Source organism: Streptosporangium sp. NPDC023963 (assembly GCF_040639135.1).
Taxonomy (GTDB): Bacteria; Actinomycetota; Actinomycetes; order Streptosporangiales; family Streptosporangiaceae; genus Streptosporangium.
The window spans coordinates 603,580-661,250 of sequence record NZ_JBEZZK010000003.1; the positions used below are offsets into that span (position 1 = coordinate 603,580).

47 protein-coding genes (2 of these 47 only partly in view) are annotated in these 57,671 nt (G+C 70.4%); 21 read left to right on the top strand and 26 right to left on the bottom strand.

Features of this window, described 5'->3' with window-relative positions:
* The 3 genes from AB0F88_RS13920 to AB0F88_RS13930 all read right to left on the bottom strand — a co-directional run.
* Positions 1–1,121 carry the 5' portion of a vitamin B12-dependent ribonucleotide reductase gene (locus AB0F88_RS13920; RefSeq protein ID WP_362682132.1) on the bottom strand. The gene continues 1,723 nt to the left of window position 1, outside the view, so the window shows 1,121 of its 2,844 coding nt (coding positions 1–1,121); the start codon lies at positions 1,119–1,121; the stop codon falls past the left edge of the window.
* An 84-nt stretch (positions 1,122–1,205) separates the two neighbouring features.
* Positions 1,206–1,667 (bottom strand): transcriptional regulator NrdR, encoded by a 462-nt coding sequence (gene nrdR, locus AB0F88_RS13925; RefSeq protein ID WP_362682135.1) that lies wholly within the window; start codon positions 1,665–1,667, stop codon positions 1,206–1,208.
* A 425-nt stretch (positions 1,668–2,092) separates the two neighbouring features.
* Positions 2,093–2,359, bottom strand: coding sequence for a LysM peptidoglycan-binding domain-containing protein (locus AB0F88_RS13930; protein ID WP_362682138.1), 267 nt, complete (start codon positions 2,357–2,359; stop codon positions 2,093–2,095).
* A gap of 853 nt (positions 2,360–3,212) precedes the next feature.
* Between AB0F88_RS13930 and lexA the strand changes: the two genes are divergently transcribed.
* Positions 3,213–3,923 (top strand): transcriptional repressor LexA, encoded by a 711-nt coding sequence (lexA, locus tag AB0F88_RS13935; protein WP_350975199.1) that lies wholly within the window; start codon positions 3,213–3,215, stop codon positions 3,921–3,923.
* A 227-nt stretch (positions 3,924–4,150) separates the two neighbouring features.
* Here the strand turns inward: lexA and leuS are convergent, their stop codons facing one another.
* Positions 4,151–6,619 carry a leucine--tRNA ligase gene (gene leuS / locus AB0F88_RS13940; RefSeq protein WP_362682514.1) on the bottom strand — a complete coding sequence of 823 codons (2,469 nt, stop codon included), beginning with the start codon at positions 6,617–6,619 and terminating at the stop codon, positions 4,151–4,153.
* Positions 6,620–7,168: 549 nt separating this feature from the next.
* On the opposite strand from leuS, the gene AB0F88_RS13945 reads away from it, so the two are divergent.
* Complete coding sequence (locus AB0F88_RS13945) at positions 7,169–9,679, top strand: hypothetical protein (protein ID WP_362682143.1); 2,511 nt, start codon at positions 7,169–7,171, stop codon at positions 9,677–9,679.
* A 35-nt stretch (positions 9,680–9,714) separates the two neighbouring features.
* Here AB0F88_RS13945 and AB0F88_RS13950 read toward each other — a convergent pair whose 3' ends face one another.
* The 3 genes from AB0F88_RS13950 to AB0F88_RS13960 all read right to left on the bottom strand — a co-directional run bounded on the left by AB0F88_RS13950 (position 9,715) and on the right by AB0F88_RS13960 (position 14,218).
* Positions 9,715–10,989: a cytochrome P450 gene (locus AB0F88_RS13950; RefSeq protein WP_362682146.1), complete on the bottom strand. Its 1,275-nt coding sequence runs from the start codon at positions 10,987–10,989 to the stop codon at positions 9,715–9,717.
* 109 nt (positions 10,990–11,098) lie between these two features.
* On the bottom strand, positions 11,099–12,274 hold the full coding sequence (locus AB0F88_RS13955; RefSeq protein WP_362682517.1) for a cytochrome P450: 1,176 nt from the start codon (positions 12,272–12,274) through the stop codon (positions 11,099–11,101).
* 357 nt (positions 12,275–12,631) lie between these two features.
* Positions 12,632–14,218, bottom strand: a complete 1,587-nt coding sequence (locus AB0F88_RS13960; RefSeq protein WP_362682149.1) for a GMC family oxidoreductase N-terminal domain-containing protein — start codon at positions 14,216–14,218, stop codon at positions 12,632–12,634.
* A gap of 164 nt (positions 14,219–14,382) precedes the next feature.
* Between AB0F88_RS13960 and AB0F88_RS13965 the strand changes: the two genes are divergently transcribed.
* Positions 14,383–15,915, top strand: coding sequence for a long-chain fatty acid--CoA ligase (locus tag AB0F88_RS13965; protein WP_362682152.1), 1,533 nt, complete (start codon positions 14,383–14,385; stop codon positions 15,913–15,915).
* Positions 15,916–16,138: 223 nt separating this feature from the next.
* Here the strand turns inward: AB0F88_RS13965 and AB0F88_RS13970 are convergent, their stop codons facing one another.
* The 4 genes from AB0F88_RS13970 to AB0F88_RS13985 all read right to left on the bottom strand — a co-directional run bounded on the left by AB0F88_RS13970 (position 16,139) and on the right by AB0F88_RS13985 (position 21,560).
* Positions 16,139–17,398 carry a cyclopropane-fatty-acyl-phospholipid synthase family protein gene (locus tag AB0F88_RS13970; RefSeq protein WP_362682155.1) on the bottom strand — a complete coding sequence of 420 codons (1,260 nt, stop codon included), beginning with the start codon at positions 17,396–17,398 and terminating at the stop codon, positions 16,139–16,141.
* Between the two features lie 14 nt (positions 17,399–17,412).
* Entirely contained in the window at positions 17,413–18,771 is a 1,359-nt protein-coding gene (locus AB0F88_RS13975) for an FAD-binding oxidoreductase (protein WP_362682521.1), read from the bottom strand.
* A gap of 124 nt (positions 18,772–18,895) precedes the next feature.
* Positions 18,896–19,861, bottom strand: coding sequence for an NAD(P)-dependent oxidoreductase (locus AB0F88_RS13980; RefSeq protein ID WP_362682158.1), 966 nt, complete (start codon positions 19,859–19,861; stop codon positions 18,896–18,898).
* Between the two features lies 1 nt (position 19,862).
* Positions 19,863–21,560, bottom strand: coding sequence for a serine/threonine-protein kinase (locus tag AB0F88_RS13985; RefSeq protein WP_362682161.1), 1,698 nt, complete (start codon positions 21,558–21,560; stop codon positions 19,863–19,865).
* Positions 21,561–21,762: 202 nt separating this feature from the next.
* Between AB0F88_RS13985 and AB0F88_RS13990 the strand changes: the two genes are divergently transcribed.
* From AB0F88_RS13990 to AB0F88_RS14015, 6 genes are all read left to right on the top strand, one after another.
* On the top strand, positions 21,763–22,896 hold the full coding sequence (locus AB0F88_RS13990; protein WP_362682164.1) for a CaiB/BaiF CoA-transferase family protein: 1,134 nt from the start codon (positions 21,763–21,765) through the stop codon (positions 22,894–22,896).
* 142 nt (positions 22,897–23,038) lie between these two features.
* Entirely contained in the window at positions 23,039–23,755 is a 717-nt protein-coding gene (locus tag AB0F88_RS13995) for a nitroreductase family protein (protein ID WP_362682167.1), read from the top strand.
* Positions 23,756–24,056: 301 nt separating this feature from the next.
* Positions 24,057–24,902 (top strand): ABC transporter ATP-binding protein, encoded by an 846-nt coding sequence (locus AB0F88_RS14000; protein WP_362682170.1) that lies wholly within the window; start codon positions 24,057–24,059, stop codon positions 24,900–24,902.
* Positions 24,899–25,735, top strand: a complete 837-nt coding sequence (locus AB0F88_RS14005; protein WP_362682173.1) for an ABC transporter permease — start codon at positions 24,899–24,901, stop codon at positions 25,733–25,735. The genes AB0F88_RS14000 and AB0F88_RS14005 overlap by 4 nt, the downstream gene beginning before the upstream one ends.
* 19 nt (positions 25,736–25,754) lie before the next feature.
* Positions 25,755–25,991 carry a helix-turn-helix transcriptional regulator gene (locus tag AB0F88_RS14010; protein WP_362682176.1) on the top strand — a complete coding sequence of 79 codons (237 nt, stop codon included), beginning with the start codon at positions 25,755–25,757 and terminating at the stop codon, positions 25,989–25,991.
* Positions 25,991–26,608 carry a hypothetical protein gene (locus AB0F88_RS14015; protein ID WP_362682178.1) on the top strand — a complete coding sequence of 206 codons (618 nt, stop codon included), beginning with the start codon at positions 25,991–25,993 and terminating at the stop codon, positions 26,606–26,608. Before AB0F88_RS14010 ends, AB0F88_RS14015 begins: the two co-directional genes overlap by 1 nt.
* On the opposite strand, the gene AB0F88_RS14020 is transcribed toward AB0F88_RS14015, so the two are convergent.
* Entirely contained in the window at positions 26,578–27,045 is a 468-nt protein-coding gene (locus AB0F88_RS14020) for a GyrI-like domain-containing protein (protein ID WP_362682181.1), read from the bottom strand. The two genes, AB0F88_RS14015 and AB0F88_RS14020, sit on opposite strands and share 31 nt — an antisense overlap.
* Positions 27,046–27,179: 134 nt before the next feature.
* On the opposite strand from AB0F88_RS14020, the gene AB0F88_RS14025 reads away from it, so the two are divergent.
* On the top strand, positions 27,180–28,619 hold the full coding sequence (locus tag AB0F88_RS14025) for a GuaB1 family IMP dehydrogenase-related protein (RefSeq protein ID WP_362682184.1): 1,440 nt from the start codon (positions 27,180–27,182) through the stop codon (positions 28,617–28,619).
* A 115-nt stretch (positions 28,620–28,734) separates the two neighbouring features.
* On the opposite strand, the gene AB0F88_RS14030 is transcribed toward AB0F88_RS14025, so the two are convergent.
* The gene (locus tag AB0F88_RS14030; protein ID WP_362682187.1) at positions 28,735–28,899 is read right to left on the bottom strand and encodes a hypothetical protein; all 165 of its coding nucleotides are present in this window, start codon (positions 28,897–28,899) and stop codon (positions 28,735–28,737) included.
* A 322-nt stretch (positions 28,900–29,221) separates the two neighbouring features.
* Between AB0F88_RS14030 and AB0F88_RS14035 the strand changes: the two genes are divergently transcribed.
* Complete coding sequence (locus AB0F88_RS14035) at positions 29,222–30,157, top strand: general stress protein (protein ID WP_362682190.1); 936 nt, start codon at positions 29,222–29,224, stop codon at positions 30,155–30,157.
* Between the two features lie 130 nt (positions 30,158–30,287).
* Here the strand turns inward: AB0F88_RS14035 and AB0F88_RS14040 are convergent, their stop codons facing one another.
* The 3 genes from AB0F88_RS14040 to AB0F88_RS14050 form a co-directional block, all read right to left on the bottom strand.
* A complete protein-coding gene (locus AB0F88_RS14040) occupies positions 30,288–31,238 on the bottom strand; it encodes a carbohydrate ABC transporter permease (protein ID WP_362682193.1) in 951 nt (316 codons plus the stop codon).
* Positions 31,239–31,293: 55 nt separating this feature from the next.
* Entirely contained in the window at positions 31,294–32,268 is a 975-nt protein-coding gene (locus AB0F88_RS14045) for a sugar ABC transporter permease (RefSeq protein ID WP_362682196.1), read from the bottom strand.
* An 81-nt stretch (positions 32,269–32,349) separates the two neighbouring features.
* The gene (locus AB0F88_RS14050) at positions 32,350–33,705 is read right to left on the bottom strand and encodes an ABC transporter substrate-binding protein (protein ID WP_362682199.1); all 1,356 of its coding nucleotides are present in this window, start codon (positions 33,703–33,705) and stop codon (positions 32,350–32,352) included.
* Positions 33,706–33,900: 195 nt separating this feature from the next.
* Here AB0F88_RS14050 and AB0F88_RS14055 point away from each other — a divergent pair, with 195 nt between their 5' ends.
* Positions 33,901–35,280, top strand: a complete 1,380-nt coding sequence (locus AB0F88_RS14055) for a GH1 family beta-glucosidase (RefSeq protein ID WP_362682202.1) — start codon at positions 33,901–33,903, stop codon at positions 35,278–35,280.
* Complete coding sequence (locus tag AB0F88_RS14060) at positions 35,277–36,272, top strand: LacI family DNA-binding transcriptional regulator (RefSeq protein WP_362682205.1); 996 nt, start codon at positions 35,277–35,279, stop codon at positions 36,270–36,272. Before AB0F88_RS14055 ends, AB0F88_RS14060 begins: the two co-directional genes overlap by 4 nt.
* Before the next feature lie 14 nt (positions 36,273–36,286).
* Here AB0F88_RS14060 and AB0F88_RS14065 read toward each other — a convergent pair whose 3' ends face one another.
* From AB0F88_RS14065 to AB0F88_RS14085, 5 genes are all read right to left on the bottom strand, one after another.
* Positions 36,287–37,282, bottom strand: a complete 996-nt coding sequence (locus AB0F88_RS14065; protein WP_362682208.1) for a LacI family DNA-binding transcriptional regulator — start codon at positions 37,280–37,282, stop codon at positions 36,287–36,289.
* Between the two features lie 22 nt (positions 37,283–37,304).
* Positions 37,305–38,723 carry a GH1 family beta-glucosidase gene (locus AB0F88_RS14070; protein WP_362682211.1) on the bottom strand — a complete coding sequence of 473 codons (1,419 nt, stop codon included), beginning with the start codon at positions 38,721–38,723 and terminating at the stop codon, positions 37,305–37,307.
* Positions 38,720–39,577 carry a carbohydrate ABC transporter permease gene (locus tag AB0F88_RS14075; RefSeq protein WP_362682214.1) on the bottom strand — a complete coding sequence of 286 codons (858 nt, stop codon included), beginning with the start codon at positions 39,575–39,577 and terminating at the stop codon, positions 38,720–38,722. The genes AB0F88_RS14070 and AB0F88_RS14075 overlap by 4 nt, the downstream gene beginning before the upstream one ends.
* On the bottom strand, positions 39,574–40,542 hold the full coding sequence (locus tag AB0F88_RS14080) for a sugar ABC transporter permease (RefSeq protein ID WP_362682217.1): 969 nt from the start codon (positions 40,540–40,542) through the stop codon (positions 39,574–39,576). The genes AB0F88_RS14075 and AB0F88_RS14080 overlap by 4 nt, the downstream gene beginning before the upstream one ends.
* A 153-nt stretch (positions 40,543–40,695) precedes the next feature.
* Positions 40,696–41,997, bottom strand: coding sequence for an ABC transporter substrate-binding protein (locus tag AB0F88_RS14085; RefSeq protein ID WP_362682220.1), 1,302 nt, complete (start codon positions 41,995–41,997; stop codon positions 40,696–40,698).
* Between the two features lie 611 nt (positions 41,998–42,608).
* Here AB0F88_RS14085 and AB0F88_RS14090 point away from each other — a divergent pair.
* Complete coding sequence (locus AB0F88_RS14090; protein WP_362682223.1) at positions 42,609–42,983, top strand: FKBP-type peptidyl-prolyl cis-trans isomerase; 375 nt, start codon at positions 42,609–42,611, stop codon at positions 42,981–42,983.
* A gap of 372 nt (positions 42,984–43,355) precedes the next feature.
* Positions 43,356–44,882, top strand: coding sequence for an ATP-dependent DNA ligase (locus AB0F88_RS14095; RefSeq protein WP_362682226.1), 1,527 nt, complete (start codon positions 43,356–43,358; stop codon positions 44,880–44,882).
* Positions 44,883–44,934: 52 nt separating this feature from the next.
* On the opposite strand, the gene AB0F88_RS14100 is transcribed toward AB0F88_RS14095, so the two are convergent.
* Positions 44,935–45,588, bottom strand: coding sequence for a DUF1707 and DUF4870 domain-containing protein (locus tag AB0F88_RS14100; RefSeq protein ID WP_362682229.1), 654 nt, complete (start codon positions 45,586–45,588; stop codon positions 44,935–44,937).
* A gap of 145 nt (positions 45,589–45,733) precedes the next feature.
* On the opposite strand from AB0F88_RS14100, the gene AB0F88_RS14105 reads away from it, so the two are divergent.
* From AB0F88_RS14105 to AB0F88_RS14130, 6 genes are all read left to right on the top strand, one after another.
* On the top strand, positions 45,734–46,072 hold the full coding sequence (locus tag AB0F88_RS14105) for a hypothetical protein (RefSeq protein ID WP_362682232.1): 339 nt from the start codon (positions 45,734–45,736) through the stop codon (positions 46,070–46,072).
* A 502-nt stretch (positions 46,073–46,574) separates the two neighbouring features.
* Complete coding sequence (locus tag AB0F88_RS14110; RefSeq protein WP_362682235.1) at positions 46,575–48,653, top strand: BTAD domain-containing putative transcriptional regulator; 2,079 nt, start codon at positions 46,575–46,577, stop codon at positions 48,651–48,653.
* Positions 48,654–49,352: 699 nt separating this feature from the next.
* On the top strand, positions 49,353–50,744 hold the full coding sequence (locus AB0F88_RS14115; RefSeq protein ID WP_362682238.1) for an aminotransferase class III-fold pyridoxal phosphate-dependent enzyme: 1,392 nt from the start codon (positions 49,353–49,355) through the stop codon (positions 50,742–50,744).
* Positions 50,726–51,766, top strand: a complete 1,041-nt coding sequence (locus AB0F88_RS14120; protein ID WP_362682241.1) for an NAD-dependent epimerase/dehydratase family protein — start codon at positions 50,726–50,728, stop codon at positions 51,764–51,766. Before AB0F88_RS14115 ends, AB0F88_RS14120 begins: the two co-directional genes overlap by 19 nt.
* A gap of 15 nt (positions 51,767–51,781) precedes the next feature.
* Positions 51,782–52,747, top strand: coding sequence for a UbiA prenyltransferase family protein (locus AB0F88_RS14125; protein ID WP_362682244.1), 966 nt, complete (start codon positions 51,782–51,784; stop codon positions 52,745–52,747).
* Between the two features lie 20 nt (positions 52,748–52,767).
* Complete coding sequence (locus tag AB0F88_RS14130) at positions 52,768–53,631, top strand: BTAD domain-containing putative transcriptional regulator (RefSeq protein WP_362682247.1); 864 nt, start codon at positions 52,768–52,770, stop codon at positions 53,629–53,631.
* 47 nt (positions 53,632–53,678) lie between these two features.
* Here the strand turns inward: AB0F88_RS14130 and AB0F88_RS14135 are convergent, their stop codons facing one another.
* The 4 genes from AB0F88_RS14135 to AB0F88_RS14150 form a co-directional block, all read right to left on the bottom strand.
* Entirely contained in the window at positions 53,679–55,037 is a 1,359-nt protein-coding gene (locus AB0F88_RS14135; RefSeq protein WP_362682250.1) for an endonuclease/exonuclease/phosphatase family protein, read from the bottom strand.
* A gap of 10 nt (positions 55,038–55,047) precedes the next feature.
* Positions 55,048–56,082 (bottom strand): glycosyltransferase family 2 protein, encoded by a 1,035-nt coding sequence (locus AB0F88_RS14140; RefSeq protein ID WP_362682253.1) that lies wholly within the window; start codon positions 56,080–56,082, stop codon positions 55,048–55,050.
* A gap of 3 nt (positions 56,083–56,085) precedes the next feature.
* Complete coding sequence (locus AB0F88_RS14145) at positions 56,086–57,117, bottom strand: glycosyltransferase (protein ID WP_362682256.1); 1,032 nt, start codon at positions 57,115–57,117, stop codon at positions 56,086–56,088.
* 99 nt (positions 57,118–57,216) lie between these two features.
* A protein-coding gene (locus tag AB0F88_RS14150) for a lysylphosphatidylglycerol synthase domain-containing protein (RefSeq protein WP_362682259.1) crosses the window boundary here: on the bottom strand, positions 57,217–57,671 show its 3' portion. It continues 622 nt past the right edge of the window; the window shows 455 of its 1,077 coding nt (coding positions 623–1,077); its start codon lies beyond the right edge, outside the window — the gene reads right to left on this strand; it ends in the stop codon at positions 57,217–57,219.

The following is a 57,671-nucleotide window of genomic DNA, read 5'->3' on the forward strand; positions in this document are numbered from 1 at the left end:
TTGCACGAGGAGTTGTCCAGGTGCAGGTACTCCGAGCAGGGGTTGCTGGCGGTGATGCGGCCCGTCTCCGGGCTGGTGTGCCAGTCGTTGATCGTGTCGTCGTACTGGAGGCCGGGGTCGGCGCACTCCCATGCGGCCTTGCCCATCTTGCGGAACAGCTCTCTGGCGTCGATCTTCTCGATGACCTCGCCGGTGAGGCGGGCGCGCAGGCCGAACTCCTCGCCGTTCTCCACCGCGCGCATGAACTCGTCGGAGACGCGCACGGAGTTGTTGGCGTTCTGGTACTGGACGGAGACGATGTCCTTGCCGCCCAGGTCCATGTCGAACCCGGCGTCGCGGAGGGCGCGGATCTTGTCCTCCTCGCGCGCCTTGGTCTCGACGAACTCCTCGATGTCGGGGTGGTCGACGTCGAGGACGACCATCTTGGCGGCGCGGCGGGTGGCGCCCCCGGACTTGATGGTGCCCGCGGAGGCGTCGGCGCCGCGCATGAAGGAGACCGGGCCGCTGGCGGTGCCGCCGCTGGAGAGCAGCTCCTTGGAGGAACGGATCCGGGAGAGGTTGACGCCGGAGCCCGATCCTCCCTTGAAGATCACGCCCTCTTCCTTGTACCAGTCGAGGATCGACTCCATCTGGTCGTCGACGGCCAGGATGAAGCAGGCGCTGACCTGCTGCGGCGACGCGGTGCCGACGTTGAACCAGACGGGCGAGTTGAAGCTGAAGACCTGGTTGACCAGGGCGTGCTTGAGCTCGTGGTCGAAGATCTCGGCGTCCTCGTCGGTGGCGAAGTAGCCGTGCTCGACCGCCGTGCGGGTGTAGACGCCCACCACCCGGTCGACCAGCTGCTTGAGGCTCCACTCCCGCTGCGGGGTGCCGACCGCGCCGCGGAAGTACTTGGTGGTCACGATGTTGGCGGCGTTGACCGACCACGACTGGGGGAACTCGACGCCGCGCTGCTCGAAGTTGATCGAGCCGTCGCGCCAGTTGGTCATGACGACGTCACGGCGCTCCCAGGTCAGCTCGTCATAGGGATGCACGCCTGGCGTGGTGAAGATGCGCTTCATCTTCAGGCCCTTGCGCGGCCTCTTGCCCCCACGTGTCACCGCGCCGACAGTCTCCGTCATGACTTCCCCCTCCTGGGGCTCCGTAGAACCCTCGAATCGGACCACACCAACGCGCCGCCTCACCCCCGGCGCCCGGGGTCTGCATCAGTCCTGCTCGGTGGAGCGCTCCGCCCGGAGCCGCTCGATCTCCGCCTCGAAGTCGGCCAGGGTCTCGAACCCCCGGTAGACGGAGGCGAACCGCAGGTACGCCACCTCGTCCAGCTCGCGGAGCGGGCCCAGGATGGCCAGCCCGACCTCGTGGGCCGCGATCTCGGCACACCCGGTGGCCCGGATGCTCTCCTCGACCCGCTGGCCCAGCTGCGCCAGGGAGTCCTCGCTGACTGACCGTCCCTGGCACGCCCGCCGGACTCCGGCGATCACCTTGTCCCTGAAGAACGGTTCCGTCACACCGCTGCGCTTGCTCACCATGAGCAGGACGGTCTCCTGCGTGGTGAACCTGCGCCCGCATTCGGAGCACGTGCGCCTGCGGCGGATGGCCCCACCGTCCTCGGTGGCCCGGCTGTCGATGACTCGCGTGTCCAGATGGCGACAGAACGGACAATGCACGTGTGTCGCCTCCCTGACTACCGAAGCGGCCGACCCATTTCACCTACCCACCACGCGCACGCACAGACGCTCGCGCACACACCTTCGAATAGTCGAGGTGCGGTAATGGAAACACAATCTGTGGTGAAGGGTTGCGATGCAGCCACTAGATGTTGTGGTCCAACCGTAGAAGTGCGCGACCATGAACGCAAGTTGAAACGACCTTGCCGGACGAAGTCGCTGATCAGCCGTCACATCGCGGCGTGTCGCCATGCGGGCGAGACCCCTCCCGTCCCGGGCATCCCTTCCCTCACACGCGCCCCGGGCGACCTGTCAGGCGAGGACACCCCGCACATCCTCTCCCGGCCCGCCACCGCCCTCCCGGACCCCTCCCCCGCGTACGCCGCCGCTCCTCCCCCGCCTCAGGGGACAGGCCCTCCCGGGCCTCAGCGGACGAGGCCCTCGGGGAGGTAGAGCCGGGTCCCCGGCCGGACCGAGGAGCCGGACAGCCCGTTGAGGTCCATGACACGACGGACCGTCGAGCCGGTGTCGGCCTCCTCCGTCAACGCGTCCGCGATCTCCCACAGCGTGTCGCCCGCGTGCACCGTGATCCGGGGAAGGTCCTCGAGGTCCGGCCGCCCGCCCGCCGAGGCCATGTCGATGCGCCCGCCGATCCAGAGCGCCCCCAGGGTGAGGAGCGCGAGCACCGCCACCGCCACGATCCTTCCACGCCTGGTGAGCCGGAGTGGCCGCCGGACGGGCGCCGGACGGGCGACCCCGGGACGGCGGGCCCGCGCCGCGGACGCCGCCGCCGGGCCCGGCGCCCTTCCCGGCCCGGACCCTCCCTCGAGTCCCCGCTCCGGCTCGCGGCCGGGCCTCCACCCCGGCTCGCGGCCGGGTCGTCGTCTCCGCTCACGCCCGGACGGCCGCCCGGGCTCGCGACCGGGCCCCTGCCCGGATTCGCGCCCGGCCAGCCGCTCGGACCCCTGCCCGGACCTCCGCCCAGCCCCCTGCCCGGACCTCCGTCCCGGCTCGCGACCGGCCGCCTGCCCGGATTCGCGCCCGGACACCCGCTCGGCCCTCTGCTCTGCCCCCTGCCCGGACCACTGCCCCGACCCACGGCCGGTACGCGGTCCCGGCGGTGATCCCGGCAGCACCGGCCCCCATACGGATCCCGGCCCGGGCCCCGCCTCGGACCTCCGCGCGGACTCCGACCCCGACCCCGACCCCGACCCCGGCTCCGGCTCCGGTCGCGGGGGCGGCACGAGCCGCAGGCGCGGCGCCTCCGGTGATCGCCGCGCCGCCCGGGATGCCGACGCGGTCCTGGATCGCGGTGTCGTCGTGGTCGGTTTCATGGTGACCCCCATCCCCTCGACCTGGCCGAACACATGTCGAAGAAAGATCGGCGAATCGAACACGATGTCGATCGAACTCCCGTACGATGTTGTACACCACGGCGTCGCCGATTTCGAGGACATTCGAACAATTGTTTGAATATGATCTTCAGCCGAGGTATGGTCGCTGTGCGCGACGCGTTAAATACAGACCGGGAGGCGAGGAGTTCGTATGAGCCAGCACAACGAGAACGGTTCGGCCGCCAGCGACCTGGCGGTGCGAAGGCGTGACTCCCTTGGCCTCACCCCTAGGCAGCGGAAGATCCTTGAGGTGATCCGCGATTCCGTGCAGCAGCGCGGCTACCCGCCGTCCATGCGGGAGATCGGTGAGGCGGTGCAGCTCACCAGCACCTCCAGCGTGTCGCACCAGCTGACGGCGTTGCAGCGCAAGGGCTACCTGCGGCGTGATCCGCACCGCCCCCGCGCCCTGGAGGTCCGCCTTCCCGGCGAGCCCGTGCTGTGGGTGGATCCCGACTCCGGCGAGGACGAGGCCCCGGTCAGCCGCCCGACCGCCGCCTACGTTCCCCTGGTCGGCCGGATCGCCGCCGGTGGTCCCATCCTCGCCGAGGAGAGCATCGAGGACGTCTTCGCCCTGCCCAAGCAGCTTGTCGGCGAGGGCACCCTCTTCCTCCTCCAGGTGACCGGTGACTCGATGATCGAGGCCGCCATCGCCAACGGTGACTGGGTGGTCGTACGCCAGCAGCCGGTCGCCGACAACGGCGACGTGGTCGCGGCGATGATCGACGGCGAGGCCACGGTCAAGACCTTCAAGCGTAGAGACGGCCATGTCTGGCTGGTCCCGCACAACCCCAACTACGACCCGATCCCGGGTGACGAGGCCACCGTGCTCGGCAAGGTCGTCGCGGTCCTCCGCAAGCTCTGACACGAGCGTTCCGGGCGAGCTCCGGACCGTTCTTGCTCCGCGCCCGCTGAGCCCGCCGAGCTCCTCTCCTCGCTGGGCTCTTCTCCGCACCCGCTGAGCGAGGTTCGAAACACGCCGTTCCGACGCGAGTTCCACACCACGCGCCGCAGGACGCGCGACACGCCGGATGGGTGGTGTCCCGACATCGGGACACCACCCATCCGGCGTTTTCAGGGCTTCCCCGCCGCCTACGGGACGATGTTGACCAGCTTGGGCGCGCGGACGATCACCTTTCGCGGCGCCCCGGACAGGAAGGACCGGACCTTCTCCGACTCCAGGGCCAGCGCCTCCAGGTCCGCCTCGGAGATCTCCGGGGAGACCTCCAGCCGGTCTCGCACCTTGCCCGCGACCTGGACGACACAGGTGACCGACTCCTGGACCAGCAGCGCCGGGTCGGCGACCGGCCAGCCCGCGGTGGCTACCGAGGCGGAGTGTCCCAGCCGCTCCCAGCCCTCCTCCGCCGCGTACGGCGCGACCAGGGACAGCATGACCGCCAGGGTCTCGGCGGCCTCCCTGACCGCCGGGTCGGCGGCGCCGGGCCCGGAGTCGATGGCCTTGCGGGCCGCGCTCGTCAGCTCCATCATGCGGGCCACCGCGACGTTGAAGCGGTGGGAGTCGACCAGCCTGGTGACCTCGTCGATGGTGTGGTGGACGACCTTGCGCAGGTTCAGGTCTCCGGCGGTGACATCCACCCCGGGTGCCGAGGCCGCGCCGGCCTCGGCCATCACCCGGAACGCGCGGGCCAGGAACTTCTGCGACGCCGCCGGGGAGACGTCGGCCCAGTCGATGTCCTCCTCGGGCGGTCCGGCGAAGACGACGGTCAGCCTGACCGCGTCGACACCGTAGGCGTCGATCTGCCGGCCCAGGTCGACGCCGTTGCCCAGCGACTTGGACATCGCCTTGCCCTGGTTGATGACCTGCCCCTGGTTCAGCAGGCGGGTGAAGGGCTCGACAAAGTCGATCATCCCCATGTCGTGCAGGACCTTGGTGAAGAACCTGGCGTACAGCAGGTGCAGCACGGCGTGCTCGACGCCGCCGATGTACTGGTCGATCGGACCCCACCTGCGGACGCGCTCGACGTCGAACGGGCCGTCCTCGTACGCCGGGTCGACGTAGCGCAGGAAGTACCACGAGGAGTCGACGAAGGTGTCCATCGTGTCGGTGTCGCGCTTGGCCGGGCCGCCGCACTTGGGACAGGAGACGTTCACCCAGTCCTCGGCCGAGGCCAGCGGGGAGACGCCCTTGGGCGCCAGGGCCTCGCCGCGCATGTCGGGCAGGGTGACGGGCAGCTGGTCGTCGGGGACGGGGACCTCGCCGCAGTCGGCGCAGTGGATGATCGGGATCGGGCAGCCCCAGAAGCGCTGGCGCGACAGCAGCCAGTCGCGCAGCCGGAAGTTGACCGTGAACCGTCCGGTGCCCCGCTCGCTCAGCACCTCGATGATCTTCCGGATCGCCTCGGTCTTGGCCAGGCCGTCCAGCGGGCCGGAGTTGACCATCGCGCCGTCACCGGAGGTGGCGACGCCGGTCTCGCCCGGATCGGCCAGGCCGGTGTGCACGACCACCCGTACCGGCAGGTCGAAGGCGCGGGCGAAGTCCAGGTCGCGCTGGTCGTGCGCGGGCACGGCCATGATGGCGCCGTGGCCGTAGTCGGACAGCACGTAGTCGGCCGCCCAGACCGGCATGCGCTCGCCGTTGACCGGGTTGATCGCGTACCGGCCCAGGAAGACGCCGGTCTTCTCCTTCTCGGTGGACAGCCGGTCGATGTCGGACAGCTTGGAGACCTCGACCCGGTAGGCCTCGAACGCCTCGCGCCGGTCGTCGGTGACGATCTCCTCGGCCAGCGGCGCGTCCGGGGCGACCACGAAGAAGGTGGCGCCGTACAGGGTGTCGGGACGGGTGGTGTAGACGGTGACCGGCTCGTCGCGGCCCTCGATCACGAAGTTGACGTCGGCGCCCTCGGACCGGCCGATCCAGTTGCGCTGCATGGTCAGCACCCGCTCGGACCAGCCGCCCTCCAGCAGGGCCATGTCGTCCAGCAGCCGGTCGGCGTAATCAGTGATCTTGAAATACCACTGGGTCAGCTCGCGGCGGACGACCTCGGCGCCGCAGCGCTCACACTTGCCGTCCTTGACCTGCTCGTTGGCCAGCACGGTCTGGTCGTTCGGGCACCAGTTGACCAGGCCGCCCTTGCGGTAGGCCAGGCCACGCTCGAAGAAGCGGTTGAACAGCCACTGGGTCCACTTGTAGTACGAGGTGTCGCTGGTGTGCAGGCGGCGCGACCAGTCGAAGGAGATCCCGTAGCGCCGGTAGGAGTTGGCCTGGGTCTCGATGTTGGCGTAGGTCCACTCCGCCGGGTGCGCGTTGTGCTTGATCGCGGCGTTCTCGGCGGGCAGGCCGAAGGAGTCCCAGCCGACGGGGTGCAGCACGTTGTAGCCGCGCTGGACCCAGTAGCGGGAGATGACGTCGCCCAGGGCGAACACCTCGGCGTGCCCCATGTGCAGGTCGCCCGAGGGATAGGAGAACATGTCGAGCATGTAGCGCCGCTCGCGCGGGTCGGCGGGGTCGTCGGAGGCCCGGAAGGGGTCCAGTTCCTCCCACCTGCGCTGCCACTTGACCTGCAGGGCCTGCGGGTCATAGTGCTGCTCGTCGCTCTGCATGTCGGCTCGCTCGCTCACGTCGGTTTCCTCGGGGTGTGTCTGCGTGGATGGTCTGACCCGTCCGGCCCAATGCAAAAACCCCCCGCTCACGCGGAGGGCAGCCGCATCGGCAGGGCGCTCAGGGACGGGGACGCCGATGCGGCCCGATAAGCAGGGTCGCGGCACGCATAAGGCAAGACTATCGCAGCCCGCAAGGCGTATTCATGGCCAGGGAAAACAGGGCCGATCGCGGCAAGCGGGGGACAGGATCCGGCCAGGTCGGCAGAATGGGGTTCCGTACTCGCGGGGCAACGAGACTCGATGGCTATGCGCCTGTTGTGACCTCGTATGTCTCTCACGTTTACTCTTTTAACCGTGGCACATTCAGCAGAGCCGGGGCAGGGCCCGGATCCGATGGAGGTCGGCCTGCCCATGCAGGATCCACCGACCGACCCCACCGGACTCCAGTTCAGGGGGGCGTTCTCCGGTTTCCCTGCGAGCCCCCCCGTCTCACGTGAGACCATGCCCAATACGCCTAATTCGGGCACCCGCGCGGGAGGTAAGGAAAGCATGGCCTCGGAGCAGTCCAGCCAGTCCCACCTGCCTCCGGCATGGCCGGAGGCAGCCGAGCCGTCGCCCTCGTGGGCGAACGACTCCCTCGGTACCGGCCCCCGGCTCCCCCGCCCGCAGGACGAGCCGCAGGGCGGCAACGACTCCTCGTGGCAGACCCCGCCCCGCGGCGAGGGGCAGCGCCCCGCCCCTTCCCCAGCGGATTCCCCCGGCGGCCGTACGCAGAGCCCGCAGGCCGACGGCTGGGCACAGGCGACCAGCCCGCAGGCCGACGGCTGGGCACAGGCGTCGAACCCCCGGAGCGACAGCTGGTCGGAGGCTTTCAGCCCGCGCAACGACGGCTGGGCGCAGGCGTCCGCCCCCCAGGCCGACGGCTGGGCACAGGCATCCGGCCCCCAGGGATCGGGCACGCAAGGCGACGGCTGGGCACAGGCGACCGGCCCGCAGGGATCAGGCGCCCAGGCCGACGGCTGGGCACAGGCAACCAGCCCGCAGAACAACGGCTGGGCGCAGGCGACCGCCCCCCAGGCCGACGGCTGGGCACAGGCATCCGGCCCCCAGGGATCAGGCACGCAAGGCGACGGCTGGGCACAGGCGACCGGCCCGCAGGGTGCCGACGGCTCGCACCAGACCTCCCCCGGCAACGGATGGCCGCAATCCGCCCCTGCGCAGGACGGCTGGGCACAGGCCTCGGGCCCGCAGGCCGACGGCCGCCACCCGTCCTCACCCAACAACGGATGGCCGCAGTCCACGCCGCCACAGGACGGCAACGCTCAGCACACCTCCACCCCCCAGACCGGCTCCTCCAACGGCTGGGCGCAGGCCGGCGCACCGCCCAACGACGGCCGGCCCAGCGCCACGCCCCACGACGACGGCCGTACGCAGAGCCCGCAGGCCGACGGCTGGGCACAGGCGACCAGCCCGCAGAACAACGGCTGGGCGCAGGCGACCAGCCCGCAGGCGTCGAACCCGCAGGGGGACGCGCGCCGGCAGGGTTCCGGTGCGCCGGCGGGCGAGACGTGGCAGGCCACCGCACCGGGACACGACGCCTCCGCCTGGCCTCCGGCACAGCCGGCGGAGAACAGCGGGTGGCCGCCCTCGCCCGCGCCGGCGGAGAACGCCCCCTGGCCACCCGCGGCCCCGGCGGGCGACGGCGCGTGGCCTCCGGCCCCCTCCGCGGGGAACGCGGGTCCCGCCGAGGCCCAGACCTCGGCGTTCTCCCCCTCCTGGGCGGGCACCGACGCTCCGGCCGCTCCCTTCGGGAGGGCCCACCCCGGCACCGCTCAGGGAAACGCCCAGGGCGCCCCTTCCGGCGTCGCCCTCGGTGGTCCCCCCTTCGGGGGCGCCTCAGCTGAGGGCGGCACCCCGAACGGCACCCCGAACGGCGACGGCACCGGAAACGCGCGGCGCAGCTACGGCGTGCCGGACACCCCCGCCATGTGGGCCCAGGCGGCGAACGCGGCGGCTTCCGGCGCACCCGCGCCCCAGGCGACCCCCGTTCACCCCGGAGCCGGCGGCCCCCTGCCGTCCCAGCCCGGCCACCCGGGCCAGCCCGGACACGGAGGTCACCCTGGGCAGCCCGGCCAGCCTGGAAATCCCGGCCAGCCCGGGCATCCGGGCCAGCCCGGTCATCACCTGAGCCGCGACCCCTCCGACCCGAACAAGCCGTTCGTCACCGCGGGACAGATCAGCGGCCCGAAGACACCTCCGCCCGAGCGCCAGCAGGAGCTGTGGAACACGGTCTTCGGCGACAACTACCAGGCCATCGAGGACGAGGACGATCTCGGGGAGCGGGGACGGCCGGTCTGGATCTTCGCACTGGCCGGGTCCGTGATCATCGCACTGCTCGGCGCGGTGCTCTGGGCGTTCCTGGCCGGGCCGCTGGCCGGCGGCGAGGAGATCGCCTCCGATCCCAAGCCTTCGACGGCGGCCACCAAGAAACCGGCCAAGCCCGCGGCCATCGGCCGCCTGCCGCGCTTCACCGGTGAGGCGTCGCCGGTGGCCGGCACGCTCACCGACCAGCAGGCGGGGATCACCCTGGCACAGCTCGGCGCCCCCTGGCGGCAGGACCAGCGTCCCGGCATGCCCGCCTCCTACGGCTTCACGACCCGCCAGTATCTGCCGGCGGGTACGGACTCCACGGGCAAGACCCAGTTCGCGCAGCTGATGTCGGGCCCGCTCTCCCCGCGTCTGAAGAGCAAGTACACCTCGCCGGAGAACCTCGCACCGGTGATCAACGCGGTGGCCTCCAACGGGCGCAACAAGTTCTTCCCCGAGGGCAACACCGCCCGCAAGACCGCCCAGCAGACCCTGTCGGTGAACGGCCTGCCCGGCCAGCTCGCCGCGTACGAGATCACCTCGGGCGACTCGAAGACGACCATGGTCGTGGCGGCGGTGAGCACCGGCGCCGACCTGCCCTCGATCGTCTACATGTCGGTGCCGGACAGCAAGAAGGAGCTGCTCCCCGACATCAACACCGTCTTCAAGTCGATCCGCGCGGCGGGGCAGTGACCACCCCGTAGGAGGTCCTGAAAGCCGCGGACGGCTTAGAAGGCACACTCCATCCGCTTGATCCCGTTGATGAAGCTGGAGTGGAGCCGCTCGGGAGCGCCGCCCTCGATCCGCGGGACGCGACGGAGCAACTCGCGGAACATGACGGTGATCTCGCGGCGGGCGAGGTGGGCGCCCAGGCAGAAGTGCGGCCCCGGGCCGCCGAAGCCGATGTGGGGGTTGGGACTGCGGGTGATGTCGAAGCGGTGCGGGTCGGTGAAGACGCTCTCGTCGCGGTTGGCGGCCCAGTAGTAGAACACGACCTTCTCCCCCTCGCGGTAGAGGTGGCCGTTCATCTCGTGGTCGCGGGTGACCTTCCTGCGCATGTAGTTGACCGGTGAGGCGAGGCGGACGATCTCCTCGACGGCACCGGGCAGGCGCCCGTCGAGGTCCTGGAGCAGCAGCTCCCGCTGGTCGGGGTGCTCGGTGAACAGGTGCAGGCCGTGGGAGATGGCGTTGCGGGTGGTCTCGTTGCCCGCCACCACCAGCAGGATGAAGAACGAGCCGAGCTCCTGCATCGTCAGCTTCTCACCGTCGATGTTGGCGTTGACCAGCGACGAGGTGAGGTCGGTGGTGGGATGTTCCGTCCGGTGCGCGGCGAGGTCCTGAACGAGTTGCTGCAGCTCCATCCCGGCGGTCAGCAGCCTCTCCGCGACGGTGTTCATGTCGAGGCCGACGTACTCGGGGTCGAAGCCTCCGAGGATGATGTTGGATCTGTCGAAGACAGCGCGGTAGTCCTTCTCCGGTATCCCCATCATGTCGCAGATGATCTTCAGGGGCAGCTTGGCGGCCACCTCGGTCACGAAGTCACAACCCGGCCCCTTCGCGATCAGGTCGTCCACGATCCGCACGGCCGCGGCGTCGACGTCGGCCTCGAACTGCTTGATCATCTTCGGGGTGAACGCCCGGGACACGATCCTGCGCAGCCGCGCGTGCCGGGGATCGTCCATGTTGATCATCGAACCGAAGTACTCGGCGAACTCGGCGGGCATGTCGAGGATGTTGGTGGCCCCGCCGTCTCCCGAGCAGAACACCTCGGGAGTGCGGCTGGCCTCCAGGATGTCGGCGTGCTTGACCAGCGCGTGGTAGCCGAGCCCTCGCGGGACCAGCGGGTTCTCCATCTCCTGGTAGAAGACGGGACGCTCCAGCTCCCTCAGGAGCCGGAAGGCGTGCTCCCGCTCCGGCATGGGCCTGGCCCAGAAGTCGTAGTCCGACAGGTCGAAGTCACCGGCGGAGACGATCGGCTTCCGCTCGGCTGGCGTCACGCTCATGGCGCCCATCCTTTTGGAAAGCAAGCGCTTGCGTCAACGCGAGGCCCCAGGCGACGCTCGGAATTTTGGAAAGCAAGCGCTTGCGTCAACGCGAGGCCCCGGGCGGCGCTCAGAAGTCGCAGTCAAGGTGCTTGATGCCGTTGATGAAGCTGGAGCGCAGACGGTCGGGCTCCCCCACGGAACGGATTGCGGGCAGGCGGGTGAACAACTCGCGGAACATGACGGTGATCTCGCGGCGGGCGAGGTGGGCGCCCAGGCAGAAGTGCGGCCCCGGGCCGCCGAAGCCGACGTGCGGACCCTCGGTACGCCGGATGTCGAAGCGGTGCGGGTCGGTGAAGACGCTCTCGTCGCGGTTGGCGGCCCAGTAGTACAGCAGCACCTTCTCGCCCGCGCGGTAGAGGTGGCCGTTCATCTCGTGGTCGCGGGTGAGGCTGCGGCGCATCCAGGCGACGGGCGAGGCGAGGCGGACGATCTCCTCGACGGCACCGGGCAGGCGCCCGTCGAGGTCCTGGAGCAGCAGCTCCCGCTGGTCGGGGTGCTCGGTGAACAGGTGCAGGCCGTGGGAGATGGCGTTGCGGGTGGTCTCGTTGCCCGCCACCACCAGCAGGATGAAGAACGAGCCGAGCTCCTGCATCGTCAGCTTCTCACCGTCGATGTTGGCGCTGGTCAGGGCGGTGATGAGGTTGTCTCCCCCCTCGGCGGCCAGGGAGATGACGAGGTCCTGGAGTCCCTGCCCCGCGCCGAGGAGCAACTCGGCCGCACGGCTGACGTCGGCGATGAACTCGGGGTCGCCGCCCGACAGGATGATGCTCGTGGCGTCGAAGACCGCCTGGTAGTGCTCGGGGCCGATGCCCATCATGTCGCAGATGATCTTCAGGGGCAGCTTGGCGGCCACCTCGGTCACGAAGTCACAACCCGGCCCCTTCGCGATCAGGTCGTCCACGATCCGCACGGCCGCGGCGTCGACGTCGGCCTCGAACTGCTTGATCATCTTCGGGGTGAACGCCCGGGACACGATCCTGCGCAGCCGCGCGTGCCGGGGATCGTCCATATTGATCATCGAACCGAAGTACTCGCCGAACTCGGGGCCGAGGTCCTGGATGGACGTCGCCCCCCGGCCCGAGGAGAAGATGTCGGGGTGGCGGCTGGCCTCGATGATGTCCGCGTGCCGCACCAGGGCGTAGTAGCCGGGGCCGAGCGGGGCGAAGGGGATCTCGGGCTCGGCGAAGAGGACGGGGCCCGGCTGCGCGCGGAGCACTGCGAAGGCGGCCTCCCGCTCGGCCATCGGCCGCTCCCAGAAGGAGATGTCCGACAGATCGATGTCCGCGAGTGAAACCGTCACGCCAGCCTCCACTAGAACCGCATTCTATTTTATGGATCCTGCCACAGGACCCTCGGCTCAACCAGCCCGGAACGAGGCCGTCCACCTTCCCGGAGTGCTCCCATGCGGGAAGCATCCGGCCTGGAGACATGCTCCCCCCTGACACCCCGCGAAAGGAAGGCCACGGTCCGGCCAAGCTGATCCACCCACGCGGCTCCTCCGCGGTCACGGCGGCCTCGCGGTCACACCGCCACACCGCCACACCGCCACACGGCCTCACCGCCACACGGTCACGCAGCCACACGGCCAATGGCCCGATGGTCAGCGGCCCGCGACGATGAGGTCGGCGGCCCTTTCGGCGATCATGACGGTGGGCGCGTGGGTGTGTCCCCTGGTGATGAGCGGCATGACCGAGGCGTCGGCCACCCGCAGGCCGGCGATCCCCCGGACCCGCAGTGCGGGGTCCACCACCGACCCGGGATCGTCGCCCATCCGGCAGGTGCCGACCGGATGGTAGAGGGTCTCGCTGCGCTCGCGGATCCAGCGGACGAGCTCCTCATCGGTCCTCGGGTCCCAGTACGGGTCCATCGGCGGCCCCGCGAGCGGCCGGAGCGCCTCGGTGGTGAACAGCTCCCTGGCCTTCCGCAGCCCGGCGACCTGCCGCCGGACGTCGGCCTCGGCCGTCAGGTAGCCGGGGTCGATCACGACGTCCCGGCCGTCCAGCGAGAGGCGGCCGCGGCTCTCCGGCCGGAGCAGGATCGAGGCGATGGTCAGGCCGTGGCCGGGCGGCGGGGTGAGGCCGTGGTTGACGAAGGAGCCGGGAGCGAAGATGAGCTCGATGTCGGGGGCGGGCTCCTCCTCGGAGGTGCGGATGAACGCCACGGCCTCGCCGATGTTGGAGGTGAGCATGCCCCGGCCGCCGGCCAGGAAGCGGAGCAGGTTGGCGGTCGACTCGGCGCCGGCGAGGGTGATCGGCTTGAGGCAGTGCAGGAAGACGCCCGACGCGAGGTGGTCCTGGAGGTTGGCTCCGACCTCGGGCAGCTCGTGGACCGGCTCGACACCCGCGGACCGCAGCTCGTCCGCCGGGCCGACCCCCGACAGCATCAGCAGGTGCGGCGAGCCGATCGCCCCGGCCGACAGGATGACCTCCCCGCGCGCCCGCGCCACCACAGTGTCGCCGCCGCCGTCGCCGTCGCCGTTACCGCCGTCGACGCCGTACTCCACCCCGGTCGCGCGCCCGTCCTCGACGAGCACGCGGCGTACGCGCGAGGAGGTGAGCACGGTGAGGTTGGGCCGCCTGGCCACGGGGGCGAGGTAGGCGTCGGCGGAGCTCCAGCGACGGCCCCTGCGCTGGGTGACGGGTGTCGGCGAGCAGCCCTCGTTGGAGGGGCCGTTCAGCTCCTCCAGGCGGGCGATGCCCAGCTCCTCGCAGGCTCGCAGGAAGAGCGCGGTGGCGGGGTTCGGGGAGCGCAGCTCCGAGATGTGGATCGGGCCCTCCGTGCCGTACACGCCGCCGCGGTTGGAGCCGGCGCGGCGCTCGACCCTGCGGAAGTACGGGAGGACCTCCTCGTAGGACCAGCCCGGCACGTTCCAGCCGTCGTAGTCGGCGCGGTGCCCGCGCACCCACATCTGGGCGTTCATCGAGGAGGATCCGCCGAGCATCCGGCCGCGCGGCCAGTAGAGTTCCCTGCCGGACAGCTCGGGCTGCTTGGCGGTGGTGAAGTCCCAGTCGCGCTCGGTCTTGAACAGCTTGGAGAATCCGGCGGGCATCCGGACCTCCAGCTTCCGGTCGGAACCGCCCGCCTCGATGAGGGCGACCCTCGTGCCGGGGTCGGCGGAAAGACGGTTGGCCAGCACACATCCCGCTGACCCCGCGCCCACGATGACGTAGTCGTACTCCACGCTCACTGACCTTTCATCGCACAGTCGGCCAGCTCGCCTCCCCGTAAGCGCGCTCTTATCTGCTTACTCCCCCGCGGTTTGCCCGTCAATTTGTCATCGTGTTACCTACCGGTCGGTATCTCGGGCTGCCAGTATGAGCGGGTCAGAGCTTGCTCGGAGGAGGACGTACGATGCTCAACCTGTCGATCGCACTGGAGGACAGCGCCAGGGAGGCCCCCGACCGCACCGCACTGGTCTTCGGTGACCTGCGGCTGCCGTACTCCCTGGTCAACACCGTCGCGAACCAGGTTGCCAACCTGCTGGTCTCCCGCGGGATCGGTAAGGGTGACAAGGTGGCGCTGGCCTGCCCCAACCTGCCCTACTTCCCGTTCGTCTACTACGGGATCCTCAAGGCGGGCGCCACGGTCGTGCCGCTCAACGTGTTGCTGCAGTCCAGGGAGATCTCCTACCACCTGGAGGACTCCCAGGCCAAGGCGTTGTTCTGCTTCGAGGGCACCCCCGAGCTGCCGCTGGGCGAGCGGGGCAGGGCCGGCTTCGAGGGCGCCTCCGCCGAACACTTCTTCGTGCTGCCCGCCACCGCGTTCGCCACCGAGTCCGAGTACGGGGAGACGCTGTGGGCGGCGCTGGACGGCGTGTCCGGCGAGTTCGAGACGGTGCAGACCTCGCCCGACGACACCGCGGTGATCCTGTACACCAGCGGCACCACGGGCCAGCCCAAGGGCGCCGAGCTCAGCCACCAGAACATGCTGCTCAACGCCATGGTCTCCGACGAGATGTTCCCGCGCACCGAGGGCGGCGACGCCTACCTGGCGGTGCTGCCGCTGTTCCACTCCTTCGGGCAGACCGTCGTCATGAACGCCGGGTTCCGGCGCCAGGCGACCGTCGTGCTCCTGCCGCGCTTCGAGCCGGGCCCCGCCCTGGAGCTGATGCGCGCCGAGAACATCACGCTGTTCGCGGGCGTTCCCACCATGTACTGGGCCATGCTGACGAAGATCCACACCGACGGCGACGAGGTGCCCACCTCTCTCAGGATCGCGGCCGCCGGTGGCGCCTCCTCCCCCGTCGAGGTGCTCAAGGACTTCGAGAAGACCTTCGGGATCGGCATCCTGGAGGGGTACGGCCTGTCGGAGACCTCCCCGGTGGCCAGCTTCAACCAGCTCGGCAGGCCCACCAAGCCCGGCACGATCGGCACGCCGATCTGGGGCGTGGAGATGAAGCTGATCGACAACGACTGGAAGACGATCGAGGGCGAGGGTCCCGGTGAGATCGCGATCCGCGGCCACAACGTGATGAAGGGCTACTACAACCGGCCCGAGGCGACCGCCGAGGTCATGCGGAACGGCTGGTTCCGCACCGGCGACATCGCCACCCGCGACGCCGACGGCTACTACTCCATCATCGACCGGGCCAAGGACATGATCATCCGGGGCGGCTTCAACGTCTACCCGCGCGAGCTCGAAGAGGTCCTGATCACCCATCCCGAGGTCTCCCTCGCGGCGGTGGTCGGGGTCGCCCACGACTCGCACGGCGAGGAGGTGAAGGCGTACGTCATCCGCACCCCCGGCGCGACGGTCACCGAGGACGAGCTCATCGCCTGGGGCAAGGAGAACATGGCGGGGTACAAGTATCCGCGGATCGTCGAGTTCCGCGACACGCTTCCGATGACCGCGACCGGGAAGATCCTCAAGCGCGAGCTCCGCTGAGGGGCCCGCACCCGCCCGGCCGACGAGGCCACGGCGGGCGGGGCCGGGTTCCGGACGGCGCGCGACGCGCCGTCCGGAACCCGGCCCCGAGGTGTCCGCGGCAGGGGCCGCACGGTCCGGTGTGAACGCGTTCACGTGAGCGTCCGCGCGGATTCTCGTAGAGGAACATCCCGTACGAGCGTCTCCCGCGCGGGGGGCTCCCCGTGTGCGCGTGTCCCGGGTGTCAGGGCCAGTCGAGCGAGGGGCGGAGCGGAAGACCGGCCGTGCCGTCGGCGTTGAGCTTCACCCCGAGGACCTGGTGGAGCTGGATCTTGTTGCGTTCGAAGCCGACCACGCAGGCCGCCATGTAGAGGCGCCAGACCCGCGCCGTGCCCTCGCCGACCTCCTTGACCGCCTCGTCCCAGTGGTCGTCGAGGTTGGCGCACCAGAAGCGGAGGGTCTGCGCGTAGTGCTCCCGCAGGTTCTCCTCGTGGCGGATCTCGAAACCGGTGTCCTCGATCTGGCGGGCCAGGTAACCGACCGACTCCAGCTCCCCGTCGGGGAACACGTAGCGGTTGATGAAGCCGCCGGCGTTGAGGGTCTTCTCCGTGCCCGTCGGGCGGGTGATGCAGTGGTTGAGCAGCCGCCCGCCGGGGACGAGCTTGTCGTACAGGAAGCGGAAGTAGAAGGGCAGCTGGTCCTTGCCGATGTGCTCGGTCAGGCCGATCGAGCTGACGGCGTCGAAGCCGGTCTCCGGCACGTCACGGTAGTCCATGTGGCGGACCTCCGCGAGCTCGCCGAGACCGGCCTCCGCGATGGCCTTCTGCGCCCACTCGGCCTGCTGGCGCGAGAGGGTGACCCCCAGCGCCTTCACCCCGTACTCGCGGGCGGCGTGGATGACCATGCCGCCCCAGCCGCAGCCGACGTCCAGCAGCTTCATGCCGGGTTTGAGGTCCAGCTTGCGGGCGACGAGCTCGAACTTGGTGAGCTGCGCCTCCTCCAGCGTGGACTCCTGTTCGGGGAAGACCGCGCAGGTGTAGGCCATGGAGGGGCCGAGCACCCACGAGTAGAACTTGTTGGAGACGTCGTAGTGGTGGTGGATGGCCTCGGCGTCGCGCTGCTTGGCGTGCCTGCTGCCCATCCGGGCGAGCATGCTGCGCCGCACCTCCTGCGGAGGCGGCGGCATCCGCGTCAGCAGCGGGCGGACCCCGAGGGCTCGGATGGCCGCGAGCTTCTGCCCGACCGGGATGTCGTTGACGGTGAGCGACCACATGCGAGACAGCAGGGTGTACATGTCCCCGTCGACGTCGAGGTGGCCGGACACGTACGCCCTGGCCAGACCCAGCTCTCCGGGGGCCTGCGCCAGGTACGCGACGGCCGCCGGGGTCTTCACCTCGACACTGATGTCGGCGCCGGCCGGTCCGGCCTTGCTTCCGTCGTAGGCGACGAAGCGCACGTCCGCCTCGGGCCCCATGACCTTCTCGAAGATCTCTGCGAGCAACACAGAATCAGCCTCTCTTAACGCCCCCGAACACACTTGTCGTAGAGGTCGAGCAACCGGCCACCCCCGTCGTATGCCCGCTTGACCGGCCAGTAGGCGGTTCCGTTATAAAACCGCCAGAATTCATCCTCCGGGTAGAACGAAGTGGAGTACAGCGATTTATGCCCCTCCAGTTCGTGGACCCGGTTCTCGATCAGACGGTTGTGGTAACCGTCGAACTGCCCCCTGGGGAGGGGGACCGTTCCCCAGAAGCCGAAGTTGACGTAGAGCCGTCCCGGCTCCAGCGGATAGAGCGGCCACTCGCCGGTGGACCTCAGCGGGCACATCCAGACCGGCGCCATCCCGACCTTGTCGTGGAAGAACTCCAGGAACTCGGCACCGCGCTCGACGGGCACCTCGATGTCCTGGATGACCGACTCCTGCACCGGCAGGTCGCGCCAGCGGTCGACCCTGGCGATCACCCCGTACTTGCGGTCGAGGCCGACGAGCCTGCGGTAGACGTCCGAGCGCATCCACTTGCGCGGCATCAGGGACCGCACCAGCGCGGTCTGCACGCCGAAGGCGCGCGAGCACCAGAACCAGTCGGTGTCCCAGCGCCACAGGTAGTCGCGGACGGTCAGCCAGTCGCGGGTCCTGGTCTGGATCGACCGGTAGTAGATGCGCATCCCGGTGTAGTCGGAGAGGTACGGGGCGCGCTCGGCGAAGCGGCCCACCGTGATGTAGAGCTCCCCGGGGCCGAAGAACGTGCCGTCCACGAAGTCGACGCGCTCGCCCTCGTACTCGCCGCGCTCGCAGATCTCGCGCATCGCGAGCATGCACTTGTCGGCGTCGCCGAACGGGATGTGGGTCAGCCTGACGTACGGCTCGACGGGTTTGAGCTTGATCCGGATCCGGAGGGCGTAGCCGAGCGTGCCGTAGGAGTTGGGGAACGCGCGGAACAGGTCCCGGTGCTCGTTGTCGTCACGGGCCACCACGATCCTGCCGTCGCCGGTGAGGATCTCCATCTCCTCCACCGACTCGTGCGGCAGCCCCTCCCTGAAGCTGGTGGACTCGATGCCGAGCCCCGTCACCGCCCCGCCCAGCGTGATCGTCTTCAGCTGCGGCACGACGTACGGCATGAACCCGTGGGCGAGCGTGGCGTCCACCAGGTTCTCGTAGGTCGTCATCCCCTGGACCTCGGCGGTCATCGTCACCGGGTCGACCTCGATGACCTGGTCCAGGTCCCTGGCCGACAGCTTCGCCGACCGGGCGCCGTCCCTGAACCGGAACAGGTTGGTGGTGGCCTTGGAGAGCCGGGGCACCGCGCCTCCCGGGATGGCGGCGTAGGACTCCCTGATCTGCTCCACCGCTTGCCGGTGCGCAGACATCCCCGTCATCTGCCGCACGGTGATCACCCCCATGACCTCGTTGGAAAGATCGCCCCTAGGCACGTTATAACTCGGATGTCTCCGGAGCCAGGCAGGGCGCGTTAAACACGGGAAAACTCTACGACCGTCCTTCTTACGATCTTCGGCCGACCACCGCATCAACCCCGTTGACCACATTCGCCACAGGCCGGCCCTCGATCGCCGCCTCCAGGTTGTCCAGCACGCACCGGATCAGGCGGCCGGTCGACTGGGGGGTCACCCCGGCCACGTGCGGCGAGAGCAGGACCCCCGGACTGCCGCGCAGCGGGTCGTCCTGCGGCAGCGGCTCGGTGTCGAAGACGTCGAGCGCGGCGCCGCCCAGGTGCCCCGACTCCAGGGCGGACAGCAGCGCCGCCGAGTCGACCACCTGTCCCCTCGCCGCGTTGACGAGCAGCGAGCCCGCGGGCATCAGGGACGGGTCGACCAGCCTTCTGGTCTCCTCCGTCAGCGGGACGACCAGGACGAGCACGTGGGAGCTCGCGACGAGATCGCCGATCTCCCGGTAGGTGTAGGGCACCTCGCGCGGCGTGCGGGTCCAGTAGGAGACCTCGCATCCGTGGGCGGCGAACATCCGGGCGGCGGCCTCGCCGATCGGGCCGAACCCGACGATGCCGACGCGCGAGCCGTACAGCTCGGCGGGCCCGAGGTCCAGCTGCGGCCAGCGTCCCGCGCGGACCGCGGCGTCGGCGTCGAGCAGCCGCCGCGACAGCGCGAGCGCGGCGGCGAGGCACCACTCGGCCACCCCGATCGCGCTCACCCCCGCGGTGTTGGCCAGCGGCACGCCCGCCTCGGCGAGCGCGGCGAGATCGTGGCCGTCCACGCCTACGGAGGGCTGCTGGACGAACGCCAGGTTCGGCGCGGCCCGGACGGCCTCGGCGTCCAGGGCGAGCCCGCCGCTCCAGTCGCCGACCACGATCTCGGCGTCGCCGAGGGCGGCGAGCAGCGACTCCCGGTCGCGGGCCGCGGGAACCGACACGGCGACCCGGTCGCCGAGCGAGCCGAGCAGGTTGCGCACCGCCTCCTCGGGGAGGGGCGGCAGCGCGAGCACCTTCCAGGACATGTCACTCGCCTCCGCGGGGGTGGAAACTGTCGAACACACGGGTCATGAGGGCCTTCTGGGCCACCCAGTCGGCGTCGTGAGTGGTCCAGCTGAGCACCATGACCGAGTCGCCCACCTCGACGAACCGCCGCACCTCGTGGTAGGTCACCCCGGCCTCGGCCCAGGGGGCTCCCCCGCTGTCCTTCATGGTCCAGGTGAACTCCCACTGGAGCCCGGCGCCGTAGGCGAGAGGGATCTTGGCCGTGTCCTCGAAGTCGATCTCACTCCACTGCGCCACGTTCTCCTTGACGGTCTCCAGGAGCGAATCCAGGCCCTCGGTACTTCCCTCCAGCGGCTCCACCGACATGTGGGCGGCCCCGTCGCGGCGCAGCCACTGGGTGTAGCCCGTCTCGGCCGCCCAGTCGCCGTTCCATCCGGCCGGGTAGCTGATCGACCAGTTCTCCGGGGGGCGGGCCCGCCACGTCTTCAGCCCTCCGGCGGGCGCCGCCGTCCTGGTCCTGGTGGGCTTGGGGGTGGGGGTCGGGGTGGGGGTGGGGGTCGCCGACTCGGTCTCCTCCGCCGGCTCCGGCGCGGTCTCCGCGGCGGTGGGCGCGGAGCGCGCCACCGGCCGCTGCTCGGGCTGCGACATCGCCACGGCCGCCGCGGCGCCCCCTGCCGCCAGGAGCACCACGGCTCCCACGATCAGCGGGAGCCGTCCTCGCCCGCGGCGGCCGGGCACGGCCGAGCTCCTGGTGTCGTGCCTTTCCCGCTCCCCGGTGCGGTGGGAGGTCTTACCGATGCGGCTGAAGTTCTCCTCGGTACGGCTCGGGGCCCCTCCCGTGCGGTGGCCCCCGGTCCCTCGTCCCTGGCGGACGGCGGTCTCCCCGGTACGGCGGGCCGCGGCCGACGGGTCGTTGATGACCTCCGCCAGCATGGCGTCGGCCTGCTGCGCGGTCAGCCGGTGGGCCGGTTCCCGCTGGAGCATGCCGGTGAGCACCGCTCGCATCTCCTGGGGCAGCACGCCGAAGTCGGGCTCCTCGGTGAGGAGCGCGCCGAGGGTGGAGATGGCGTCGCGGCGCTCGAAGGGCCCGTGGCCGACCAGGGCCGCGTAGAGGGTGGCGCCGAGTGCCCACAGGTCGGACCAGGGGCCGGCGTCGACCCCGGTGGCGCGCTCGGGCGGCAGGAAGCTCGGCGAGCCCGTCACCATGCCGGTCTGGGTGAGCGAGGTGTCGCCCTCGATGACGGCGATGCCGAAGTCGGAGAGCACGGCGCGGCCCTCGGCGTCCAGCAGGATGTTGCTCGGCTTGACGTCGCGGTGCAGGATCCCGGCCTCGTGGGCCGCGCGCAGGGCCGACAGGACCTGGCGGCCGATGTCGGCGACCCGGCGCACCGGCAGCAGGCCGACCTCGTCCAGCCCGCGGGCCCTGACCAGCTCCATCACGATCCAGGGGCGGCCGTCCTGCTCCGCCACGTCGTAGATCGCCACGATGCCGCTGTGGTTGAGCCTGGCCGCCGTCCTGGCCTCGCGGGAGGTACGGGTCAGCTGGACCTGGTGCTCGGCCGGGGAGAGGTTGGGCGGTAGGAGCACTTCCTTCACGGCGACCGAGCGGTTGAGGAGGATGTCGTAGCCCTCCCACACGACGCCCATCCCGCCCCTGCCGAGTTCCCGCAGCAGCCGATAGCGCCCAGCGACCACCCGTTCACTGTGCGGATATGTCATCGCAAAACCCCTAGGTCCCATTCGGAGAGGGCGCAAGTTTCCCATACGTGCGCGGGCACCATGCGACTCCTCGCGATGTGTCTTGCCATTGAAAGCCGAATGTTGTTCTACTTGGGCGGGAGGGCGGCGGTGCTCGCGACCAGGCGGTCGCCGGGGTACGCCGTACCCGACGAGACCCGGAACGCACCCGAGGAGAATGTCGATGGAGCACGTGACCAGGAAGGGCCCGCTGGCCGGAGTCCGCGTGCTCGAACTGGCGGGGCTGGCCCCCGGGCCCTTCGCCGGGATGATGCTGGCCGACCACGGGGCCGAGGTGCTGCGCGTCGAGCGCGCGAGCGTCGTCGCCAGGACCGGGGACAGGCCGCGCCCCGACGTGATGGACCGCGGCAAGCGGACGGTCGGCCTGGACCTGAAGTCCCCCGAGGGGGTGGCCGCGTTCAAGGAGCTGGCCCGCCGCGCCGACGTGGTCGTCGAGGTCTTCCGGCCGGGCGTCGCCGAACGCCTCGGCATCGGCCCGGCCGACCTGCACGCGGTCAACCCGCGCCTGATCTACGGGCGGATGACCGGCTGGGGCCAGGACGGGCCGCTCGCGACGACCGCCGGGCACGACATCGACTACATCGCCGTCTCCGGCGTGCTGTCGATGCTGGGCCGCGCGGGCGAGCCCCCCACCCCGCCGATCAACATCCTCGGTGACTTCGCCGGGGGCGGCCTCATGCTCGCGTACGGCGTGCTGCTGGCGCTGATCGAGCGGGAGCGGACCGGCGAGGGCCGGGTGATCGACGCCGCCATGGTGGACGGCGCGGCGACGCTGTTCGCGATGTTCCACCACGGCGTGCAGACCGGCGGCTGGGGCCCGCGCGGCACGAACCTGCTCGACACCGGTGCGCCGATGTACGACACCTACGAGACCGCCGACGGCCGGTACATGGCCGTCGGGGCGCTGGAACCGCAGTTCTGGGCTGAGATGACCACCCTGATGGGCCTGGAGGACCTGCCCGACCGCGACGACAGGTCGCAGTGGCCCGCGCTGCGCGAGCGGCTGGCCGAGGCGTTCAGGTCCAGGACCCGCGCCGAGTGGGAGGCGGTGTTCGACGGCACGGACGCCTGCGTCTCCCCCGTGATGGAGGGGGGCGAGGCCGCGGACCACCCGCACAACAAGGCCAGGGGCGTGTTCGTCGAGGTGGGCGGGGTCAGGCAGCCCGTGCCCGCGCCGCGCCTGCTCGGCGTGCCCGAGCAGGACCTCTCCCCCGCCACCCGGCTGGCGGACCTGTCCTCCTGGGGGCTGCCCGACGAGACCGCGACGCGGCTGCGCGAGGCCGGGGTGCTGGCCTGACGGACGGCGAGGCGGGCGGCGAGGCGGGCGGCGAGGCGGGCAGGGGGCCGCGGGCGACGATACCGCGAGCACGAGGGTGACGGAGGACATAAAAGGCATGGCAGGCACGGCAGGCACGGCAGGCATGGAGGGAACGCGGGACATGAGGACCGAGGACGGACCGGCGGGCGCCGAAGGCGCCGGGACAGCGGGCGGGCCGGCGGGAATGGACGTTTTCGAGGCCCTCTACACGACCAGGGCGATGCGCAGGGTCAAGCCGGACCCGATCCCCGAGGAGGTCCAGCGGAGCATCCTGGACGCCGCGGTCCGCGCGCCCAGCGGCGGCAACGTGCAGAGCTGGCGCTTCCTGCTGGTCGACGACCTCGCGGTGAAGGAGCGGCTCGGTCCCCTCTACCGGGACGCGCTCGGGCGGCTCTTCGAGGGCCACTACCGGCCGATGCGCGAGAAGGCCGAGGCCGAGGGCGACACGCGGACGCTCAACGTCCTGAAGTCGGCCAAACACCTGGCCGACCACTTCGAGGGCTACCCGCTGCTGCTGTTCGCGTTCGTCCGCAACGACCCGTCCGGTGGCTCGATCTTCCCCTCGGTGTGGAGCGCGCAGCTGGCCGCCCGCGCCCACGGGGTGGGCAGCGCGCTGACCAGCGTGCTCGGCATCTTCCACGCCGAGGAGACGCTGCGGGTGCTCGGCGTGCCCGAGGGCAAGGGCTGGACCCTGGCCTGCACGGTCACCTTCGGCTATCCCACCGGCCGCTGGGGCGTCGCGCCCCGCCGCCCGGCGCACGAGGTGAGCTACCGCAACCGGTGGGGCCAGGACGTCGGCTTCGAGGTTCCCGAGCCCCTGTGGAGGCAGGAGGGCTGAGCCCCGGCGGCCCGGGGCCCCACCCCGGGCGGCCCGGCCCTTTTCCGGGCCCGATCTCCCGGCCCCGATCTCCCGGCCCCGATCTTCTGTGCCCGATCTCCTGAACCTGATCGGCCTCTCCGGCCCTATGGTCTTTCGCCGCTTTGGCTTCCTCCGGCGCTCTCCGGCCGTTCGGCTCCTCCGGCCCGCTCGGCTCCTCCGCGCCAACCGGCCTGCTCACGAGGGATACGCCCGCCGTAGCCGTACCTCCGTTCGTTGTAGGTGTTGATTCTTATGTAGTAGGTCTACTACATTCGTTCGCATGAGTACTGCGATAAGCGTTCGCGGGCTGCGGATGGCCTACGGCGCGGCCGAGGTGTTGCGAGGGGTCGACCTTGAGATCGAACACGGGGAGATCTTCACGCTGCTCGGCCCCAACGGAGCGGGCAAGACCACCACTGTCGAGATCCTGGAGGGCTTCAGGAACAGGTCGTCCGGCGAGGTGAGCGTGCTGGGGACGGACCCCGCGCGCGGCACCGACGCCTGGCGGGCCAAGCTGGGGATCGTGCTGCAGAGCTGGCGCGACCACCCCCGCTGGAGCGCCAGGGACCTTCTGGCCCACCTCGGCGAGTTCTACGACGACCCTCGCGACCCGGACGAGCTGCTGGGCGCGCTCGGCCTGACCGCGCAGGCCGGGCAGCGGGTGAGCCGCCTGTCGGGCGGCCAGCGCCGCCGGCTGGACGTCGCCCTGGGCATCGTGGGCCGCCCCCGGCTGCTGTTCCTCGACGAGCCGACGACCGGGTTCGACCCGGAGGCGCGCAGGGAGTTCCACCTGCTGATCAGGAAACTGGCCGCCGACGAGGGCATCACGGTGCTGCTGACCACGCACGACCTCGCCGAGGCGGAGAAACTGGCGCACCGGACCGCGATCCTGGTCGGCGGGGAGATCGCCGTGTGCGGGACCCCGTCCGAGCTGGCGCGGGCCGTACGGGCCCAGTCGCACGTGCGCTGGACGGAGGACGGCCGGGAGCGGGTCCTGACCACCGAGGACCCGTCCCAGGCCGCGTGGGAACTGCACCGGAGGTTCGACGGCCCGGTGCCCGGCCTGGAGATCCGGCGTCCGTCGCTGGAGGAGAACTACCTGAGCCTCATCGGGAGGGCGGCATGAACGTCAGAGCACTCCGGATCGGCCTGCGACGAGGCTGGACCGAGCACCTGCACCTGATCAAGGACCGCAAGGAGCTGATCACCACGTTGATCGGCACGGTGGGGACCTTCGCCCTGCTGATGCTCTTCATCGGCGGCGGCCCGGTGAAGGGGACGGACGCCTCCCAGGGCACGTTCATGATGATCGGTTTCCTGGCCTTCACCGTCTTCTCCAACGGGCTGATGACCCTTCCGATGGCGATCGCCGCCGACCGCGAGGAGGGAACGCTCCTGCGGCTGCGGACCGTCCCCGGCGGGATCCTCGCCTACCTCGCCGGGCGGGGGGTGACCATCATGTGCCAGATCGTCGTGCAGAGCGTGCTGATCGTGGGCACGGGCGTCGCCCTGGGCGGGGTCACGCTCCCTCGCGACTGGACGACCCTTGTCTGGGTGACGGTGCTGGGCACGGTCGCCGTCGTGCCGCTGGGGGCGGCGATCGGCTGCCTGGCCCCCGGGCCGAAGGCCGCGGCCGGGATGCTGGGGCTGCCGATGATGATCCTGATGATCACCTCTGGGGTCATGGTCCCCGTCACGTACATGCCCGAGTTCGTCCAGTGGATCTCACAGGCGTTCCCCCTCTACTGGCACGGACTCGGCCTGCGCGCGGCGTTCATGCCCGACTCCGTGCTGGCCGTCGAGATCGGCGGGAGCTGGCGCCTGCCCTGGGTGGCCGCCGCGCTCGCGGTGTGGGCGGTCGCGGGGATGCTGCTGGCGCCGAAGCTGATCCGCCGGGTCACCCGGCGCGAGTCCGGATCCCGGCTCGCCGAACGGCAGCTCGCCGCGCAGGGGTCATGAATGCTGGGAGAATGCTGGGATGTCTGCGGAAGCCGTGTACAACCGGATCCCGGTGCTGAGAGCCGAGCGCGGCGTCTCACGCAAGGACCTGGCGGCCGCGCTGGGGGTCCACTACCAGACGATCGGCTATCTGGAACGCGGCGAGTACAGCCCGAGCCTGTTTCTCGCCCTGCGTATCGCCGAGTATTTTGAGGTGCCGCTGGAGATCGTCTTCTCCCTGAAGCCGTTCCCCCGACTGGGCAGTGAGGTGAAGTGATGGGTGAGCTCACCCCCGAGCGGCTGGAGGCCGCCCACCGCGACTGGCCGCCGCGCTCCTGGTACGCCACCCGCCGGCGCCGCCGGATCCTCGCCGGCGCCGGTGCCGGATCCGCCGGGATGATCTGGATCAGCGCGATCGTGTGCTGGTACCTGGCGCCGAGCGACGTCGCCATGTGGACCACCTTCGCCCTGATGGGTACCGCGCTGGCGATCTACATCGTGGTCTGGTCGGCGCTCGTCACGGCCACCCGGGGTGTGGTCGGCCTCCACGACCGCTACCTCGACGAACGCCAGTCCCGCGAGCGCCAGAAGATCCAGGCCGACGCCCGCCGGGGAACCACGGTGGTCCTCGTCGTTCTCAGCCTGGTTCTCCTGCTCGCCTCGCGCGACGCCGAGAAGATCGTCCAGGTCCCGGTGGCGGCGATCGTCATGCTCATGAGCGCCGTGATCACGACGCACCTCATCCTGCCGGCGCTCATGGCGGGCTGGCAGATGTCCGACCCGCCACCGGACGACGAGGACGATCCCGACGACGAGGGTGGGCACGACCGGCACGGCGAGGCTCTCTGCCCCGCCGCGGACGATCAGCCCATCGAGGGGAACACCGCCGCGTAGATGTCGGCGCCTCCCGGGTGGTGCACCTCCACGTCGGTGGTGAAGGCCCTCGGCGGGGTGCCTCCCGACTCGGTGTGCTTCCACAGCTGCTGCCACGCCTCCAGCAGGACGCCCGGCATCGGCCCGCGGGCCTCGATCTTCAACGACGGCACCCCGGGCACCCGTACCGCCACCATGCCCTCGGGCAGCGCCGCGGCGCTGCGCACGGCGACACCGACGATCTGGGTGTAGGCACCGTGATGATCACTCTCATAGTCGGTGAGCACCGCGTAGATGTTCTCGTCGACCCGTCCCGGCACGTGGGCGAAGGCCCCCGGGGATCCCGCCCGCGCCCAGAGCGCGCCGAGCCTCCCCCGGCCCGGCTCCGCCTCGTCGGCGTTCGACGTCCGTACGGCATGACCTACGACGAGCATCTCGGGCCGATCAACCACGATCACAATGCCTCCTCATGGCCATCCACTTATTCGCGCAAACCGGATCTTAGCCTCCGGCCCGACCTGCCGGTCCTCTTCGGAGAAGAGGAAAAGGGGAACGCTCATCTTTGGCAATTCACGGGATAAGGTGGATCAACGTGAAATTTCTCAATGAGATGGCACCGGCCTACGACCTGACCTACAGCGACGTTTTCATGGTCCCGTCGCTCTCCTCCGTCGGCTCGCGGCTCGCCGTCGACCTCTCCAGCCGGGACGGCACCGGAACCACCATCCCCGTCGTGGTCGCCAACATGACGGCGGTGGCGGGACGGCGGATGGCGGAGACCGTCGCGCGGCGGGGCGGGATCACCGTGATCCCGCAGGACATCCCGATCGACGTGGTCGCCGACGTCGTCGACTGGGTCAAGAAGCGCGACCTGGTCCACGACACCCCGCTGACGCTCACCCCGCACGACACCGTCGGCGAGGCGCTCAACCTGCTGCCCAAGCGGGCCCACGGCGCGATCATCATCGTCGACTGGGACAACCGCCCGGCCGGCGTGGTCACCGAGAGCGACTGTTCCGGCGTGGACATGTACACCCAGCTCTCCCAGGTGATGTCCGACCACCTGCTCACACTGCCCGCCGGGCTCGACCCGCGCGAGGCCTTCGACCGCCTCCACGGGGGCCGCCACCGGCTCGCCCCGGTCGTGGACGCGGAGGGCAGGCTGGTCGGCATCCTGACCAGGACGGGCGCGCTGCGCGCCACCCTGTACCGGCCCGCCGTCGACGACTCGGGCAGGCTCCGCGTCGCGGCGGCCGTCGGGGTCAACGGCGACGTGGCCGCCAAGGCCAAGGAGATCCTCGACGCCGGGGTGGACTGCCTGGTCGTGGACACCGCCCACGGCCACCAGGAGAAGATGATCAGTGCCCTGAGGGCGGTCCGGGCCCTCGGCCCCGACGTGCCCGTCGCGGCGGGCAACGTCGTCACCGCCGAGGGCGTGCGGGATCTCGTCGAGGCCGGGGCGGACATCCTGAAGGTCGGCGTCGGCCCGGGCGCCATGTGCACCACCCGGATGATGACCGGCGTGGGCCGCCCGCAGTTCTCCGCCGTGCTGGAGTGCGCCGCCGAGGCCCGCAGGCTGGGCCGCCACGTGTGGGCCGACGGCGGTGTCCGCCACCCCCGCGACGTGGCCCTGGCCCTGGCCGCGGGGGCGTCCAACGTGATGATCGGCTCGTGGTTCGCGGGCACCTACGAGTCGCCCGGCGACACCCGCACCTCCGCCGACGGGCGCAAGTACAAGGAGAACTTCGGCATGGCCTCGGCCCGCGCGGTGCGGTTGCGCACGGCCGAGGACTCCCCCTTCGACCGGGCGCGCAAGGCCTTGTTCGAGGAGGGCATCTCCACCTCCAGGATGTATCTCGATCCGGCGATGCCCAGCGTCGAGGACCAGATCGACGCCATCGTGGCCGGCCTGCGCTCCTCGTGCACCTACGCGGGCGCCTCCACCCTGGAGGAGTTCCACGAGCGGGCGGTGGTCGGCGTGCAGAGCTCGTCCGGCTACACCGAGGGCATGCCGCTCCACCAGAGCTGGTGATCAACCCGCGAGGGCGCGGTGCCGCCTCCCGTGCGGGGGCCCGGTACCGCCGCCCGCGGCCGATCCATCCGTGAGAGCGCGGCGCCGCCGTACGCGTGGCGCCCGCTCTCGCCGGTCACCTGCCGCGAGCCCGCGGCGCCTGGTCATCGGGGTCGGCGCGGGTGTCGGGTATGCGGCCCTTCAGCCACATCGGCCTGCTCCGGTAGCGGGTGAGCCTGTACACCGCCGCGAAGGCCGCGAGCACCAGAACCACCTCCACCACCACGATGAGCACGATCATTTCCGGTTCCTTCGTGACCCTGACACCGGTGCCCCGTCTCCCGCCTGCACTGGCGCCATCTTGTAGGAACCCTAACGGTAAGCCCTTACCAATGTCCAAATTGTCCGGGTTTCTTTCCCAATTTATGGGGTTGTCCTGTCGCGGTGCCCGGATCCGCCCGCGGTTCCCGGGTCCGGCTGCTCACGGTCCCCGAGGATCCGCCACCCCGTGGTTCCCGTGGTCCGCCCCCGCGGCCAGATCCCGGCGGAGGACGCGCATCCTCCTGCGGACACGGGGTAGTCGGCCCGTCGAGCCATCTCCCACCCCCGAAAGGCGAGCGGACATGAATGGAACGCCCACCGGCCTGGACACGCAGGTCGTCGTGGACCGGAGGGTCCTGGCAGGCTACGACAACTACCTCGCGGCGCAGCGAACCGTGGACGGGCTCTCCGACGCGGGCTTTCCCGTCGAGAACGTGGCGATCGTCGGCAGCGACCTGAAACTCGAGGAGACCGTCACCGGCAGGATGACCAACGGGCGGGCCGCGCTCACCGGGGCCGGGAGCGGCGCGGCCTTCGGCGCCGTGGTCGGGATGTTCCTCGGCCTGTTCACCTCGACCACGCTGTCGTTCTTCGTGCTCGTGCTCTGGGCGGCCCTGTGGGGCGCGGTGATGGGCGCCGCGTTCGGGTTCATCAACCACATGTTCACCGGCGGCAAGCGGGACTTCGCCTCGCGCAGCGCGATCGTCGCCGGCCGCTACGACGTGCTGGTCGCGGCCTCGCACATGGACCACGCGCGGGCCATCCTGGAGTCCACCCCCGGCCCGGCGGACACCGTGGTGGTCGAGGTTCCCCCGTCCGCCGGCCTGTACGACCCGGCCGCCGCGGGAACCACCACGCCGAGCAACCCCGCTCCCCCGCGGACGCTCGCCACCGACGTCCCCCCGCAGCCGACCGCCCCCGACATCTCCGGCCGCCCGGTCACCTCCGACCTTCCCCCGCAGCCGGTCACCCCCGACCTCGCCCCGCGAGCGGCCACCTCCGACCTTCCCTCGCACGCGGACGACCCGGCCGGGCCCGCCACCGCGGACGACCCGGCCCCCGTGTCGCAGGCCACCTCGCCGAGCACCGCTTCGGCCACCTCACCGGGCACCTCGCCGGACACCGGGGAGCGCCCCGTCCCCGCGCGGCCCGACACCGCCGAGCACCGGATCCCCGCTCAGCCGGTCTCTCCCGACCGCCCCGCCGCCTCGGCCGCCAAGGAGCGGCCCGGCTCCTGAGGCAACTGAGGCAACTGAGGCAACTGAGGCAACGTGCCGGAAACTCCCCGGGCACGTACGGAAAACCCGGCGGGCGCCCCGGAGAGGGTGCCCGCCGGGTCGCGGCGGAGGAACGGCGGGGTGCCGCGGATCAGCCCTTGACGCTGCCCGCCAGCAGGCCGCGGACGAAGTAGCGCTGCATCGACAGGAAGACGATCAGCGGGATGATCAGCGAGACGAACGCCCCGGAGGTCAGGCGTTGCCACTCGTTGCCCTTGGTGCCGGCCATCTGTGCCAGCCGTACCGTCATCGGGGCGCTCTCCGGGGTGCCCCCGGCGAAGATCAGGGCCACCAGCAGGTCGTTCCAGACCCAGAGGAACTGGAAGATCGCGAAGGTGGCGAGCGCGGGCCCGACCAGCGGGAGGACGATCGTCCGCAGGACCCTCCCGTGACTGGCCCCGTCGACCCTCGCCGCCTCCATCAGCTCGCCGGGAAGCTCGGACATGAAGTTGTGCAGCAGGAAGACGCCCAGCGGCAGCGCGAAGCAGGTGTGCGCGAACCAGACCTGAACGAACCGGGCCGGTCCCTCCAGGTCCCAGGCGGGCATCAGCTGCAGGCCGAAGACGGACACGCCCTCGGAGAAGAACGACAGCAGCGGGACGAGCGCCATCTGCAGCGGCACGATCTGCAGCGCGAAGATGCCGATGTAGATCCACTCTCGCCCGCGGAACGGCAGCCAGGCCAGCGCGTACGCGGCGAAGGTGGCCAGGGCCAGCGGGAAGAGCACCGACGGGATCGTGATGACGATCGAGTTGATCAGGAAGCTCATCATCTGGCCGGAGGACGAGGAGGTGCCGAACAGGACCTCCTGGTAGTTCTCCAGCGTGATCTGCGGGCTGGAGAAGAACGTCCACCAGCCGCTGGACTTGATCTGGTCCTCCGGGCGCAGCGAGGACAGCAGCAGGCCGAAGGTCGGGGTGGTCCACAGGACGGCGATGACGATCGCGACGACACTGGCGACCCGGCCGCTCAGCCTCCGCCGTACGCGCTGCGGCGCGGTCGTCGTCTCGGGCCGCACCACGGTCTGGGTCAACGTGGCCATGTGGACTCCTTCGCCCGCCGCGTGCTCGCGGCGCCGTGCAGGCTTGCTCGCCCGGTCACCTGACGGCCTCTCTGCGCTGGCGGATCTGGTAGATCACGATCGGGGTCACCAGGACGAACAGGAAGACCGCGAGGGCCGCGCCCTTGCCCGTCTCGCCGTACCGGAACGCCTGGTTGTACATCTCGTTGGCGATGACGCTGGTGTCGAACTGGCCGCCGGTCATGGTGCGGACGATGTCGAACAGCTTGAGCGTGCCGATCGACTGCGTGACCAGCACCACGATCACGGCCGAGCGGATGGACGGCAGCGTCACCCGGAAGAACATCTGCAGCGGGGTCGCCCCGTCCAGCTTGGCGGCCTCGACGATCTCGGCGGGGATTCCCTTGATCGCGGCGGAGAGCACCACGGTGGCGAACCCCGCCTGGATCCAGACCATGACCACGATCAGGAACAGCGTGTTGAGCGGCGCCTCCTGGAGCCACTGCTGCGGCTCGCCGCCGAAGGCGACCGTGATCTGGTTGAGCAGGCCGATCTGGTCCTGCTCCTCGGAGCGGTAGGCGTAGACGAAGCGCCAGATGATGCCCGCGCCGACGAAGGAGATCGCCATCGGCAGGAAGACCAGCGACTTGGCGAGCGACTCGAAGCGGGTGCGGTCGACCAGGACGGCGTAGACCAGACCGATCGCGGTCACCAGCAGCGGGACGAGCAGCACCCAGACGAGGGTGTTGCGCAGGACGGTCACCGCCTCGGGCTGGGTGAACATCCAGGCGTAGTTGTCCAGGCCGACCCACAGCTTGCCGTCACCGCTCATGAACGACAGCAGGGTGGTCCGCACGGCCGGTACGACCAGGCCGATGGCGAGGAGCAGGAGGGCGGGCAGAAGAAGGATCGTGGCGTGGGGCCACGCGCGCCGCCGCATCGGAGCACGGTCGACCAGCACCAGGATCACCGCGACCACCACGAGGAAGGCGGCGACGCCGATCAGCAGCTGGACGATTTTGGGCAGTTCGGCGGCGAAGTCGAAGTCCATCGGAGGATCTCCCGGAAGGATCGGGCCGGGCGGGCGACGGTCCGGTCCCGCGTCACGCGGGACCGGACCCACCGGGATAGGTCAGGACTTGGGCCAGGAGGCTTCGATGTAGTCGAGGACCGTCTTGGTGTCCTTGCCGTTGATCCAGTCGGTCATGCCCTTCCAGAACGTGCCCGCGCCGACCGCGGCCGGCATCAGGTCCGAGCCGTCGAAGCGGAAGACCGTGCTCGGGTCCTGGAGCATCTCCATGGAGAGCTTGTCGATCGCGTTCTGGGCGTTGGCCGGGTCGACGCCCTTGCGCGCGGTGACGTAGGTCGCCAGCTTCATGCGGGTGGTGGGGAACTCCGCGCCGGCGAGGTAGGCCTGGACGGCCTTGACCTCGGGACGGTCGGTGAAGGCCGCCACGAACTCGCCCGCGCCGAGCACCGGCTTCTTGGCCGGGTCGTTGCCCGGCAGGTAGAAGGCGAACACGTCGCCGTCCTCGGCGACCTTGGTGCCCTCGGGCCAGAAGTTGGCGTAGAAGGACGCCTGGCGGTGCAGGGCGCACTTGCCCTCGGTGATCGGGACGCCGCCCTCCTGGAAGGCGGTGCTGGCGATCGACTTGACCGGGCCGTAGCCGCCGTTGACGAACTTCTCGTTCTTGAGGATCGCGCCGACCTTGTCGACCGCCGCGGTGACCTTGGGGTCGTTGAACGGGGTCTTGTGGCTCACCCAGTCGTCGTAACCCTCGGGACCGGCCTCCCTGAGCATGAGGTCCTCGATCCAGTCGGTGGCCGGCCAGCCGGTCGCGTCACCTGACTCGATGCCCGCGCACCACGGTTTGACGCCGGTGCCGGCGATCGTGTTGGTGAGCGTCATGAGCTCGTCCCAGGTCTTGGGGACGGCCCAGCCCTTCTCGGTGAACATCTTCGGCGAGTACCAGACGAAGGACTTCACGCTGGCGCCCAGCGGGGCGCCGTAGAAGACGCCGTCGACGGTGGAGTACTTGGCCCAGTCCTCCGACCAGCCCTCGGCGGTGAGCTTCTTGACCTCCTCGGAGGCGGGCTTGAGCTTTCCTGCCTTGGCGAAGCGCTCCAGGAGGCCCGGCTGGGGGAAGAAGGCGATGTCGGGGGGGTTGCCACCGTCGGCGCGGACCTGGATCTGGGCCTCGAACTCGCCGGTGCCCTCATAAGTGATCTTCATTCCGACGCAGTCGGCGAACGGCTTCCACGCCTGCTCGAAGAGGTCGGCCTCCGTGTCACGGATCGGCGAGTAGATGCTGACGGTCTTGCCCTCGTGTTTGCCGTACTGGCTGAAGGCAGCGCATTCGGGAGCGGCGCTGGCGCCGCCACCCGCGGATGGCGCGGGGTCCGAGGATCCACAGGCGGTGACGACCAACGCCAGCCCTATGGTGCCCGCCGCAAGAGCGGTGCGCCGAGGCCGAGAGAGGAGCGACATGGAACCTTCCTCCATATACACAATTGCCGGGGAGTGTGAGAGCGCTCTCTGGAAGAATTGTCTGCCCACCACGCGATGTCAAGAACTGTGATATTACGGTTACAGTTTCAATTTTCTTGACACGATCGGTGCGATACCGTGATGCTCCAGAGAGCGCTCTCACGTGACAGCCGAACAGAATGGGGCGGTGAGGACATGACCATGTCCGCCGAAAAGTCCTACGACCTTCAGGACTCCGGCGTGCTGAGGTTTCCCGAGGGTTTCGTCTGGGGCGCCGCCACCGCGGCCTACCAGATCGAGGGCGCCGCCCGGGACGACGGCAGGGGCCCCTCCATCTGGGACACCTTCTCCCGGACCCCCGGCAAGGTCCACGCGGGCCACACGGGTGACGTCGCATGCGACCACTACCACCGCTATCCCGAGGACGTCGCGATCATGCGCGACCTCGGCCTGCACTCCTACCGCTTCTCCATCTCCTGGCCCCGCGTGCAGCCCGACGGATCCGGCCCGGCCAACCCGCGCGGCCTGGACTTCTACGACCGCCTCGTCGACGAGCTCCTCGGCAACGGCATCACCCCCATCGTGACGCTCTACCACTGGGACCTGCCGCAGACCCTGGAGGACCGCGGCGGCTGGACCAACCGGGAGACCGCGGCGCACTTCGCCGACTACGCCGCGATCGCGCACGGCAGGCTGGGCGACCGGGTCGAGACGTGGACCACCCTGAACGAACCCTGGTGCTCGGCCTTCCTCGGCTACGCGTCGGGCATTCACGCCCCCGGTCTCGCCGAGCCCGCGCTGGGCTTCGCCGCCGCCCACCACCTGCTGCTCGGCCACGGCCTGGCCGTCCAGGCGCTGCGCGCCTCCGGCGCCGCCACGGTGGGCATCACGCTCAACCTCTCCCCGGTGATCGGTGACGACACCCCGGCCGCCGAGCTCGTCGACGGCCTGCAGAACCGGATCTTCCTGGACCCGGTGCTGCGCGGGGAGTATCCCGCCGACGTCGTCGAGCGGGCCCGCCGCTTCACCGACTGGTCCTTCGTCCACGACGGGGACCTGGAGATCATCAGCGAGCCGATCGACCTGCTGGGCGTGAACTACTACCACCCGCAGACCGTGACCGCCCGCACCGGCGAGCCCGCCAACCCGGTCTACCCGGGCAGCGAGGGCATCGCCTTCGGCGGAGCCGACGCGCCGCGGACCGCGATGGGATGGCCGGTCCAGCCGTTCGGCCTGACCGACCTGCTCCTGCGGCTGTCGCGCGACTATCCGGGCACCCCACTGATCATCACCGAGAACGGCGCCGCCTTCGACGACGTCGTCGAGGACGGCGAGGTGCACGACGCCGGCCGTCTCTCCTACCTCGACGGGCACCTGCGCGCGGCGCACGCGGCCATCGAGGGCGGCGCCGACCTGCGCGGTTACCTCGTCTGGTCACTCCTGGACAACTTCGAGTGGGCCGAAGGGTACCGCAAGCGGTTCGGCGTCGTACACGTCGACTACGCGACGCAACGACGCACCCCCAAGGACAGCGCCCTGTGGTACAGCGAGGTCGTACGCCGGAACGGGCTGTGAGGGCCCGTCCAACCCTGGAGAAGGTGGCCGCCCGGGCCGGCGTGTCCCGGGCGACCGCCTCGCGCGTGGTCAACGGCTCCACGCGCGTGGCACCGCAGATCCGCGACGCGGTCAACCGCGCCGTGGAGGAGCTGGGCTACGTGCCCAACCAGGCGGCGCGGAGTCTGGTCACCCAGCGGGCCGACTCCATAGCACTCGTCTTCCCCGAGCCGGCGACCCGCGTCTTCTCCGACGACCCCACCTTCGCCGGGATCATCCGCGGGGTCAGCATGGAGATCGAGGAGGCCGACAAGCAGCTCGTGCTGATGCTCACCGGCATGGCGGGCGGCTACCAGCGGGTCGAGCGCTACGCCACCAACGGTCACGTGGACGGCGTGGTCATCGCGTCCATGCACGGCACCGACCCGCTGCCGGGCATCCTCGCCAGGCGCGGGGTGCCGGTGGTGTGCAGCGGCCGGCCGACCGTGCCCAGCAGCCTGCCGTACGTGGACATGGACAACGCCGGAGGCGCCGAGCGCGCGGTGCGGCACCTGATGGAGCGGGGCAGGCGGCGCATCGCCACCATCGCGGGACCACAGGACATGATCGCCGGGATCGACCGGCTCAACGGCTACCGCGCCGTGCTGCGCGACTCCGACCGCCGCTCCATCGTGGCGGTCGGCGACTTCACCCGGGAGTCGGGGTCGTCGGCGATGCGGCAGCTGCTGGCCGACGACCCGGAGATCGACGCGGTGTTCGTGGCCAACGACATGATGGCGCTGGGCGCGCTGCCGGCCCTGCGCCAGGCGGGCCGGCGGGTTCCCGACGACGTCGCGGTGGTCGGCTTCGACGACATCCCGGCCGCGTCCTACACCGAGCCCCCGCTGAGCACCGTCAGGCAGCCGACCGTCGAGATGGGACGCAGGCTCGCCCGCATGGTCCTCGACCTGGAGGAGAAGGCACAGGTGATGCTCCCCACCGAGCTGGTCGTCCGGGGATCCACCGGGTCCTGAGCGCCGGCCGGGAGTTACGAGGAGGCCCGGACCACCAGCTCGGTGGACACGATCATGGGCTCGGCGGGGCCGCCGTCGAAGAGGGAGAGCAGCAGGCGGACCATCGCCGCGGCCTGCTCGGCGTGCGGTGTGTGGATGGTCGTCAGCGGCGGGTCGGTGTAGCGGGCGGCCTCTATGTCGTCGTAGCCCACGATGGCGACCTCCTCGGGGATCCGCCGGCCCGCCTGGCGGAGCGCGTGCATCGCGCCGATCGCCATCAGGTCGTTCGCGGCGAAGACCGCGTCGATCTCCGGGTCGTCGGCCAGCAGCTGCCGCATCGCGACCGCCCCGGACTCCCGGGTGAAGTCGCCGACCGCGATGATCGAGCGGCGGTCGGAGTCGCGGAGCACCTCGCGGTATCCGGCCAGCCGGTCCTGCCCGCCGATCATGTCCAGCGGCCCGGCGATGGTGGCGATGCGCCGCCTGCCCCGCTCCAGCAGGTGCCGCACGGCCGCGGCGGCTCCCTCGACGTTGTCGTTGTCGACGTACGGCATCGCGACCGGCACGGCGGGCCTGCCGTAGGAGACGACCGGGACCCGCAGCCGGGTGAGCGCGACCGGCAGCGGGTCGGCGCCGTGGCTGGAGACCAGCATGACGCCGTCGACGTGGCCGCCGGCGATGTAGTGCTCCACCCGGGCGTGGCTCTCCGGCGACCCGGCCAGCAGCAGCACGACCTGCTTGTTGACGGCCTCCAGCTCCAGGCTGGCCGAGCGGATGACGGTGGAGAACATCGGGTCGTCGGAGAACACCCGGTTCGGCGACTCCGAGACGACCAGCGCGACCGAGTTGGTCGTCTGGGTCACCAGGTTCCTCGCCGCCCCGTTGGGGACGTAGCCGAGCTCGTTCACCGCGCGCATGACCAGGTCCCGGATGTCGGCGGTGACCGTGGTCTGGCCGTTCACCACCCGGGAGACGGTCGACCGGGAGACCCCGGCACGGGCGGCGACCGCCTCCAGGGTGGGTCGTCTCATCGTGTTCTTCCCCTACGGTCGGTTACAGTCCGTTACGCGTGATGACATCGCGGTACCACAACGCGCTGTCCTTGAGCAGACGCCGCTGGGTGGCGAAGTCGACGTGCACGATTCCGAACCTACGCCGGTACCCTTCGGCCCACTCGAAATTATCCAGCAGAGACCAGACCAGGTAACCCCGCACGTCCGCCCCGTCGGCGATCGCGGCGTGCACGGCGCGCAGGTGGCCGTCCAGATACTCGGTCCTGCGAACGTCGTGGACGTGGCCGTCCTCCACGACGTCGTCGAAGGCCGCGCCGTTCTCGGTGATGATCAGGCCGACCTCCGGGTAGTCGTCGGAGAGCCGCACCAGCAGGCGGGAGAGCCCGTTCGGCACGATCGGCCAGCCCATCGCGGTGGCGGGCACGCCGTCCGCGGGGCAGAACCGGATGTCCTCGCTGCCCGGCCACGCCGCGTCGGCCGCCTGGCCGGGCCCCGCCTCCACCACGCACGGGTTGTAGTAGTTGATGCCCACCAGGTCGATCGGCTGGTTGATGGTCGCCAGGTCGCCGTCCCAGATGTGGCCGAGGCCGCCGTTGCGCCCGACGATGTCGAGGAACCCCTCGGGATGCTCCCCGCGCAGCACCGGGTCGAGGAACTGCCTGACCAGCAGGGTGTCGATCCGGCCGACCGCCTCCGCGTCCGCCTCGGAGACCTCGGCCCCCGGATCGTCCACCTGAGCGGGAGTGATCACCGGTGACAGGTTCAGGACCAGCGAGATCTCCTGCGCGCCGCCCTCGCGGAGTGCCCGCGCCGCCATCCCGTGCCCCAGCAACAGGTGGTGGGCGGCGCGGAGGGCCGCCGCGGCGTCGGTCCTGCCCGGCGCGTGCACCCCGTTGCCGTAGCCGAGGAAGGCGGCCACCCACGGCTCGTTGAGCGTCGCCCAGTTGCGGACCCGGTCTCCCAGCCGCGCGTGCACGACCGCCGCGTACTCCTCGAAGCGGTGGGCGGTGTCGCGCTCGGGCCAGCCGCCCGCGTCCTCCAGCGCCTGCGGGAGGTCCCAGTGGTAGAGGGTGGCGTACGGCGTGATGCCCGCCTCCAGCAGCCTGTCCACCAGGCGGCTGTAGAAGTCGAGGCCGCGCGTGTTGACGGGCCCCTTGCCGTACGGCTGGACCCTGGGCCAGGCCACCGAGAACCGGTAGGCGGCCAGGTTCAGCTCGGTCATCAGCCGGATGTCGTCGGCGTGGCGGAAGTAGTGGTCGCACGCCACGTCGCCGGTGTCACCCCCGACGACCTTGCCCGGGGTGCGAGAGAAGGTGTCCCAGATCGAGGGCTCGCGGCCGTCCTCCTTCACGGCTCCCTCGATCTGGTAGGACGCGGTGGCCGCGCCCCAGACGAAACCGGTGGGGAAGTCCGCACGCCCTTCCGTAAGGGTGGCCCCCCGAGTGCCGACGACGGTCATCCCTTCACCGCTCCCTGCATGATTCCTCCGATGATCTGTTTGCCGAGTAGCGCGAACACGATGACCAGTGGCAGCGTGCCGAGCGTGGTGCCCGCCAGGCCGAGCACGTAGTCGTTGACGTATCCGCTGGCCAGTGTGGACAGGGCGACCTGGACCGTCGGATCCTCCGGGGTCAGGACGACCAGCGGCCAGAAGTAGTCGTTCCAGACCGACATGAAGGTGAGCATGCCGAGCACGGCCGCCGCCGGGCGGGCGGCCGGGAGCACGACGTGCCAGAACAGGCCCCAGGTGCTGCAGCCGTCGACCCGCCCCGCCTCCAGCAGCTCGGTCGGCAGCGCCCGGGAGAGGTACTGGGTCATGAAGAACACGCCGAACGCGTTGACGAGCGCGGGCACGATCAGCGCGTACATGGTGCCGGTCCACTCCAGCTTCACCATCAGCATGTACAGCGGGATGATGCCGAGCTGGGTCGGCACCATCATCGTCGCCACGGTGAGCAGAAGCAGGGCGTTGCGGCCGCGGAAGCGCAGCTTGGCGAAGGCGAATCCGGCCAGCGTGGAGAAGAACATCACCGCGATCGCGACGGAGCCGGAGACGATGACGGAGTTGAGCATCGCCAGGGCGAAGGGGACCGTGTCGAAGACGCGCGCGACGTTGGCGAAGAAGTTGCCGCCGGGGATCAGCGGCGGCGGGACGTCGGCCAGGGCCGCGTTGTCGCGGGAGGCCACCACGATGCTGTAGTAGAGCGGCAGCATGGAGAAGAACGCCACCGCGGTCAGCGTGAGATAGGTGAGCCTGCGGGCCGTGCCGCCGGAGCGGCGGCGGACCGCGGAGACGGCGGTGTGGGCGCTCACGACAGCCCTCCCTTCCCGCGACGGGTGAGCAGGTAGTTGATGCCGGCGATCACCACGATGAAGACGAACATCATCCAGGAGATGGCCGAGGCGTAGCCGAAGTCGAGCTTGGTGAAGTTCTCGTAGATGAACAGCGCGAGCGTCTGGTACTGCCGGTCCACCCCGCCGGTGATGATGTAGGAGCTGAACAGCAGCGGCTCGGCGAGGATCTGCATGGCGCCGATCGTCGAGGTGATGACGACGAAGACGATCGTGGGTTTGATCATCGGGATGGTGATCTTGCGGAGCTGGGTCATCCCGCTCGCGCCGTCGATGGTGGCCGCCTCGTACAGCTCGCGCGGCACGGCCTGCATGGCCGCCAGGAAGATCAGGGCGTTGTAGCCCGTCCACCGCCACATGATCATGGTGGAGATGGCGAAGTGGGAGCTCAGCACTCCCTCGTTCCAGGCGACACCGTCGACGCCGACCAGCGAGAACACCCAGTTGATCATGCCGAAGTCCCGGCCGAACAGCTGGCTGAAGATGACCACCACCGCGACCACGCTGGTCACGTTGGGCAGCAGCAGCGTGATGCGGAAGAAGGTCTGCGCCCGCAGCGGCCGGTTGAGCAGGTGGGCCAGCCAGATGGCGAGCAGCAGCTGCGGCGCGGTGGACAGCACCCCGATGGACAGGGTGTTGAAGGTGGCGTTCCAGAAGTAGTCGTCGGCGAGCAGCGTCCTGAAGTTGTCCAGACCGACGAAGGGGTGCTCGTCCCGCAGCAGCGTCCACTCGTGCAGGCTCACCCAGGCGGTGTAGGCCAGGGGGAACAGCCCGAAGGCGGAGAACAGCAGGAAGAACGGGGCCACGTAGGCGTACGGCGAGCCCTTGACGTCGAGTTGGTGAACCAGGTGGCGGCGGAGGCGGCGAGGTCGCACCGGCCTGTTCGGTGGGACCGCCGCCAGGCGATCGGGCGCGCGGGTGGCCATGGCAGCTCCTTTCGGCGATTCGTTGGACGGCGGGGGCGTGCGGCCCGTCGCGGCGGGAGCCACGCGGCTCACCGGCGCGGGATGCGCGCCCCCCGCGGGGACAGGGGCACAAGCAGGTGGCCGACCGGTGCGAGACCAGCCGGCCGGGGGCGACTACTTGATCCTGCTGACGTCCTTGAGCGCCTGCGCCCAGGCCTCCTCGGCGTTCTGCTTGCCCTGGTCGACCCGCTGGAGACCGTTGCCGATCGCCTGCAGCACGTCACCGGCCTTGGGGCCCACGGGCTGGGGCTTGAGCGACTTGGCGGCGTCGGTGAAGATCTTGCCGATCGGCGCGTTGCCGAAGTAGGGGTTGACGTAGTCCTTCACCGCGGGGTCGTCGTACAGGGCGGGCAGCGAGGGCAGCGCGCTGGCCTCCTTGAAGAGCTTGATCTGGCTCTCCTTGCTGGTCAGCAGGTCGATCAGCGCCGCGGCCTCCTTGGGGTGCTTGCCCTGCTTGGGCAGCATCAGGTGGGTGCCGCCCTGGTTGCCGCCGCCACCGGGCACGGCCGCGATGTCCCAGGTTCCCTCGCCGGGCTTCTGGTCCTTGATCGTGCCGGTCTTCCAGGCGGGGCAGACCATGGTGGCGAAGGTGCCCTTGGCGATGCCGGTGTTCCACGGCGGCGAGAAGGCGGCGAGGTTGGCCGACAGACCGGCGTCGATCATCTTCACGCCCGTGTCGTACGCCTTGCGCACCTCGGGGTTGGTGGCGGCGACGATGTTGTACTGGGCGTCGTAGAAACCGACGGGGGCCTGCTCGACCATGGCGCGGAAGTGCTCGCCGGGGCCGTCGGTGAACTTGGCGCCCTCCACCTTGCCCGCGACGAACTTCTTGCCCGCCTCGATGTAGGCGTCCCACGTCGGCCAGAGCGCCGAGACCTCTTCGCGGTCGGTGGGCAGGCCGGCCTTCTTGAACAGGTCGGGGCGGTAGCACATGGCCAGGCCGCCGACGTCGGTGCCCAGGCCCAGGAGCGCGGAGCCGTCGTTGGAGACGCCCAGCTTCCACTTCCAGTCGAGGTACTCGCCCTGGCGCTTGTCCAGGCCGTACTCCTTGAGGTTGTGGAACTTGTCCGGCACCGGGGTGAAGGCGCCGATGTAACCGCCCTCGACGGCGACCACGTCCGCGGCGCCCGCGCCGGTGGTCAGCTGGGTGATGAGGTTGGTGTGGTGGTCGTTGAACTGCGCGCGGCGCTCCACGATCTCCACGTTGGGGTGGGTCTTCTTGAACTCCTCGTACAGCGGCGCGTAGTGGAAGTCGCTGAACAGCCCGACGGTCAGCTTGATCTTCTCGGCCGGCGCCGAGGCCGCTCCGCCGCTCCCGGTGGTCTCGGCGTCGCCGCCGCCGCAGGCGGTCAGGCCCAGGGCCAGGGCGGAAACGGCGACCATCGGGGCGAGGAACCTCTGGCGTAACTTACGCATGGAACCCTCCTGGGTCCTCATAAGTGATCATGGAGAGAGCGCTCCCTGAGCAGATTGAGGCCAAGCGGGTTACGTGTCAACGGTCCCCCCGACGCCGACCGGAGTCCGGCGATCAGCTTTTTACGGAGAGCGCTCTCCCAGGCAGGGGAACGTTTTCGCAGGTCAGGTAGATTTAGAGGTTGAATTTTCTCGTGGATGGAGCGCTCCCACAGAGAAAGGTCACATTAAGGTCGCGTTTCCGTCATGTTCCATGGCGCCGTGCCGAACCCTTGACACTCCCCGCCGAGCGGGTCACTCTCTTTCTCAGAGAGCGCTCCCCAGTGACTCTCACGATGGCTCCCCGCGCCGCCGGCACCCGCGGCGCCGATGACCGCCGCCCTCGCGCGGGGGGATCCCGGGTGACGCGTCTCGCCGCCCCCGTGCGCGAGGCCGCCCCCACGCTCTCCGGCGAAAAGGACAATTCGCCCCGTCGGAAAGGACGGCGCGCCCCGTCGGAAAGGGCGACGCGGAAGCCGCCCCCTGCCCCATGTCTCTCGTGGCGGCGCCGGAACCCGTAGAGTCGTCCGGCCGGTCGGAAATCGACCGGCGCGTATCCGACCAAGGAGAACCACGTGGCACTGGAGAAGCCGGAGATCGACTTTCCGGAAGGCGCCCCGCCCTCGGAGCTGGAGATCGTCGACATCGTCGTAGGGGACGGCCCGGAGGCCGAGGCGGGGCACCAGGTCACCGTGCACTACGTCGGCGTGGCCTTCTCGACGGGCGAGGAGTTCGACGCGTCGTGGAACCGCGGCGACGCCTTCCAGTTCCCGCTGGGCGGGGGCCGGGTCATCGCGGGCTGGGACCAGGGTGTCGCGGGCATGAAGGTCGGCGGCCGCCGCCGCCTCACCATCCCGCCGCACCTCGGCTACGGCAACGCCGGTGCGGGCAACCGCATCAAGCCGGGCGAGACGCTCATCTTCGTCGTGGACCTGCTCGGCGTGAGCTGACGCCCCGGGACGAGACGGCGCGGGCGGGCCTCACCGGCGACGGGTGGCCCGCCCGACGCGTCCTGTCACGTCCCCGCCCCGCCCCCGTGCCCTCCCGCCATCCGTCCCCGCCCCCGCGCCCTCCCCGCCATCCGTGTCCGGCGCCGTCCCCCGTGTTCCCCCGTGTCCGGTGCCGTCACCCGTGTCCGGTGCCGTCACCCGTGTCCGGTGCCGTCACCCGCGCCCGGCGCCGTCACCCGCGTGCCCTGGCGGGGCGGCCCGCTCACGTTCAGGGGGTTCGGGGGAAGGCCCGTCCTCCCGGAAACGCGACGACTCCGAAAAGCAGCCCCTCACCTCACCGAAATGCCGCTTGTAGCTCTTAAGCTGGCCATTGTGTTGTTGATCGACCTCGCGCGCACCTCGGCGGCCGTGACCGCCAGCTCCGCCCGGCTGGCGAAGACCGCCCACCTCGCGGAGCTGCTCGGCAGGGTCGAGCCGGACGAGGCGGAGATCGCCATCGCCTACCTCTCCGGGGAGCTGCCGCAGCGCAACGTCGGCGTGGGCTGGACGAGCCTGCAGGATCCGCCCGAACCCCGGCTGGCCGCCACCGCCACGCTGCGCGGGGTCCACGACCTCCTCGACCGGATCAAGGCCCTGGCCGGCCCCGGCTCGCAGAACGCGCGCAGGACTCTGGTCGCCGAGCTGTTCGGCGCCCTCACCCGCCAGGAGCAGGTCTTCCTGTCGCGGCTGCTCCGGGGCGAGCTGCGCCAGGGCGCGCTCGAGGGAGTGATGGTCGAGGCCGTGGCGAAGGCGGCCGGGGTGCCGGCCGCCGAGGTCAGGCGGGCTCTGACGCTGCGCGGCTGGCTTCCCGCCGTCGGCGCCGCCGCCCTCGGCGGCGGGATCGAGGCACTGCGCGCCTTCCGCCTGGAGGTCGGCCGCCCGGTTTCACCGATGCTCGCCCAGAGCGCCACCTCCATGGCGGCCGCGTTCGGCAAGCTCGGCGGGCCGGTCGCCGTCGAGTGGAAGCTCGACGGCGTCAGGGTCCAGGCGCACCGCTCGGGCGACCGGGTCACCGTCTTCACCCGCGCCCTCGAGGACATCACCGCGCAGGTGCCCGAGCTGGTCGAGGCGATGAGCACCCTGCCCTCCCGCGACCTGGTCCTCGACGGCGAGGTCATCGCGCTGCGCGCCGACGGCCGCCCCGAACCCTTCCAGGTCACCTCGGGCCGCGTGTCCAGCCGCACCGACGTACCGCGCGCGAGAGAGAGGACCCCGCTGAGCGTCTTCTTCTTCGACACGCTGCGGGTCGACGGCGCCGACCTGCTCGACCTGCCGGGTGAGGCGCGCCACGCGGCCCTGGCCGCCGCCGTGCCCCCGGAGCTGGTGACCCCCCGCCTGGTCACCGGCGACGTCGCGGACGGCGAGGCGTTCTTCAAGGACGTGATCAGGAGCGGTCACGAGGGCGTGGTGGTCAAGTCGCTCCTGGCGCCCTACGCCGCCGGGCGGCGCGGAGCCGGCTGGATCAAGGTGAAGCCCCGGCACACGCTCGACCTCGTCGTCCTGGCCGCCGAATGGGGGAGCGGCCGCCGCGAGGGAAGGCTCTCCAACCTGCACCTGGGCGCCCGCGACCCGCTGACCGGCGGGTTCGTCATGCTCGGCAAGACCTTCAAGGGCCTGACCGACGAGCTGCTCGCCTGGCAGACCGACCGCTTCCTCGGCATCGCCGAGGGCCCCACCGACGGCTGGACGGTCACCGTCCGCCCCGAGACGGTCGTCGAGATCGCCTTCGACGGCGTGCAGCAGTCGAGCCGCTATCCCGGCGGCATGGCGCTGCGCTTCGCCAGGGTCATCCGCTACCGCACCGACAAGACGGCGGACCAGGCCGACACCGTCGACATGGTCCGCTCCCTCATGCTCTGACGTCCCGCCCCTTCCCTTCGCGAGACCGGTCGTCATTTCACGAGACCGGTCGTCATTTCACGAGACGCAGCGTGAGGGGGTATCGGAAGTCACCGTCACCCGCCGCGGCCACCGCGCCGACCACGGACAGGACCACGCCGCCGATCCAGAGCAGGGGCGTCAGGACGAAACCTATGAACGTGATCGCCAGCACGATGGTGGCCGCGAGCATCGTCAGCTGGAAGTTGAGCGCCTCCACCGAGTGGGCCCGGACGTAGGGCGAGGTCCTGCCCGCGGTGAGCATCATGACGGCCGGGCCGATGACGGGAAGGCCGACCAGCGGGAGCAGGTGGGACGCCATCGCGCCCAGCCGCTCGCCTCCGGTCTCGCCCCGCCCGCCGAGGCGGCCGTGATGACCGTGATGACCGTACGAGGCCGGAACCTGACCCATGACAGGCGGGTAGGACACGGACCGGGCCGGATGCGTGCCGTACAGCTCGTTCATGATGGGGACGAGGTCACCGTGGACGCGGGCCGTCATCGCCCGCTCCAGCCTGTCGTCGAACTCGAGCTTGTCGAGCCTTCCCTCCGCGTAGGCGGCCTGGACGTGCTCGACCACCCGCTCACGATCCTGGTTGCTGACCCTAAGCCCCGCGTGACCGGGCCGAGGGCCTGCCGCCGGCACTCCCCCGTGCCCCGGGCCCGCTGGTGTCGCTGTGCCTGCCATGAGACCGATACCCTTTCGTCGCCGCTTCGACCTCAATGCTCGTCCAGATTGTCGGCCTCGTATATCAGGATGAACCCCCATAAGCCCCTGAGACCCATCCCTGGCCTTCCGCCATGGAACGAGCAGGAGAGGTATACAAGGAAATATGAGATGGCGAGATCGCTATGGGTTGAGGCGCCTGCGCGGGCCGAAGATCGCCAAGTTCGACCGCGCCACGACCGACGCCGACGTCGAGTCGCTCATCGCCTTCGCGAAGTCGCGCCGGGGCGTCGAGTTCTATGTCGAGCCCGAGACCTTCGCGACGAACACCACGGCGGTGGCCGTCGCCGACGACGGTGAGTGGACCCGGCGCCGGGTCGGCTCCCCCGCGGTGATCCGCAAGGTGGCCCGTGACCTGGCCCTGCCGGTCTACGACGTGCAGCTGACCGGCTATCCCCCCCGGATGAGGGCCTACAACGAGCGCCAGAAGCGCGCGGAGGGCTGAGCCGGGAGACCGGCCGCCCCCGTCGCCCGCCACCGGGGAGACCGCGGTGGTCCGGTGGCGCGGGACACGAGAAAGCGGGAACACGAGAAACCGGCGGCCGCCTCGCGTCCGGGGCCGCCGGGCTCTTCCGGCGGCACGGCCGAATGCCCGCGGGGTGACCTGCCGGCCGGATCCGGCGAGCCCGGGAACGGTGGATGTTCGAGCCGGGCGCGCGGGCGGCACCGGCCCGCCGGTCCACGGCTCGCGCCGTGACGCGCCCCTCCCGTCCCGCGCGACGCCCCTGGTTGGAGTGGCCGAGCAGGGGCGATCACAATACGCGTCGCGGAACGCCGCACCGGAGTGCGGTCGTCCGGGGATGTCGGCCGCGTAATCTTTTTCTTCCCTTCAGGTGAGTACCCTCCGAAGGTTGAGGACCGCGATCATGAGTCGCTATACAAAACAGGATTTATACGTATTTGTACGTTTCATGTTGGTGCATGATATGCGCTGAAGAGTGATGCCGATGGATTTCAAGATTCTTGGACCGATCGAGGTGCGGACGGCCAATGGGCAGCCGATCGCCCTTGGACGGCGCAAACAGCGGGTGCTGCTCGCCGCCCTGCTGCTCAATGCCGGCAAGGCGGTCCCCACCCATCGAATGCTCGACTGGTTGTGGGGTGAACAGGCTCCCGTCAACGCCGAGTCGAACCTCTACACCTATATCTCCGCGCTGCGCCGGGCGCTCGGTTCGCCTTCCCGGATCGAGGCGGGTTCCAACGGCTACGTGCTCCGGGTCGCTCCCGGTGAAACAGACGTGAGATTGTTCGAAGAACTCGCCTCTCAAGGACGTCTGATGTTATCCGAAGGGCGAAATGACGTCGCGCTCGAACGGTACACCCGGGCTCTGGGCCTCTGGCGCGCGGAGGCGGTTCTGGAGGGGTTGTCCCTGCCCGAGCCGTTGCGGGGCGAGGCGGCGCGGCTGGAGGGGCTGAGAACGACCGTCGTGGACGCCTCGCTGGAGGCCCGTCTGGCGCTGGGCCGGCACGGCGAGGTGCTCGCCGACCTGGAGGCGTTGACGCGCAGGGATCCGCTGAACGAGCGGCTCCGGGCACAGCTCATGCTCGCCCTGTACCGTTCCGGCCGCCGGGCCGACGCGCTCGCGGTGTACCAGCGCGCTCGGGAGACGCTCGCCGCGGAGCTGGGCGTCGATCCCGGCCCGGACCTGATCCGCATGCACCAGCAGATCCTCGTCGACGACTCCGTACTGGCGGCGCCGTCACCGTCGGTCATCGCCCGCAGGGCGTTCGCCCCGGCCGAGCTCCCGATCGACTCGGCCGCCTTCACCGGGCGTGCCGCCGAGATCTCACGGCTGCGGACGGCGCTGGTCTCCGCGGGCCCGGACCGGATCGCCGTCTCCGCGGTCGCCGGAGCGGCCGGGATCGGCAAGTCGGCGTTCGCCGTGCACGTCGCCCACCAGATCGCGGACCGGTTCCCCGACGGGCAGCTCTACGTGAACCTGCACGGCTCCACCCCCAACGTCAAGCCGCTGCACCCGGCCGAGGTCCTCGCCCGCCTGTTACGTTCCCTCGGCGGCGACGACGCGGCCGTGCCGGCCGAGGTGGACGAGGCCGCCGCGCGGTTCCGCTCGCTGACCGACGGCAAACGCCTGCTGTTCCTGTTCGACAACGCCCGGGACGCCGCGCAGGTACGGCCGTTGCTGCCCGCGAGCCCTGCCTGCTGCGTGCTGATCACCGCCCGCAGGATGCTGACCTCCCTGGACGCCGTCACGCATCTCCGCCTCGACGTCATGGCCGAGGACGAGACGACCACCCTGCTCAGCCGCCTGATCGGCGAGGAGCGCGTCGCCGCCGACCCTCGGGCGGCCCGCGCGATCGTACGGCTCTGCGGCGGCCTGCCGCTGGCGATCAGGATCGCCGCCGCCCGGCTGATCGCCCGGCCGGGCCTGTCGCTGCGGGTCCTCGCCGCCCGGCTCGCGGTCGAGGATCACCGCCTGTCCGAGCTGCAGGCCGACGACCGCGCGGTCCGGGCCTGCTTCATGGTGAGTTACCGCAGCCTGGAGGCCGAGCACTCCCGCATGTTCCGGCTGCTGAGCCTGCTCGGCGGATCCGACATCAGCGTCGCGGTCGCCGCGGCGCTGGCCGACCGCTCGGAGGAACAGACCGCGGATCTCCTGGATCATCTCGCGGACGTCCAGCTCCTGGAGGTCCGCGACGCGGACCGGTACCGCATGCACGACCTGCTCTGCCTGTTCGCCCGCGAGCGGACCCGGCAGGAGGAGACCGAGGAGGAGCAGGTGCAGGCCGTACGGCGGGCGCTTCACAGCTCCCTCCTCACCGCCTGCACTCTCGGTGACGTGTGCAACCGGCGAACCAGGCGAGACGCCAAGTTCGGCCGCCTGGCGCTCGGCCGCTTCGGCATGCCGCCCGAGGGCTGCACGGCCGATCCCCGATGGCTCAACGCCAAGATGGCCGACCTGCTCTCCACCGCGCGCCAGGTGCCCGGCACGGCGGGAGACGCCACCGGCCTCCCGATCGCCCGCGGCGTCGTCCGGTACCGGCCGTCGTACGGGTGGGGCGGCTAGAGACACCGGCGCCCCCTCGAGAGTCGCCGGTCCGGCGGCGGAGCGTCCGGGGGGTCGCGAAGGCGAGGTCACCGCACCGGGCCGCACCGGGCCACACCGGGCCGCGCCGGAAGTCGCCGCTCGCCGCATGGGAGCGCTCCACCCGATCGGCGGCAATGAGAAATGAGCGATCGGAACCGGCGGGAAACCTTACGCGCTGAAAATAATCTTCAGACTCATCGGTCGTAATCCCGGAAATTTACACGCTGGAAACATTCTCATGCCCGCCGTAATCGCGGAATCCTGCATGCCCGAAATCATCGCCACATGTGACCGCGACGGCCACGGGATCTCCGAAAGACGAAATCCGAGTCCGCGCTTCGCGCCGCCCTTTCCCGCTCGCGGTTCATCGTGCCACGGCGCCGACCTATACAGATTTGTATGGTGCGAGGTATAGCCATATTTAACACCATTAGCGAGATGTCTCTCGTCTTCTCATACCGCGGAGAGAAGGCCGGCACCTTGCGCAGGAAGACCCAGGGGTTGACCGGTGACAGCGGCGGCGCTGCCGCAGGAGCCCGACGGGCGCCCACCTCGCGATGATTGCCATCCTCGGACCGAACTCACCTGTGACGCCAGCAGCTGCAAAATGCGGAAAAACGCCAGGAAAGGGCGAACGTGTCGGAGCTAATCGGCATCGATGAGTGTGAAAACCTTACCGTGAAACAGGTCCAGAACCTGTACGGGAAGTACGTCAGCCGCAGCCAGGTCAACCTCATGACCTCGTTCGGCTTCGGTCGCGAGCTCGCCGAGCGAGCCGAGGGCGCCTGGATCTGGACCCGTGACGGCCGCCGGATCCTCGACGTCACCGGAGGGGTCGGCGTCCTCAACCACGGCCACAACCACCCGCGCATCCTGGCGGCCCGGCGTCGTTTCGCCGACGCCGGGCGCATGGAGGTCCACAAGGCGTTCTTCTCCCCGTACGTGGCCGCGCTGAGCCACAACGTGGCCACGCTGCTGCCCGGCGACCTGAACATCTCCTACTTCCCGAACTCGGGTGCCGAGGCCAACGAGGGCGCCATCAAGATGGCGTACAAGTATCACGGCGGGCGGCGCAACACCATCCTGCGATCCGACATCAGCTTCCACGGCAAGACCCTCGGGGCGGGAAGCCTGACCGGATCGTCGGAGAACTCGTTCCGGTTCCCCGGGCTCCCGGGGATCGTCGTCCACCCGTACGGCGACCTCGCGGCCGTGCGGGCGGCGGTCGACGCCGCGCGCACCCCTGACGGCAAGTGCGACGTCTACGCGATCATGGTCGAGCCGTTCAGCGCGTCGAGCATGCGCTCCTGGTCGGAGACGGACCTGCGCGAGCTGCGACGGCTCTGCGACGAGCACGACATCATCATGATCTTCGACGAGGTGTACACCGGCTGGGGCAAGACCGGCAGCCTCTTCTACTTCATGCGCTATCCGGACCTGCTCCCCGACATCCTCGTCTACTCGAAGTCGCTGGGCGGCGGCAAGGCGTCCATCGCCGGGTACACCGCGCGGGAGCCCATCTTCCGCAAGGCCTACGACCGGCTCTCCGACGTCATCCTGCACAGCACGACCTACTACGGGTTCGGCGAGGAGACCGTCACCGCGATCGAGGCGATCAACGTGATCGTCGAGGAGGACTATCCCGCGCGGGCGCGGCAGATCGAGCGCATCCTGAAGCCCGGACTGGAGAACATCCAGAAGCGTTATCCGGACGTGGTCGGCCAGGTGACCGGTACGGGGGCGCTGTGGGGGGTGTTCCTGACCGGCGGCCCCAAGGTGCTCGACCTGGCCGGCAAGCTGGTGCCCGGCTTCTCCGGCGACCCGCACTTCCGCACCAAGCTGATCACCCTCTCGGTGATCGCCGACCTCTACAGCGAGCACGACATCGTGTCGTACTACAGCCCGAACGTCGAGAACCCCCTCGTCGTCGCGCCGACCCTCGCCATCGAACCCGACGACGTCGAGTACTTCGTGCAGAGCCTCGACAAGACCCTGTCCAAGGGCCTGCCGCGGCTGCTCGCCCGGTTCGTGCGGGAGAAGGTGGGATCGCGGTGGCCTCTCGGGTCGTAGTGACCGGCAGCGCCGGGATGCTCGGCGGCAACCTGGTGCGGCGGCTCGTGCTCGCGGGCCACGAGGTGATCGGCGTGGACCTGCGCCCGCCGTCCGACCCGGTCCCGGGGGCGGGGCACCGGGTCGGCGACGTGCGCGACGTCGCGCTGATGTCCGAGGCGATGGCCGGGGCGGACGCGGTCGTGCACTGCGCCGGCGCGCTGCCCAGCTATCCCGCGGAGCAGATCCAGAGCCTGATCGTCGGGGGCACGCACAGCGTGCTGGAGGCCGCGCGCCGGGCCGGGGTGGAGCGGACGGTGCACATCTCCTCCACCGCCGTGTACGGGCTCCCGAAGCTGGTGCCCACCCCGGAGGAGCATCCGCGCGAGCCGGTCGACCCTTACACCAGGGCCAAGACCGAGGCGGAGGAGCTGGCCGACAAGTATCGGGCCGGCGGGATGTGCGTGCCGATCCTGCGCCCCAAGACCTTCCTCGGTCCCGGCCGGATGGGCCTGTTCGCGATGCTCTTCGAGTGGGCCGAGGAGGGCCGGAACTTCCCGGTCCTCGGCCGCGGGGACGTGCGCATCCAGATGCTCGCCATAGAGGACCTGGTGGACGCCGTGGCCGGCGTCCTGACGGCACCGGCGGACGTCGCGAACGACACCTACAACCTCGCGGCCGCGGAGTTCGGCACGCTGCGGGAGGACTTCCAGGCGGTGCTCGACACGGCGGGCCACGGCAGGCGCGTCGTGTCACTGCCCGTCCGGCCGGCCCTGGCCGGACTCCGGCTGCTGGAGCGGACCCGGCTGTCCCCGGTGTACGGGCGGCTGGTGCACAAGCTGCTCGCCGACTCCTACGTCAGCATCGACAAGGCCAGGGACCGGCTCGGCTTCCGGCCCCGGCTGTCCAACCGGGACGCGATCCTCCGCACGTACGCCTGGTGGCGGGAGCATCGCACCGCCGGCTCACCGCGGGGTGCCGGCCAGACCAGCCGCGACGCGTGGCGGCAGGGCGCGCTGTCGCTGGCGAAAGTCTTCTTCTGAAATGACGAGGAAAGCATGTACGTCGTCGAATCGGCAGACATTCCAGAACTCCCGCGGCCCAGGGGACCGGCCCCGGAGCAGAAAGCGGAGGCCCGGCCACGCCTGGTCACGGACCTCTTCAGGCTGATCCGGCCCTCGCACGCGGCCAAGGCGATCCTCCTCGTACCGCTCGCGCTCATCGACACCTCCCTGTGGAACCTCGCCACCGTGGTCGAGGTCGTCCTGGCCACGGTCGCGTTCATCCTGGCCTCCTCCGCCGTCTACGTCGGCAACGACATCGCCGACCGGCACCGCGACGTGCACCACCCCGTCAAGCGTCACCGTCCCGTCGCCGCCGGTCGCGTGGGGATCAGGGTCGCGTACGCCTACTGCGCCGGCCTGCTCGTGCTGCTCAGTGCCGTCATCGCCCTCACCCCGGGACCGTACTGGCCCATCGTGGCGTACCTCCTGATCAACATCGCGTACAGCCGCCGTCTCAAACACATCCCGCTCGTCGACGTGGGCACGGTGGCCGTCTGTTTCGTCCTCCGGGTCGTCCAGGGGTACGAGGTGGCCGGGGGGCGGGCGGCCACCTGGCTGCTGGTCGCGGTGTTCTCGATGTCCCTGCTGCTGCTCATCGGCAAGCGGCGCCAGGAGTTGAAGACCGGCGCCGCGCACCGGCCGGCGCTCCACGGCTACTCGATGGAGCTGACCAACTGGCTGCTGCAGATCGCCGCCGTGCTCGCCCTCGTCTCCGGCCTCATGTACCTGCGCGACGAGGGCCCGTTCGGCCCCCAGTACGGCCAGACGGCGATGCTGCTGTCCACGCCCTTCGCGCTCTTCGCCCTCTTCCGCTACCTGCAGATCCAGCTGATGGACGAAGGCGGTGGTGACCCGGTCCGGATCCTGCTGCGGGACCGGGTCATGGTCGCCAACTCGATGTTGTGGGCCGCCGCCCTGGGCGTGACGCTCGTGCTCGCCCACCAGCCGGTCCCGTTGTGAGAGCGACACGGAAGGAAAGCATGGAAGTCCGCATACTGGGCCCGGTCGAGGTGACCGTCGACGGCCGGCGCGTTCCCCTGGGGCCACCGCAACGACGCGCGGTGCTGGCCGCCCTCGCGGTCGACGTCAACCATCCCGTGCCACTTCAGACGTTGATCGACCGGGTCTGGAATCTTCCACCGGACCGGGCGACGGATTCGCTGTACGCCCACATCGCACGCCTGCGGCAGGCACTGGCGGGAACCGCGGTCGCCATCGAGCGCCGCGGCGGCGGCTACGTCCTGGAGGCCGACCCCGACCGGGTGGACGCCCACCGGTTCCACCGTCTGGCGAAACAGGCGCAGGCCCGTGCCGGCGACGACCCCGCCCGGGCCGCGCTGCTGGCCGAGGCGATGGAACTGTGGCGCGGCTCGCCGCTGACCGGCATCTCCGGAGACTGGGCCTCCCGGATGCGCTACAGCATCGAGCAGCAGTTCGTCGGTGCCGTCGTCACCTGGGCGCAGGCGCACCTGCGGCTGGGACGGCCCGACGCGGTGGTCACCGAGCTCACCCCCCTCGTTCCCCGCTACCCGCTCGTGGAGCCGCTCGCGAGCATGCTGATGCGCGCGCTCTGCGCCCTGGGACGCACCGCGGAGGCCGTGGCCCAGTACGCGCGCCTGCGCGGGTATCTGGCCGACCACCTGGGCATCGAGCCGGGGCCGGAGCTGCGCGCGCTGCACCAGGAGATCCTGCGCGGCGACCACGACCTGCCGGTCTGGGCGGCCGAGGGGGTGGTCCTGGCCGGCGCCCACCACGCCGTCGCCGGCTGGGCGCCACTCGGGCAGCCGCCGAGCTGGACCCGTCCCGCGGCCCACGTACCCGACCGGGTGCTGTCCAGGCCCTGACCGCTCTCCCGGAGGAGACCCCGGAGTCCCCGCGCCTCCTCGCCGGATCACCCGCTCGTCGAGATGACCAGGCGTTGCCCGCTGTGGTCGGAAAGGCCCCCCGACCGCACCAGCCCGTACCGGTGCACGGTGACGTCCGGCGTGGTGAACGCCCAGTCGATCCGCCACAGCGGCCATCGGTCGTCCCAGGAGGTGGGGTAGAGCGATTCGAGCACCAGGGTGGCGTCGACCAGCCGGTCCGGCAGCAGGCGCAGGATGCCCATCGCCGGTGAGGCGTTGAAATCCCCGGCCAGCACGACCGGGTGCGGATTCCTCTCCACGTCGGCCGCGAGCGCGCGGAGGTTGGCCCGCCGCCGCTCGTGCTGGGTCCGGTTGAGGCGGCGGGGGTCCAGGCCCGGCGGGAACGCGTGGACGGGCGAGTTGATGTGCGTGTTGTAGAACGAGACGATCTTCCCGCCGTTCCCGCCGTTCCCGCCGTTCCCGCCGTCTCCGCCGTTCCCGCTCTCCCCGCCGACGCGTACGTCCGTGCGCAGCGTCTTCACCACCGAGAAACCAGGCAGGCCCGGGTCGGGGGGCAGGACCGCGTCGCGTTTCTCCGACACCCACGGGCGGAGGTCGAGCCCCCGCTCCAGGACGATCGGGAACCGGGAGACCGTCACCATCTCGCTCGCCGCGGCGACGTGGTAGCCGGGAAACTCCCGGCGCAGCCGGGCCAGGTCGTCCACCCGGATCGCCTTCGAGTCCGGGCCGAAGTAGATGTACTCCTGCAGGAGGTACACGTCCGCCTTCTGGTCGTGCAGGTACCGGTAGAAGTCGTCGACGTCGCGCGCCGGCGTGCCGGTGGGCGGTGGCATCGTCTCCCCGCCCGTCACCATGTCCCAGTACAACGTGTTCCAGGAGAAAACCGTGATCGCGCCCGGCGGGGCGGGCGGGGGGCGGTGCCACAGGGCGGCGGGGTTGAGCCCGCTCAGGCCACCGCCGAGCACCAGGGAGGCGAGCGTCACCGCCGCGATCCACCCCCGGGCCCGGCGCGCCGGCAGGGCCACCGCGAGCAGCAGGACCGGGAGGACCGCGAAGGCGAGCGGCGGGACCAGCTCCGGAGCCTGCCACCACCACACCCGGCCGGACAGCGCGCGATGGAGCACCACGAACACCAGCCAGGCGACCGGCGCGGACAGCAGGGGCCAGGTCCGCCAGCGCGACCGCCGGGCGGGCGGGGGCCCGGCGGGCGCTGTCACCACCCGCGTGTCGGTCATCGGCGGCGGCCGGATCCGGGACGTGGGCATGGCGCGGACGTCGCGGGCTTCGCGGGCGTCGCGGGCGTCGCGGGCGAGATCACGTCGCCGCCTCCCCTGCGGCCGGGTCCGGGAAGCACGCGTGGCGCGGGCGGGCACGAGGGCGGGCACGGACGAGCCGTCACGTCGCCGCCTCCCCGGCGGCCGAGGGCCGCACGAGCAGGTCGGAATCGTAGAGCCGGCGGAACCTGGCGGAGCAGAACCACTGCACGACCCCGGCCGCCACCCCGGCGGCGATGGTCACGTTCACCACGAAATGCACCGTACCGTAGTAGAGCAGGAACAGCGGGCCGCGTCGCCGCAGCACGAACCGGTACATGCCGAGGTCCGCCAGGATCGACACGGCCAGGGCGAGGGCGGGCAGCGCGGCGCCGGCCGGGCCGAACGCCAGCGCCGGCAACGTGGCCACCGCCGCCAGCGCGGCGAGGCTGCCGCCGGCCCGGTTCGAGGTCTCGAACCCCCGGGCGAAGCGCTTACGCCGCGCGTACAGCGGCACCCGGGCGCGCCCCCGTTTGAACAGCTTGCTCAGTAGCTTGAACAGCTCGTCGTCGTGGTCGTGCCGGGAACGCACCGCCGAGGTGAGCACCATGTCGTACCGCTGGGTGAGGCGGTGGCCGTAGTCGACCTCCTCGGTCTCGCGCAGCCGGGTGTTGAACCGCCCGACCTCGTCGAACACGTGGCGGGGCATCGCGACCATCGCCGGGAAGAGGAACGAGATGGGCCCCTCGGAGCTCGCCGTCCAGTAGTAGTACTGCAGTGCCCGGTACTCCTCGACGAGACTGTCGCGGATCAGCGGCTCCGGGTCGTGGATGCTGCACACCGCCCCGAGCTTCGGGTCGGCGGCGAGCATGCCCACCGCCACCTCGACGGAGTCGGGGTAGGCGGCCACGTCGGAGTCGACGAACACCAGGATCTCGCCACGGGCGTGGGTGGTGCCGAGGTTGCGCGCGCCGGCCACCCCCATGTTGCGCTCGGTGCGGACGACCCGGACACCGAGCCGCTCCGCGACCGCGACGGAGTCGTCGGTGCTGCCGTCGTCCACCATGATCAGCTCGATCGGCCGGTACGTCTGCTCCTGCAGGGCGCGCAGGCAGAGCTCCAGCGAGCCGGCGTAGTTGTAGTTGGGCACGATCACCGATACCAGCGGGCCGGTCATCGCTCACGCCCCCATCGCCGGTGCGGACGGCTCCGGCATGTCGTAGGTGTTCCGGAACTTGCTGGACAGCACGCAGTGCGCGGCGCCGACGAACACCGCCAGCGCGACGGTGACGTTCACCAGGAAGTGGATCGCGGTGAAGTAGACGGTGAACGCCGGCCCGGCGTAGCCCCAGACGAAGCGGTACATCCCCAGGTCGGAGGCGATGGAGCCGGCCAGCAGCACGAGCGGCACGAGCAGCCAGAGCGGGCCGAACAGCACCGGCAGCGGCGCGGTGACGACCGCGAACAGGGCGGCGAGCGAACCCCAGCCGCGGCTGCTGTTGGTCGGGCCGCCGTTGAAGTCGGGCCGGCGCAGGTACAGCGGGATGTGCAGGCGCGCGCGGTGGAAGAACTTCGACAGCACCACGCTCAGCTTGTCGTCGTGGTCGTGCGCGCCCCTGATCGCGGTGTCCAGCACGATCCGGTAGCGCTGGGTGATCCGGTGGCCGTAGTCGGCGTTCTCGCTGTGGCGCAACGCCGGGTTGAGCGGGCCGATCTCGTGGAAGACCCTGGTCCACATCGCGAAGATCGCCGAGTAGATGGTGGTGATGTCGCCCGCGTCACCGGAGATCCAGTAGTGCAGCTGGAGGCTGCGGTACCGCTCCACGCGGCTGTCGGGGATCAGCGGCTCCGGCTCGTACGTGCCGCACACCACACCCAGCGTGGGATCGGACGTGAGCAGCGCCACCGCGTTGCCCACCGTGTCCGGGGTGAGCGCCACATCCGAGTCGAGGAAGAACAGCACCTCCCCGCGGGCGTGCTCGACGCCGAGGTTGCGCGCCGCCGGCGCCCCGATGTTGGTGTCGGTGACCAGCACCCGCACCCCGTGCCGGTGGGCTATCCCCACCGAGTCGTCGGTGCTCCGGTCGTCGACGACGATCACTTCGATGTGCGGGTAGTCCTGCCGCTCAAGCGCGCTCAGGCACAGGTCCAGCGTGCGGGCGTAGTTGTAGTTGGGAATGATGACCGAGACCAGTGGCCGCTGCTCATCCATGGTCGATGACCCCTTCGGGTTGGCGGGCGCCCGCCGGCCGGGAGGGGACCCACCTGGCGGACGCTCGCACGCGTTGGTCTGTTCCGATGCTTGTCAGGGCTACTTGTCTCCCGCCACCGGCGCCGATTCCGCCACCGTCGCGGGCTCCCGCGCCGTCGCGGGCTCCGGATCCGCCGTGAGCTCCGGATCCGGCTTCGAGGCCGCGGCCGGGGTACGACGGATGACGACCTCGGCCACCGCCAGCGCCGCCGCTCCCAGCGCCACCTCGGCGACCGTGGAGACCAGCCGGCTGGCCACCGCCACCACCGCGGCCGCCGGCGCGGGCAGCACCACCGTCAGGGCGGCGGTCAGCACCGCCTCGCGGACGCCGATCCCGTCGGGCAGCACGACCGTCAGCATCCCGACCGTCGTGGCCAGGGTGAACGCGCCCACGCACAGTCCCAGGGACCGCAGCGGGTCGGCTCCCATCGCGACCGCCAGCAGCCATAGGTGCAGGCCGGTGACCAGCCACGACACCGCCTGCGCGACGACCGCGAACCGTATCCCGCGCGGCG

What these genes read in the sequence shown, in the direction of transcription:
- lexA (WP_350975199.1), top strand. Translation starts at nt 3,213, where the DNA reads ATGAGCCAGCACAACGAGAACGGTTCGGCCGCCAGCGACCTGGCGGTG.
- leuS (WP_362682514.1), bottom strand. Translation starts at nt 6,619, where the DNA reads ATGCAGAGCGACGAGCAGCACTATGACCCGCAGGCCCTGCAGGTCAAG.
- AB0F88_RS13945 (WP_362682143.1), top strand. Translation starts at nt 7,169, where the DNA reads ATGGCCTCGGAGCAGTCCAGCCAGTCCCACCTGCCTCCGGCATGGCCG.
- AB0F88_RS13950 (WP_362682146.1), bottom strand. Translation starts at nt 10,989, where the DNA reads ATGAGCGTGACGCCAGCCGAGCGGAAGCCGATCGTCTCCGCCGGTGAC.
- AB0F88_RS13955 (WP_362682517.1), bottom strand. Translation starts at nt 12,274, where the DNA reads ATGGCCGAGCGGGAGGCCGCCTTCGCAGTGCTCCGCGCGCAGCCGGGC.
- AB0F88_RS13965 (WP_362682152.1), top strand. Translation starts at nt 14,383, where the DNA reads ATGCTCAACCTGTCGATCGCACTGGAGGACAGCGCCAGGGAGGCCCCC.
- AB0F88_RS13975 (WP_362682521.1), bottom strand. Translation starts at nt 18,771, where the DNA reads ATGACGGGGATGTCTGCGCACCGGCAAGCGGTGGAGCAGATCAGGGAG.
- AB0F88_RS13980 (WP_362682158.1), bottom strand. Translation starts at nt 19,861, where the DNA reads ATGTCCTGGAAGGTGCTCGCGCTGCCGCCCCTCCCCGAGGAGGCGGTG.
- AB0F88_RS13985 (WP_362682161.1), bottom strand. Translation starts at nt 21,560, where the DNA reads ATGACATATCCGCACAGTGAACGGGTGGTCGCTGGGCGCTATCGGCTG.
- AB0F88_RS13990 (WP_362682164.1), top strand. Translation starts at nt 21,763, where the DNA reads ATGGAGCACGTGACCAGGAAGGGCCCGCTGGCCGGAGTCCGCGTGCTC.
- AB0F88_RS13995 (WP_362682167.1), top strand. Translation starts at nt 23,039, where the DNA reads ATGAGGACCGAGGACGGACCGGCGGGCGCCGAAGGCGCCGGGACAGCG.
- AB0F88_RS14000 (WP_362682170.1), top strand. Translation starts at nt 24,057, where the DNA reads ATGAGTACTGCGATAAGCGTTCGCGGGCTGCGGATGGCCTACGGCGCG.
- AB0F88_RS14005 (WP_362682173.1), top strand. Translation starts at nt 24,899, where the DNA reads ATGAACGTCAGAGCACTCCGGATCGGCCTGCGACGAGGCTGGACCGAG.
- AB0F88_RS14010 (WP_362682176.1), top strand. Translation starts at nt 25,755, where the DNA reads ATGTCTGCGGAAGCCGTGTACAACCGGATCCCGGTGCTGAGAGCCGAG.
- AB0F88_RS14015 (WP_362682178.1), top strand. Translation starts at nt 25,991, where the DNA reads ATGGGTGAGCTCACCCCCGAGCGGCTGGAGGCCGCCCACCGCGACTGG.
- AB0F88_RS14030 (WP_362682187.1), bottom strand. Translation starts at nt 28,899, where the DNA reads ATGATCGTGCTCATCGTGGTGGTGGAGGTGGTTCTGGTGCTCGCGGCC.
- AB0F88_RS14035 (WP_362682190.1), top strand. Translation starts at nt 29,222, where the DNA reads ATGAATGGAACGCCCACCGGCCTGGACACGCAGGTCGTCGTGGACCGG.
- AB0F88_RS14040 (WP_362682193.1), bottom strand. Translation starts at nt 31,238, where the DNA reads ATGGCCACGTTGACCCAGACCGTGGTGCGGCCCGAGACGACGACCGCG.
- AB0F88_RS14045 (WP_362682196.1), bottom strand. Translation starts at nt 32,268, where the DNA reads ATGGACTTCGACTTCGCCGCCGAACTGCCCAAAATCGTCCAGCTGCTG.
- AB0F88_RS14050 (WP_362682199.1), bottom strand. Translation starts at nt 33,705, where the DNA reads ATGTCGCTCCTCTCTCGGCCTCGGCGCACCGCTCTTGCGGCGGGCACC.
- AB0F88_RS14055 (WP_362682202.1), top strand. Translation starts at nt 33,901, where the DNA reads ATGACCATGTCCGCCGAAAAGTCCTACGACCTTCAGGACTCCGGCGTG.
- AB0F88_RS14065 (WP_362682208.1), bottom strand. Translation starts at nt 37,282, where the DNA reads ATGAGACGACCCACCCTGGAGGCGGTCGCCGCCCGTGCCGGGGTCTCC.
- AB0F88_RS14070 (WP_362682211.1), bottom strand. Translation starts at nt 38,723, where the DNA reads ATGACCGTCGTCGGCACTCGGGGGGCCACCCTTACGGAAGGGCGTGCG.
- AB0F88_RS14080 (WP_362682217.1), bottom strand. Translation starts at nt 40,542, where the DNA reads ATGGCCACCCGCGCGCCCGATCGCCTGGCGGCGGTCCCACCGAACAGG.
- AB0F88_RS14085 (WP_362682220.1), bottom strand. Translation starts at nt 41,997, where the DNA reads ATGCGTAAGTTACGCCAGAGGTTCCTCGCCCCGATGGTCGCCGTTTCC.
- AB0F88_RS14100 (WP_362682229.1), bottom strand. Translation starts at nt 45,588, where the DNA reads ATGGCAGGCACAGCGACACCAGCGGGCCCGGGGCACGGGGGAGTGCCG.
- AB0F88_RS14105 (WP_362682232.1), top strand. Translation starts at nt 45,734, where the DNA reads ATGAGATGGCGAGATCGCTATGGGTTGAGGCGCCTGCGCGGGCCGAAG.
- AB0F88_RS14110 (WP_362682235.1), top strand. Translation starts at nt 46,575, where the DNA reads ATGGATTTCAAGATTCTTGGACCGATCGAGGTGCGGACGGCCAATGGG.
- AB0F88_RS14125 (WP_362682244.1), top strand. Translation starts at nt 51,782, where the DNA reads ATGTACGTCGTCGAATCGGCAGACATTCCAGAACTCCCGCGGCCCAGG.
- AB0F88_RS14130 (WP_362682247.1), top strand. Translation starts at nt 52,768, where the DNA reads ATGGAAGTCCGCATACTGGGCCCGGTCGAGGTGACCGTCGACGGCCGG.
- AB0F88_RS14140 (WP_362682253.1), bottom strand. Translation starts at nt 56,082, where the DNA reads ATGACCGGCCCGCTGGTATCGGTGATCGTGCCCAACTACAACTACGCC.
- AB0F88_RS14145 (WP_362682256.1), bottom strand. Translation starts at nt 57,117, where the DNA reads ATGGATGAGCAGCGGCCACTGGTCTCGGTCATCATTCCCAACTACAAC.